General features: G+C 38.5%; 47 protein-coding genes. 30 read left to right on the top strand and 17 right to left on the bottom strand.

Annotated features, from left to right (window positions below; all coding sequences use genetic code 11):
* Positions 1-28: 28 nt before the first annotated feature.
* The 5 genes from P375_RS08575 to dapF form a co-directional block, all read right to left on the bottom strand.
* Positions 29-1,357, bottom strand: a complete 1,329-nt coding sequence (locus tag P375_RS08575; RefSeq protein WP_039136112.1) for an anaerobic C4-dicarboxylate transporter — start codon at positions 1,355-1,357, stop codon at positions 29-31.
* Between the two features lie 132 nt (positions 1,358-1,489).
* Positions 1,490-2,200 carry a 5-amino-6-(5-phospho-D-ribitylamino)uracil phosphatase YigB gene (gene yigB / locus P375_RS08570; protein WP_021461152.1) on the bottom strand — a complete coding sequence of 237 codons (711 nt, stop codon included), beginning with the start codon at positions 2,198-2,200 and terminating at the stop codon, positions 1,490-1,492.
* 22 nt (positions 2,201-2,222) lie between these two features.
* Entirely contained in the window at positions 2,223-3,113 is an 891-nt protein-coding gene (xerC, locus tag P375_RS08565) for a tyrosine recombinase XerC (RefSeq protein ID WP_039136111.1), read from the bottom strand.
* Positions 3,114-3,115: 2 nt separating this feature from the next.
* Positions 3,116-3,808, bottom strand: coding sequence for a DUF484 family protein (locus P375_RS08560; protein ID WP_039136109.1), 693 nt, complete (start codon positions 3,806-3,808; stop codon positions 3,116-3,118).
* A gap of 9 nt (positions 3,809-3,817) precedes the next feature.
* The gene (gene dapF / locus P375_RS08555) at positions 3,818-4,642 is read right to left on the bottom strand and encodes a diaminopimelate epimerase (RefSeq protein ID WP_039136107.1); all 825 of its coding nucleotides are present in this window, start codon (positions 4,640-4,642) and stop codon (positions 3,818-3,820) included.
* 149 nt (positions 4,643-4,791) lie between these two features.
* On the opposite strand from dapF, the gene P375_RS08550 reads away from it, so the two are divergent.
* Positions 4,792-5,370: a thymidine kinase gene (locus P375_RS08550; protein WP_039136105.1), complete on the top strand. Its 579-nt coding sequence runs from the start codon at positions 4,792-4,794 to the stop codon at positions 5,368-5,370.
* Positions 5,371-5,389: 19 nt separating this feature from the next.
* Positions 5,390-6,340: a gluconeogenesis factor YvcK family protein gene (locus P375_RS08545; RefSeq protein ID WP_039136103.1), complete on the top strand. Its 951-nt coding sequence runs from the start codon at positions 5,390-5,392 to the stop codon at positions 6,338-6,340.
* Between the two features lie 46 nt (positions 6,341-6,386).
* Here the strand turns inward: P375_RS08545 and P375_RS08540 are convergent, their stop codons facing one another.
* The 7 genes from P375_RS08540 to P375_RS08510 form a co-directional block, all read right to left on the bottom strand.
* The gene (locus P375_RS08540) at positions 6,387-8,363 is read right to left on the bottom strand and encodes an exoribonuclease II (RefSeq protein WP_039136101.1); all 1,977 of its coding nucleotides are present in this window, start codon (positions 8,361-8,363) and stop codon (positions 6,387-6,389) included.
* 70 nt (positions 8,364-8,433) lie between these two features.
* Complete coding sequence (fabI, locus tag P375_RS08535) at positions 8,434-9,222, bottom strand: enoyl-ACP reductase FabI (protein WP_039136099.1); 789 nt, start codon at positions 9,220-9,222, stop codon at positions 8,434-8,436.
* 134 nt (positions 9,223-9,356) lie between these two features.
* Positions 9,357-10,115 (bottom strand): Nif3-like dinuclear metal center hexameric protein, encoded by a 759-nt coding sequence (locus P375_RS08530; RefSeq protein WP_039136097.1) that lies wholly within the window; start codon positions 10,113-10,115, stop codon positions 9,357-9,359.
* 6 nt (positions 10,116-10,121) lie between these two features.
* Complete coding sequence (locus tag P375_RS08525; protein ID WP_039136095.1) at positions 10,122-11,300, bottom strand: phosphodiesterase; 1,179 nt, start codon at positions 11,298-11,300, stop codon at positions 10,122-10,124.
* Positions 11,300-11,905 carry a TIGR04211 family SH3 domain-containing protein gene (locus P375_RS08520; RefSeq protein ID WP_039136094.1) on the bottom strand — a complete coding sequence of 202 codons (606 nt, stop codon included), beginning with the start codon at positions 11,903-11,905 and terminating at the stop codon, positions 11,300-11,302. The genes P375_RS08525 and P375_RS08520 overlap by 1 nt, the downstream gene beginning before the upstream one ends.
* Before the next feature lie 201 nt (positions 11,906-12,106).
* Positions 12,107-13,366, bottom strand: a complete 1,260-nt coding sequence (locus P375_RS08515; RefSeq protein ID WP_039136091.1) for an inorganic phosphate transporter — start codon at positions 13,364-13,366, stop codon at positions 12,107-12,109.
* A 34-nt stretch (positions 13,367-13,400) separates the two neighbouring features.
* Entirely contained in the window at positions 13,401-14,081 is a 681-nt protein-coding gene (locus P375_RS08510; RefSeq protein ID WP_039136089.1) for a TIGR00153 family protein, read from the bottom strand.
* A gap of 160 nt (positions 14,082-14,241) precedes the next feature.
* On the opposite strand from P375_RS08510, the gene P375_RS08505 reads away from it, so the two are divergent.
* From P375_RS08505 to mtnN, 21 genes are all read left to right on the top strand, one after another.
* Complete coding sequence (locus P375_RS08505; protein ID WP_039136087.1) at positions 14,242-15,276, top strand: inorganic triphosphatase; 1,035 nt, start codon at positions 14,242-14,244, stop codon at positions 15,274-15,276.
* A 2-nt stretch (positions 15,277-15,278) separates the two neighbouring features.
* Positions 15,279-16,649 (top strand): DNA repair protein RadA, encoded by a 1,371-nt coding sequence (gene radA / locus P375_RS08500; protein WP_039136085.1) that lies wholly within the window; start codon positions 15,279-15,281, stop codon positions 16,647-16,649.
* Positions 16,650-16,850: 201 nt separating this feature from the next.
* Entirely contained in the window at positions 16,851-17,600 is a 750-nt protein-coding gene (gene rpsB / locus P375_RS08495; RefSeq protein WP_021461167.1) for a 30S ribosomal protein S2, read from the top strand.
* 117 nt (positions 17,601-17,717) lie between these two features.
* Positions 17,718-18,566 carry a translation elongation factor Ts gene (gene tsf, locus P375_RS08490; RefSeq protein ID WP_021461168.1) on the top strand — a complete coding sequence of 283 codons (849 nt, stop codon included), beginning with the start codon at positions 17,718-17,720 and terminating at the stop codon, positions 18,564-18,566.
* Between the two features lie 125 nt (positions 18,567-18,691).
* Positions 18,692-19,420 (top strand): UMP kinase, encoded by a 729-nt coding sequence (gene pyrH / locus P375_RS08485; protein WP_021461169.1) that lies wholly within the window; start codon positions 18,692-18,694, stop codon positions 19,418-19,420.
* Between the two features lie 197 nt (positions 19,421-19,617).
* A complete protein-coding gene (frr, locus tag P375_RS08480) occupies positions 19,618-20,175 on the top strand; it encodes a ribosome recycling factor (RefSeq protein WP_021461170.1) in 558 nt (185 codons plus the stop codon).
* A gap of 166 nt (positions 20,176-20,341) precedes the next feature.
* Positions 20,342-21,529: a 1-deoxy-D-xylulose-5-phosphate reductoisomerase gene (gene ispC, locus P375_RS08475; RefSeq protein ID WP_039136082.1), complete on the top strand. Its 1,188-nt coding sequence runs from the start codon at positions 20,342-20,344 to the stop codon at positions 21,527-21,529.
* Between the two features lie 56 nt (positions 21,530-21,585).
* A complete protein-coding gene (gene uppS, locus P375_RS08470) occupies positions 21,586-22,311 on the top strand; it encodes a polyprenyl diphosphate synthase (protein ID WP_039136080.1) in 726 nt (241 codons plus the stop codon).
* Positions 22,312-22,320: 9 nt separating this feature from the next.
* On the top strand, positions 22,321-23,187 hold the full coding sequence (locus P375_RS08465; protein WP_039136078.1) for a CDP-archaeol synthase: 867 nt from the start codon (positions 22,321-22,323) through the stop codon (positions 23,185-23,187).
* Positions 23,188-23,195: 8 nt separating this feature from the next.
* The gene (rseP, locus tag P375_RS08460; protein ID WP_039136075.1) at positions 23,196-24,536 is read left to right on the top strand and encodes a sigma E protease regulator RseP; all 1,341 of its coding nucleotides are present in this window, start codon (positions 23,196-23,198) and stop codon (positions 24,534-24,536) included.
* 54 nt (positions 24,537-24,590) lie between these two features.
* Positions 24,591-26,999 (top strand): outer membrane protein assembly factor BamA, encoded by a 2,409-nt coding sequence (gene bamA, locus P375_RS08455; protein ID WP_039136073.1) that lies wholly within the window; start codon positions 24,591-24,593, stop codon positions 26,997-26,999.
* Between the two features lie 77 nt (positions 27,000-27,076).
* A complete protein-coding gene (locus tag P375_RS08450; protein WP_039136071.1) occupies positions 27,077-27,604 on the top strand; it encodes an OmpH family outer membrane protein in 528 nt (175 codons plus the stop codon).
* 14 nt (positions 27,605-27,618) lie between these two features.
* Entirely contained in the window at positions 27,619-28,653 is a 1,035-nt protein-coding gene (gene lpxD / locus P375_RS08445) for a UDP-3-O-(3-hydroxymyristoyl)glucosamine N-acyltransferase (RefSeq protein WP_039136068.1), read from the top strand.
* A 24-nt stretch (positions 28,654-28,677) separates the two neighbouring features.
* Entirely contained in the window at positions 28,678-29,133 is a 456-nt protein-coding gene (gene fabZ / locus P375_RS08440) for a 3-hydroxyacyl-ACP dehydratase FabZ (protein WP_013746660.1), read from the top strand.
* A gap of 1 nt (position 29,134) precedes the next feature.
* Complete coding sequence (lpxA, locus tag P375_RS08435) at positions 29,135-29,923, top strand: acyl-ACP--UDP-N-acetylglucosamine O-acyltransferase (protein WP_039136066.1); 789 nt, start codon at positions 29,135-29,137, stop codon at positions 29,921-29,923.
* 235 nt (positions 29,924-30,158) lie between these two features.
* The gene (gene lpxB / locus P375_RS08430; protein WP_039136064.1) at positions 30,159-31,349 is read left to right on the top strand and encodes a lipid-A-disaccharide synthase; all 1,191 of its coding nucleotides are present in this window, start codon (positions 30,159-30,161) and stop codon (positions 31,347-31,349) included.
* Positions 31,346-31,939 (top strand): ribonuclease HII, encoded by a 594-nt coding sequence (gene rnhB, locus P375_RS08425; protein WP_039136062.1) that lies wholly within the window; start codon positions 31,346-31,348, stop codon positions 31,937-31,939. The genes lpxB and rnhB overlap by 4 nt, the downstream gene beginning before the upstream one ends.
* A gap of 3 nt (positions 31,940-31,942) precedes the next feature.
* Entirely contained in the window at positions 31,943-32,626 is a 684-nt protein-coding gene (gene dsbC, locus P375_RS08420) for a bifunctional protein-disulfide isomerase/oxidoreductase DsbC (RefSeq protein WP_039136059.1), read from the top strand.
* A gap of 51 nt (positions 32,627-32,677) precedes the next feature.
* Entirely contained in the window at positions 32,678-34,408 is a 1,731-nt protein-coding gene (recJ, locus tag P375_RS08415) for a single-stranded-DNA-specific exonuclease RecJ (RefSeq protein ID WP_039136056.1), read from the top strand.
* Positions 34,409-34,411: 3 nt separating this feature from the next.
* Positions 34,412-35,080, top strand: coding sequence for a thiol:disulfide interchange signal peptide protein (locus P375_RS08410; RefSeq protein WP_039136054.1), 669 nt, complete (start codon positions 34,412-34,414; stop codon positions 35,078-35,080).
* Positions 35,077-35,769: a 5'-methylthioadenosine/S-adenosylhomocysteine nucleosidase gene (gene mtnN / locus P375_RS08405; RefSeq protein WP_039136052.1), complete on the top strand. Its 693-nt coding sequence runs from the start codon at positions 35,077-35,079 to the stop codon at positions 35,767-35,769. Before P375_RS08410 ends, mtnN begins: the two co-directional genes overlap by 4 nt.
* A gap of 158 nt (positions 35,770-35,927) precedes the next feature.
* Here the strand turns inward: mtnN and copM are convergent, their stop codons facing one another.
* Together copM and P375_RS08395 are read right to left on the bottom strand one after the other, a co-directional pair.
* The gene (copM, locus tag P375_RS08400; protein WP_039136050.1) at positions 35,928-36,269 is read right to left on the bottom strand and encodes a CopM family metallochaperone; all 342 of its coding nucleotides are present in this window, start codon (positions 36,267-36,269) and stop codon (positions 35,928-35,930) included.
* 79 nt (positions 36,270-36,348) lie between these two features.
* Positions 36,349-37,038 (bottom strand): YggS family pyridoxal phosphate-dependent enzyme, encoded by a 690-nt coding sequence (locus P375_RS08395; protein WP_039136047.1) that lies wholly within the window; start codon positions 37,036-37,038, stop codon positions 36,349-36,351.
* A 306-nt stretch (positions 37,039-37,344) separates the two neighbouring features.
* On the opposite strand from P375_RS08395, the gene thrA reads away from it, so the two are divergent.
* From thrA to thrC, 3 genes are read left to right on the top strand one after another with little or no spacing between them, the layout of a single operon-like run.
* Complete coding sequence (thrA, locus tag P375_RS08390; protein WP_039136045.1) at positions 37,345-39,792, top strand: bifunctional aspartate kinase/homoserine dehydrogenase I; 2,448 nt, start codon at positions 37,345-37,347, stop codon at positions 39,790-39,792.
* A 15-nt stretch (positions 39,793-39,807) separates the two neighbouring features.
* Positions 39,808-40,752, top strand: a complete 945-nt coding sequence (thrB, locus tag P375_RS08385; RefSeq protein ID WP_039136043.1) for a homoserine kinase — start codon at positions 39,808-39,810, stop codon at positions 40,750-40,752.
* Between the two features lie 18 nt (positions 40,753-40,770).
* Positions 40,771-42,057, top strand: a complete 1,287-nt coding sequence (gene thrC, locus P375_RS08380; protein ID WP_039136041.1) for a threonine synthase — start codon at positions 40,771-40,773, stop codon at positions 42,055-42,057.
* 45 nt (positions 42,058-42,102) lie between these two features.
* Here the strand turns inward: thrC and P375_RS08375 are convergent, their stop codons facing one another.
* Genes P375_RS08375 through galT form a run of 3 tightly spaced genes read right to left on the bottom strand, consistent with a single transcriptional unit; the run spans position 42,103 to position 45,333 of the window.
* Positions 42,103-43,128 (bottom strand): galactose-1-epimerase, encoded by a 1,026-nt coding sequence (locus P375_RS08375; protein ID WP_039136039.1) that lies wholly within the window; start codon positions 43,126-43,128, stop codon positions 42,103-42,105.
* Positions 43,122-44,276 carry a galactokinase gene (galK, locus tag P375_RS08370; RefSeq protein ID WP_039136037.1) on the bottom strand — a complete coding sequence of 385 codons (1,155 nt, stop codon included), beginning with the start codon at positions 44,274-44,276 and terminating at the stop codon, positions 43,122-43,124. Before galK ends, P375_RS08375 begins: the two co-directional genes overlap by 7 nt.
* A 13-nt stretch (positions 44,277-44,289) precedes the next feature.
* Positions 44,290-45,333, bottom strand: coding sequence for a galactose-1-phosphate uridylyltransferase (gene galT, locus P375_RS08365; RefSeq protein WP_039136035.1), 1,044 nt, complete (start codon positions 45,331-45,333; stop codon positions 44,290-44,292).
* A gap of 175 nt (positions 45,334-45,508) precedes the next feature.
* On the opposite strand from galT, the gene P375_RS08360 reads away from it, so the two are divergent.
* From P375_RS08360 to mglC, 4 genes are all read left to right on the top strand, one after another.
* Positions 45,509-46,513, top strand: a complete 1,005-nt coding sequence (locus P375_RS08360) for a substrate-binding domain-containing protein (RefSeq protein WP_039136033.1) — start codon at positions 45,509-45,511, stop codon at positions 46,511-46,513.
* 205 nt (positions 46,514-46,718) lie between these two features.
* Positions 46,719-47,711 carry a galactose/glucose ABC transporter substrate-binding protein MglB gene (gene mglB, locus P375_RS08355; protein WP_039136032.1) on the top strand — a complete coding sequence of 331 codons (993 nt, stop codon included), beginning with the start codon at positions 46,719-46,721 and terminating at the stop codon, positions 47,709-47,711.
* Positions 47,712-47,769: 58 nt separating this feature from the next.
* Positions 47,770-49,290: a galactose/methyl galactoside ABC transporter ATP-binding protein MglA gene (mglA, locus tag P375_RS08350; RefSeq protein ID WP_039136030.1), complete on the top strand. Its 1,521-nt coding sequence runs from the start codon at positions 47,770-47,772 to the stop codon at positions 49,288-49,290.
* Between the two features lie 20 nt (positions 49,291-49,310).
* Positions 49,311-50,321 (top strand): galactose/methyl galactoside ABC transporter permease MglC, encoded by a 1,011-nt coding sequence (mglC, locus tag P375_RS08345; RefSeq protein WP_013746683.1) that lies wholly within the window; start codon positions 49,311-49,313, stop codon positions 50,319-50,321.
* Positions 50,322-50,470 lie beyond the last annotated feature (149 nt).

Here is a 50,470-nt window from a genome sequence, read left to right as displayed (position 1 = left end):
ATATGCCTATTTTTGTAGAAGAGAAGAATTACATCAATACATTGGCTAAACTGATACCAACCACACATCCGACAACTACACCGATTAGACCCGGCATCATAAAGCTGTGGTTGAAATAGTATTTACCGATTTTGGTTGTACCGGATACGTCAAAATTGACGGTTGCGATGTCTGATGGGTAGTTAGGGATAAAGAAGTAACCATAGGTTGCAGGAAGTAAACCAACCAATAACGGAGCTGGCAATCCCATAGCGATACCTACCGGTAATAACATTCTTCCGGTTGCAGCTTGGCTGTTGATAACAACGGATACAGCGAAGAGTGCAAATGCGAATGTCCACGGATAAGCCTGAATCATTTCGGTGATACCGGCTTTGAAAGAAGGCATTGCATAAGTGAAATAGGTGTCACTCATCCACGCGATACCATAAATAGCAATTGCTGCTACCATACCTGATTTAAACACTACGCCGTTTGGTACTTTCTTAGGATCAGTTTTAGTTAGAAGCAGAATTACACCGGCGAAAGCTAGCATCATCATTTGAATGATGACACCCATTGAAATCGCTTTTGATTCTCCGATAGTACGGATTGCTGGAATCATTGCCACGATTACGATACAAACTAAGGCAAAAAGGAATAACAATACGGAATTTTTTGCTGAAGCCGGCAATGTTTCATTTAAACTGGTACTGGTAGTACTTTGAATTAATTTTCTCCATTCTGGATCTTGCAAACGACGTTGATATTCTGGATCATCTTTTAACTCTTTACCACGGCGTAAGCTATAAAGTGAAAGTGCCAACACTCCACAAAAAGTTGCTGGGATAGTGATAGATACGATGGTTAATAATGTAATGTGAGAGAATCCTGGGAGTTCTGAGATTTGCCCTAAATAGTAAACTACTGCTGCGGAAATTGGGCTGGCGGTAATTCCAATTTGTGAAGAAACGGATGCCGCTGCCATAGGACGTTCCGGACGGATTCCGTTTTTCAAGGCAATATCGCCTATAATCGGCATAATAGTATAAACAGCGTGCCCCGTTCCCAAAATCACTGTCATAAAATAGGTAACCATTGGACCAAGAATAGTGACACGTTTAGGATTACTGCGAAGAATACGTTCCGCAATCTGTAACATATATTTTAAACCGCCGGCGGCTTCAAGCACGGAAGCACAGGTTACAACAGCTATAATAATTAACATTACATCAATTGGCGGGGAAGACGGCGGCATACGTAGAATAAAGACTTCGACTAAAAGACCGATACCGGAAACGACTCCTAACCCGACGCCACCAAAACGGCTGCCGACATAAAGGAAGAACAGCAGCAGAATAAATTCAGCATATAGCATAAAAACCTCACAAAAATTGTTTAAAAGATAACTAAACTGGGTGAGATCATAATGAAAGCACAAAAGATCGCAATAGAAATTTCAAAAAAAGTAATAAAATTTCAAAAAAAGTTTACCAATATCAATTATTGGTTAATTTTTAATCAAAAATATAAGATCGGTTACTTCTGCAACAGCTAATGTCGGCAGGGTTGTCGCTTCCTCGAAAGCAAACAGGGATTGCTGTTGGCTGTTAATCCATACCGCCTGACAGCCGCTTTCAATTGCACCTTGCACATCAGTAACAAGATTGTCGCCAACGTGTAATATCTGCTGCATTGTGCATTGAAAATGACGCGCGGTTTGTTGGAACAGATCAGGGTGCGGTTTGGCACGCCCGTGTTCACCGCCACGTAAAATAAGTTGAAATTGATCCAAGCCGATTTTCGGCGGATAAACGTTGCCGTTGCTAATGGCAACGAGCGGGTAATGTTTGGCAAGTTCGGTTAAAAATTGACGATTTTTTAGCGGCACATCGATTTTATGCCGCCATTCGACAAACAGTTGCATACTTTGCTGAATAATATTTTGAATGTCGGCATCTTTTAAACCCTGCGCTTTGAGCAGCTGTGCCGCCGCAGTTTGCCGCCATACAATCACATCTTCATAGCGAATCGGATCTTGTTGAAGAAGTTGCTGTTTATAATGTTGCCAATCAGTAATATCAATGGCTGCTAGCTGTTGCAAGCAATCAAGAAAGGCTTGTTCGGCAGCTCTGATTACAAAATAGTTATCATATAAAGTGTCGTCTAAATCGAACGTTATCACTTTAATTGGTTGTAATTGGCGGTAAAAATGCAGCATAACTTTTCCTATTTTTCCGTTCCTATTTTTTCCGTTTTGCACGAGGATGTGCGGAATCATAAACTTGCGCTAAGTGTTGAAAATTAAGGTGTGTATAAATTTGGGTGGTGGAGAGGTTTTCGTGTCCTAACAACTCTTGCACGGCGCGTAAATCCGAACTGGCTTCCAACATATGAGTGGCGAAAGAGTGGCGCAATTTATGCGGATTTAAATGGGCATTTAATCCTTGTTTAATGCCCCATTGTTCAAGGCGTTGTTGAATGGCAGAGCTGGTGAGGCGATGCCCTAAATGGCTGATAAACAAGGCATTATCTTGAGGATTGAATTGTAATCTTACCTCCAACCATTGATGTAACGCACCAGCGGCATAACGCCCAAATGGCAAAATACGCTCTTTGTTACCTTTACCTAAAACTTTTAATTCTCTCGCTTTAAAATTAATGTCTTCCAAATTGAGTCCTCTTAATTCGGAAAGACGTAAACCAGAACTGTACATCAATTCCATAATAGCTTTATCACGCAGTGAAAGTGGATCTTTACTTTTTATATCAAGTAATTGAGAAATAGATTCTGCATCAATACTTTTGGGTAGTCGTTTGCCAGCCTTTGGGGCGGAAATTCCATCAGTTGGGTTGACCTTAATTTGTTGATTGCGTAATAAAAATTGAAAGAAACCGCGCAGACTGGAAAGACGTAACGCCAAACTATGTTCGTGCAAACCTGATTTTTTCCCTTGTGTCAGGATAAATCTAATCACGCTCCCGTCCACTTGTCGCCAATCAGTAATGCCTTCATTAGTTAATAATTCAACACAAGCAACAATTTGTTGTTGGTAACTTTGCAACGTTTTCGCACTTAGCTGACGTTCAATACGCAGATAATCCCAATATTTTTCTAACCAATCTTGTAACATAACTATGCTTTCTTTGTTAACCATTGTTCGATTAATGGTTCAATTAAATCAACAATGGTTTCTAAAAAATCAGTTTTTTGACTACGATAGAAGTGATCTTCATTATGTGAGCTAAACACTAATACCGAATGATAAGGTTGATGATTCTGTTTTAATAAACAGAGAGCAACGGAACCGACAGGCAGTTCTTCAGGTAAAAATAACAATGATTTTTCTCGATTAGTAAGTTTTCCGAGATAAAAAGATTGCAAACCGAAACGTTCTAATCGAATGATTTCAAAAGCTTTTCTATCGATCCAATATTGCGCTTTAATCTCATTTTGTTCTTCCCAAACATCTTTGAGTAATAAAATTTTTGCACTTTTTAATTCTAATGCTTTTGCCCATTGGTTAAGATTTTGATTGGCTTTTGTAAAATTACCTGCTTGTAATAGTAATTTTTGCAAAGGCAACAAACTAAAAAAAAGCTCTTCATTCTGCTGTACGGTATTGCCAATTTGATAGAGCTGTTGCTCTAGTGTTGCGATTTTTTCACGTTGCCGCCCCAATTGTGCTTCCACTAAGGAAATCATCCCTTTACGTTGATGAGGAATTTGCATTTTATCCAATAATAACAAATGACGAGCGAAAAAGTCGGAATGATCATTTAAATAATCGTGAATTTGTTGCTCAAAATCAGCATTGATTTCACTCATAATTTCCCCTTAAAGCTGAATATTGCCGTCGTAAACAAAAGTTGCATCACCAGTCATATAGAGTGGATAACCAACACCTTGCCATTCAATAGTAAGTTTTCCTCCCGGTAATTCGACTTCGACTTGATTGTCGAGCAGCCCTTGCATAATACCGACCGCCACCGCCGCACAAGCACCGGTTCCGCAAGCCTGAGTTTCGCCAGCACCACGTTCAAAAACGCGTAATTTAATTTGTTTACGGTTAAGCACCTGCATAAAACTGATATTGGCACGAGCTGGAAAACGTTCGTGATGTTCAAGCAAAGGTCCAAGCTGCTCAACATTGGCTGTTTTTACATCTTCAACTTGCAACACGCAGTGTGGATTGCCCATTGAAACGACACCGCAAAGTACGGTTTGAATATCGGTGCGTAAAATGTAATTTTTCTCAAATTTGTTGGCAATAAAAGGCACTTTTGCCGGTTCCCAAATCGGCTCGCCCATATTCACGCGCACGGTTTCGTCATCATTGACGATCAACACGATTTTCCCTTTTGCGGTGCTGACGTTAATCTCTTTTTTATTGGTTAAGCCTTTAAGACGAACGAAACGGGCAAAGCATCTGGCACCGTTACCGCACTGTTCCACTTCGCTGCCGTCCGCATTGAAAATACGATAATGGAAATCCAGTTCCGGATCGTAAGGCGGTTCAACTAATAACAGCTGGTCAAAACCGATGCCGCGATTCCGATCAGCTAAACGGCGGATGACATCTTCAGAAAAATAGACACTCTGTGTAATGCCGTCAACCACCATAAAATCGTTGCCTAAGCCGTGCATTTTAGAAAACTGCATATTTACCTCTAGCTTAAAATTTAATGCGATTATTATAGAGAGTTCAGTTGATAAAGTCTAAACGGATCAATTATCAAATCCATTGGTAAAGCTGTTTATTGATGCTTAATACGCTATACTAATGTGCAAAAAAATAATGGATTTTAGTTATGGCAAAACTCTATTTTTATTACTCTTCAATGAATGCAGGAAAATCAACTACTTTATTGCAATCTTCTTATAATTATCGTGAACGGGGAATGAATACCTTGGTTTATACCGTAGCGATCGATAATCGTTATGGTGTTGGCAAAGTGACTTCTCGTATCGGAATTGAAGAGAAGGCACAGCTATTTGAGCACCAAACGAATTTATTCGTAGAAATTGAAAGCCTTAATCAACAGCAACACCTCGATTGTATTTTAGTAGATGAGGCTCAGTTTTTAACTAAAGCTCAAGTCTATCAGCTTAGTGAAGTGGTTGATAAATTAAATATTCCAGTGTTATGTTACGGATTAAGAACTGATTTTCAGGCGGAGCTATTTGAGGGCAGTCGTTATTTGTTAGCGTGGGCGGATCAACTGGAAGAACTGAAAACTATTTGTTATTGTGGTCGTAAAGCCAATTTTGTATTACGCTTAAACGAGCAGGGCGAAGTAATCAAAGAGGGACATCAGATTCAAATTGGTGGTAATGATCATTATTTGTCAGTTTGTCGCCGTCATTATAAAGAAAAAATGGGTTGTTAATTTCTAACAGGATTTTGTTATGACGTTTTCATCAATTGTTACGCCAAATCTAAATCAAACAAAACATATTGTTGCGATCGGCGGCGGACACGGCTTGGGAAGAGTAATGTCCGCTCTAAGTTTTATGCGTTCTCGTTTGACCGGAATTGTAACAACTACCGATAACGGTGGGTCAACAGGACGTATTCGATTACAATTCGGTGGCATTGCTTGGGGGGATTTACGCAATTGTCTTAATCAGATTATCACTACACCGACTACCGCTTCAGAACTGTTTGAGTATCGTTTTGAAGGCGAAGGAGAGCTTGCTGGGCATAATTTAGGCAATTTAATGCTGAAAGCGTTAGAAAATATTAAAGTGCGACCGTTAGATGCCGTAAATTTGATTCGTGAGTTGCTTCATGTTGAGCCTTTTATTATTCCAATGTCAGAGCAGCCTGCACATTTAACGGCACAATTGGCAAATGGTGAGAAGGTAGTGGGAGAAGTAAATGTGGATAATCTGGATGCTATTCCGCTTCAATTAAGTATTGAACCCGATGTGATGGCAACGGATGAGGCAGTTAGGGCAATTAATCGAGCTGAAGTCATTTTATTGGGACCGGGCAGTTTCTTTACCAGTATTATGCCACCGTTGTTGTTATTAGGAATTAAAACGGCATTACAACAGAGTAGAGCAGTAAAAATTTTTATTGATAATCTCGGGTTGGAACATAGCCCGTCCGCACAATTAAATTTAATTCAACGCATTGAATGGATTCATAATTATATTGGTAGTAAAGTGATTGATGGCATTATTACTGATGCCGATTTTTCATTACCAAGTGATTTTCGCCGACAATATTGTATTTTAAGTCGAAAATTAAATGCCGATGATATCAGTTATCGCCACGATAGAGCCTTATTAAGTATGGCATTGGAAGATATGCTGGAAATGGTAAGAATTCAACAGAAACGGTTTGAGGAATAAAGTATATGCACATTGTGTACATATACTTTTAGTCGATTATAGTTGCTTAGACCGGTTGTCCGATAATACTTCTGGTGTCTAAATTCACTTCAGTTAATTGAATATTGAGTTTATCGGTAAGTTGATAGCGACGTTCGCCCTTAATATAAAGTGCAATATCATCACTATTAACTTCAATTTCTTCTTTTTCGTTGTGAATTAATGACATAGGAACAAAGATCGTCGCACCGTTTTCAAGTAGCTGTACTCGTAAACCACCACGCATAATATCAATAATTTGTGCCGGATAAATTGTCTTTTCAGCTACTTTGTCGGCAAGATAAATGCAATAAAGCCAGTCGGCGATATCACGTTCAACCATCCGATTTTGTTTACGTGCTTCCTGCAAGCGCGCCAATACTGAGTCTTCAACTTTAGCCGGAGTTTGTTGCTGAAGAATCGCTTTTATCGCACGGTGATTGACCATATCGCAATATTTACGAATTGGTGATGTCCAAGTTGCATATTCGGCTAAACCTAAACCGAAATGCGGTGCGACTTCTGCTTTAAATTCTGCAAAAGTAAGATAGCGACGTAATCTTGCTTCCAGATATTCTGCGCCAAGACGATCCAAATCGTGTTGCATATCACAATAACCCGACAGCGTTGCTAATTGTTCGGGTGCGTAACGTGGCGTAAGCTGATCGCTATTATCATCGGTTGCCAGATGGTTAAGTAAAAAAGCACTGGCGGCACTTAAGAATTTGCTGTCAAAACCGCTATGCGTATTGAAAATGGCTGCTGCTTGGTGTTGCGCTAAGAATTTAGCAGTGCAACTGTTGGCAATAATCATACACTCTTCAACAATACGGTTGGCAATACGGCGATGATCGGCACAAATTTCCGCTACAGCACCGTTCTCATCCAGAATGAAGTTATAATCCGGACGATCTTTAAACATAATCGCATTTTTAGTTCGCCATTCAATTCTAGCCAAACTGAATTGATGCAAATAATCGATTTGTGTTTTAACCACTTCATTTTGTGGTTGCCAGCTGTTTTCACGATTTTCCAAATAATCGGAAACCGCATCATATGCCAATTTTGCTTTGGAACGAATCCACGCTAAAGTAAAAATCGGCTCGGCAATCACAGCACCTTGCATATCGGTTTCAATCTCACACACCAACGCCGGACGCTTTTCGTTTTCCATCAATGAACAGAGATCATCCGATAATTCGCGCGGCAACATTGGAATGTTGAAGCCGGGAAGATAGTTGGTAAAACAGCGTTGTTTCGCATCGGCTTCAATTTGTGAATCCAGTGGAATATAAGCTGTCGGATCAGCAACCGCAACACTCAGTTTCCAGCCAATCTGCTGCTGATTTTCAAGAATCGGCTTGATGGTTAATGCATCATCCATATCTTCGGTGGTTTCCGAGTCAATGGTGACAAAATTCAGATCGGTAAGATCTTGACGGATCGCTGTTTCCTCAAAAGGATATTCCGCTAAACCGGCAACTGCGGTGCGAGGTTGTTGATGACGGGCAAGCGTTACCCACCACGCGGTTTGCGGGTCATCAGCGTGACAGATAAATTGGGTAACTTGCGCAAAGAAAAAACGATCATCACGCAATGGGTGCGTTTTTAATTCAGCGACAACCCAATCTCCGGCGTTCAGTGTTTCCTTCACTTTTTTATGCTGATTGGCAGGAATCGCCAATTTAATATTGGGATGATCAACCAAAAGTTGTAATTTATTCTCTTTGTTAAAACGAACTCTGGCTATAAAACGGGTTAACATCGGTTCAATCAAACTGTCAGGCTCTGCCTGCTCTTTATCACCGACAGTATCGATTAATGCTTTAATTTTGTCGCCGTGCATCAATTTTTTCATTGCTTGTGGTGGAATGAAATAACTTTTTTTATCACATTCTAAAAAACCGAAAGCCTTATCAGTGGCTTTTACCACGCCCTCAACGTGCGGTTTGCTGTCACGGATTTGTTGTTTGAGTTGGCTAAGAAGAGGATTATCAAGAAGCATAAAATGTCCAGTTTAAGAAAAAAATTTGCTCCGTTATGTTCTAACGGAGCAAAAGTCAGTAAGTGTTAAATTAAGCGAGTTCCAATTCACTCATTGCAACGGTGCTAAAGCCGGCATCAACGTGAACCACTTCACCGGTGATGCCTGCTGCTAAGTCAGAACATAGGAACGCAGCTGTGTTACCAACATCTTCAATGGTAACGGTACGGTGTAATGGAGCAGTATTTTCGAAATGTCCTAACATTTTCTTGAAATTTTTAATACCAGAAGCTGCTAATGTCCGGATCGGACCAGCTGAAATTGCATTAACACGTACTCCCTCTTTACCTAATGCAGATGCCATATAGCGAGTATTAGCTTCAAGAGAAGCTTTCGCCAATCCCATAACGTTATAGTTAGGAATGGCTCTTTCTGCTCCTAAGTAGGAAAGTGTTAATAATGCTGCACCCGGATTAAGATTTGCGCGTGCCGCTTTTGCCATTGCTACAAAACTGTAGGCACTAATATCGTGAGCGATACGGAAACCTTCACGATTTACGGCATTAACATAATCTCCGTCAAGCTGATCACCAGGTGCAAATGCAATTGCGTGGACAAAACCATCAAATTTATCCCAATGTTTTTTTAATTCGGTAAAACAGTTTTCAATGCTTTCATCGGTACCAACATCGCAAGGAATGACAATAGAAGAACCTAATTCTTTAGCAAACTCTTCAACACGACCTTTTAATTTGTCATTTTGATAAGTAAATGCTAATTCTGCGCCTTCGCGGTGCATTGCCTGTGCAATACCATAAGCAATAGAACGATTGCTTGCCACACCGGCAATTAAAATACGTTTATTTGTTAAAAATCCCATAAATTTTTTCCTATCTTTATAGCAATAAAACGGACGGATTATATCAGAAATCAAGATTTGAACAAATCAGACCGATAGACGATATAAATTAATTTGACGCTTTGTTAGGTAAATGAAGTATAAAAATTTGGATTTTAAGCCGGATTATCAATATCTTTAAACAATACTTCGATATTGTAATTTTGTTGTAGCCATTCTCCCAGTGCTTTAATGCCGTAGCGTTCGGTGGCGTGATGACCGGCAGCAAAGAATTGAATATCTTGTTCTCGTGCGGAATGCACGGTCTGTTCGGAAATTTCGCCGCTGATAAAAGCATCACAACCTTTGCTTGCCGCTAAATCGATATAACCTTGACCGCCACCGGTACAAATTCCGATTTTTTGAATCGGTTTGTTAGGCTGATTGGCACAATGTAAACATTCACGTTTTAAGCATTGATTAATGCGTTGCGCAAATTGTTTACCGCTGATCGGTTGAGTTAATATTCCCCACATTGGAATAGAAAAAGGGCTATCTTCTAAAGGTTGCAGATTTTCGATACCGAGTAGTTGAGCGAGTTGTGCGTTATTACCAAGAGTAGGGTGAATGTCTAATGGCAGATGATAAGCATATAGATTGATGTTATTTTGTAGTAATGCTTTGATCCTTTTTCCTTTCATTCCACGGATACACGGATTTTCATTTTTCCAAAAATAACCGTGATGAACCAAAATAGCATCGGCATTGACAGTAATGGCATAGTCAATTAAAGCTTGTGAAGCGGTAACACCGGTAACGATTTTGTTGATATTAGCGTTGCCTTCAATCTGCAAACCATTCGGTGCATAATCATTGATTTTTGTGCTGTTAAGTAATTGATTTAAAGCAGTTTCTAATTCTAAATTGTTTAACATAGTATTTTATCCGTTAATATATTGTGAAATGGTGGCGACACGGCGGCGATATAGCTCTTTTTTGATTGCCTGTTTTTGAAAACCGTCCGCAATAATTTGTTGAATATCAACATTTTTCGCTTGTTGATACCAATGTTCCCACTGTTTCTCCTGTGCCAAACTAAAATCGGTAAATATGGCACGATATAAAATATTAAGTTGTTCTAATCTCTGCGGTTTGCGCCAGCAGTCTAACTGATCAAGCAAATCTATCACATCGTTGGCACTGATGTGTTCTGTTTGTGAAAAAGGCAAGATAAACTGCATTGCAAGTTTCGCTAATTCGCTGTAATGCTTAGGTATTTTGTAACGTTGGCATAATTGTTGCACCTTTTCTATCAACTGTTTTCGCTGTATTGCCGATAATGTTTCTGAACTGACCAACAAAGCACAGAACAACACAAAATGAAAGAGTGTGGATTGATCAGGGGGTTGATCTTCTAACAATAAATTTAGCCGTTTCAAACTTTGTGTCAGTAAATCGCATTTACCTTGAAACAGTGATTTAAATTCGGGAAATAATGAAGTGGCACCTATTTTATGTAATATTGAAAAATAGACATCACAACGTGGCGATAATAATGCTTTTTCAGTTTCTAGCCAAATTCGTTCAACGGTGAGATCAGCTAATTCTCCCTGTTTTACCATAGACCTCATTAAATCGATGGTTTCCGGCGCAATAGTAAAATTAAATGCATAAAAACGTGCTGCAAAACGAGCAACACGTAGAATTCGCAATGGATCTTCGCAAAAAGCCGGAGATATATGGCGTAATTTACGTTGTTTTAGATCCTGAATGCCGTGAAAAGGATCATATAAATTGCCGTCAGTATCTTGAGCAATAGCATTAATGGTTAAATCACGACGTTTTAGATCTTGTTCTAACGTAATATCAGGGGAGAAATCACAATAAAAACCGGTATATCCTCGACCATTTTTGCGTTCAGTACGCGCTAAGGCATATTCTTCTTTTGTTTGTGGGTGGAGGAAAACCGGAAAATCTTTTCCCACTTGGATATAGCCTTGGTGTAATAGCCATTCAGGAGTAGCGTGAACGACCAACCAATCTCTATCTTTGACCGGTAATCCTAAAAGACGGTCACGCACTGCACCACCAACTAAATAGATTTTAATTTCTTCTGTCATTACCAACGATCTCTACGTCTTCTCGGAATGATCATAGGAATAATCAGTCCTAAAATTAAACCGACAGCAAGCACAGAACCGCCGTAAATAAACCAACGGATAATCAAACCGCGTTTTTCAGAATCTAACATTGCTTCAAGATCTTTATTCTTATTTTTTAGAATTTCGACTTGGCGATTAAGTTGAGAATTCTGCTCTAATAATTCGCTGCTCTGTTTTTCAGCTTGTTGAGTTCGACGTTGCATTTCGTTGGTACGTTGTTGCCAGTCGTTATTAATCCGATTCAGTCTTAACGTCAACTCATCAATCTGTTTTTGCAAAACCGGCAGTTGTTCTTTACTACTTGCCTTTGGCGTCAGCTCACTGGTTAAAATCCAACCTTCACGATTACGGCTATCCCTGATTTGAGTGTATTTATCTTTTTTATTTAAAATAGTGACGGCTTCACCTGATTTAATTGTACCGACGAGTTTGAATTGATCACCTGCTCCTTTACGCAAATAGGTATTCAAATTTTCTGATACATATTGAGTTTCTGCATTTGCACTGAAACCGATGCCTAAAAAAGCAAGTAAGATGAGAAGTAGAGAGATAATTTTCTTCATCAATAACTCCTAAATGGTTGAAATCACGTCGCTCATAGTGGTGTAATTTAATTAATTTTGGAAAGTCATAATCCTTCCCAATCAGGGTAATTTATCGTGTAATACTTTATGTGTTGCTCTGTGTATTGAAGCAATAGTAATAAAACAAGAAAGTGGCTAAATATTTAATTAGTATATTTAGCCTCAATTATGGAGATTATTTTACAATAATATCGCTTTAAGGATATAGAAAATTATAATGGAGAAAACTGCTCCGGCAGGCAATGTAATAATCCACGAAGAGATAATATTGCGGATAACGGTTAAGTTTAATGCTGCGATACCGCGAGCAAAACCAACACCTAAAACCGCACCCACTAAGGTTTGTGTTGTGGAAATTGGTAAACCGGTGCCGGATGCTAAAATAACGGTGGTTGCTGTTGCAAACTGTGCAGCGAAACCACGACTTGGTGTTAAATCGGTAATACCTGTACCGATCGTTTCCATTACACGTTGCCCCATTACTGCCAAACCAGCGATAATACCCAACGCACCTAATGGTAATACCCACCACGCCATTGTCGTTTTGCCGGCAATAACGCCTCCGTGATCAATAATGGAAACGACAGCAGAGAGTGGACCAATTGCGTTGGCAACATCATTTGAACCGTGAGCGAATGCCATAGAGCAGGCGGTTAATAACATTAAGATACGGAATACTTTTTCTACCGCACCGAAGCCGGCACTGGCTTTCTTTTCAAAAGATTGACTGCGTAAGTAGATAAAACAACCGATAATGGCGATAACACTAAGTGCTAATGAAATAAGGAAAGTTTCTCCATTAGAGAGATGTAAGCCAATATGTTTTAAGCCTTTTTTAATGGTAACTAATGAAATGATAAAAATGGTTAAACCCATATAAAACGGTGCAAACTGTTTTGCATTTAATAATGGGCTGTCGGTATCAAAAATCAATTTTTGCGTGCTGACAAAAATGAGATAAGCAATAATACCAGCAATAAATGGGGTAATAATCCAGCTACCGAAAATACCTAATAGACTGCTCCATTCTACAGCATCACTGCCTATGGTTACGCAGGCGAAACCGACAATCGCACCGATAATAGTGTGTGTGGTGGAAACTGGCCAACCTAAGCGAGAAGCTAATACTAACCAGAAACCGGCAGAGAGCAAAGCGCCCATCATTCCTAACACCAGAATATCCGGTTGATGAATAAAGAGTGTTGGATCGATAATACCATCTTTAATGGTTTCCGCTACTTCACCACCGGCTAAATAAGCACCGGCACCTTCAAAAATAATTGCAATTATAATTGCTTGACGTGGTGTAATTGCCTTTGAGCCGACAGAAGTTCCCATAGCATTTGAAACGTCATTGGCTCCAATTCCAAATGCCATTAAAAAGCCAAAGACGGCAGTTAAGATAACTAACAGTGTGCTGTAATTAGATAATGTTTCCATAATGAATCCTAATTATTAAAGTCGCATTATTGCATTATGAACGTGCTAACATTAATTCAATGCGAGAACCAACACGCTGTGCTTGATCTGCCAATACACCGACCCATTCGATAATTTTGTATAAGAACATCATATCAATTGGATTATAAGAAGCCTCCAGATCAAGAAGGGTGCGACGTAGAACAATCTGCATATGATCGGTATCATCTTCAATTTTATCCAATTCATTGATCATATCGTTTACGAAATTTACTTCACGTCCTCTGAAGCCGGTTTCAAGCAGTTGATCCATTTCATCAATTACTCGACGAGCTTGATCACTGGAATCCAAACTACGGCGTACATAAGCTAAAAATTCAGTTTGAATTTGTTCTGGAACGTGTAATTTTCGACCAATTACACGACCTGAAATATCTTTTGCATAGTTCGCCAATTTATCCAGTTGTGTGACTAATTCCAGCAAATCACCACGTTCGACAGGCATAAAAATACCACGAGGCAGTTTTAAACGAATTTCACGTTTTAATAAATCAGCTTGCTTTTCTAATTCTGAAATTTTATTACGAATTTGCTGTGCAGTATCCCAATCATTGGCATAACAGGCTTCAAAGAAGGGAACTAACATTGCACATGCTTCATTAACTTTAGTGGAATGCTTTTGTAATGGTTTAAGGGGGGATTGGGCAAATAGACCAAGAATATTATTGATTGCCATAGACATCTCCTTAATTGGGTTTGTTGGCTGTAATGCCAGATAAAAGCTGCGCGAATTTTACAATAGACTATTTCCTACTGACAAGATTTTATTTTATACAGTGATAGCAAAATTTGTTAAAGTAACGAAATTGATAAAATTAAGTAAGAGAATCGAAAAAATGCAAGAAATAGAATTGAAATTAACGACAAATCAAGAAGTTATCAATGGTTTGAAGCAAGAATTGAGTCATTTTCGTTTATTAAAACATTATCAGACCGATAGTCAAAATTGTTATTTTGATACAGAAGACAATTTTTTTTCACAACAAAAAATGGGGTTACGAGTTCGTAATGAAGATAGTGTTTATACGATGACCTTAAAAACAGCCGGTACAGCACAAGGTGGATTGCATATGCGTCCGGAATATAATGTTCGTTTATCGCAACAGCAGCCGGACTTGAAGTTATTTAGTCAATTTTCTGAATTGACATTAGCTCGTCCTTATGAGGAATTGCAACGTTCACTCCAACCTATTTTTTATACTGATTTTCAGCGGGAATATTATTTACTGGAAACTGGTAATGGTACACAATTGGAAATTGCTATCGATCAGGGTGAAATTAAGGCGAATAATGCGAAAGCGCCGATTTGTGAGGTTGAATTTGAATTAAAATCCGGAAATGTAGAGGATGTACTGAATTTTGTGCAGCATTTTCTTTTTTTAGATGGAATGCGATTAGGACAAATTAGTAAAGCAGAAAGAGGTTATCGACTAGCTGGAATAACTCCAAAAGCCACACTAATGACAATCGATGAATGGCGACAATTTCTTGAACAGGTATTTCAATCACCACAGCAGCAATTAAAGGCATTATTTCAATATGAATTGAAATTATTAAAAAATTTAGAAAAACTCGATCTTGATCTCATATCACAAAATCAAATGGAAACAACAGCATTAATTGGACTATTCTTCACGCTTTATCAATACAGTTGTGAGCAAGAAGCGTTGTTTGCACAATTTTCAGACAAAGAAGATGCGTCAGAAATGATTGAAATAAACTTATTTGTATATCAACAAATCCGAAAAATTATTGCTCAACACGTGGAGCAGCAGGATAATCACATCGTATTGAAACGGCTGGTGGAATTAACTTCTCAAGGAAGATATCTACAAAAAATGATTAATCTATTAAAAATGACATTGAAATAAGTATGGCAAAAGTAAAAACAGCTTATGTATGTAATGATTGTGGTGCGGAATATGCTCGTTGGCAGGGGCAATGCAGTGCTTGCCACGCGTGGAATACGATAACAGAAGTAAGGATTGCATCCACAAATAATAAGAATGATCGCTTTAGTGGTTATGCCGGAGCAAGTGGCAGTAAAGTACAAAAATTGTCTGATATTAGTTTGTCGGAATTACCTCGCTTCAGTAGCGGTTTTAATGAGTTTGATCGTGTCTTAGGCGGTGGCATTGTGCCGGGCAGTGCAATTTTAATTGGTGGACATCCGGGAGCTGGTAAAAGTACATTGTTATTACAAGTGATGTGCGGTTTAGCACAATCAATGCCGACTCTCTATGTTACGGGTGAGGAATCATTACAGCAAGTGGCAATGAGGGCGAAACGCCTGAATTTACCGATGGATAATTTACAAATGTTATCAGAAACTTCGGTCGAGCAAATTTGTATCACAGCTGATCAGATAAAACCGAAAATAATGGTAATTGATTCCATTCAGGTAATGCATCTGGCAGACATTCAATCTTCACCGGGAAGTGTTTCTCAAGTTAGGGAATGCGCCTCTTATTTAACGCGTTATGCCAAAATGAATCAGGTGGCGATTATTATGGTAGGTCACGTGACAAAGGACGGTACATTAGCCGGGCCGAAAGTGTTGGAACATTGTATCGACTGTTCAATTTTATTAGAAGGAGAAGCAGATTCTCGTTTTCGTACACTTCGCAGCCAAAAAAATCGTTTCGGTGCAGTAAATGAACTGGGTGTATTTGGAATGACAGAACAGGGATTAAAAGAGGTTAAAAATCCATCAGCTATTTTCCTAAGCCGTGGTGAAGAACAGACGCCGGGCAGTTCCGTAGTGGTATTATGGGAGGGAACTCGACCTCTTTTAGTGGAAATTCAGGCATTAGTAGATCATTCTTTGTTGGCAAATCCTCGACGTGTGGCGGTTGGATTGGATCATAACCGTGTAGCATTATTATTAGCAGTGCTTCATCGACACGGTGGTTTACAAATGGCAGATCAGGATATTTTTGTCAATGTTGTTGGTGGCGTGAAGGTGACAGAAACCAGTGCGGATTTGGCATTATTATTAGCGTTAATCTCTAGTTTTCGTAATCGCTCTCTTCCGCGTGATTTGGTGGTGTTTGGTGAAGTTGGTTTGGCAGGAGAAATTCGCCCTGTTCCAAGTGGACAGGAACGTATCAGTGAAGCAGCTAAGCACGGTTTTCGCAGAGCAATAGTGCCATTTGCTAATCGACCTAAAAACACAATTGAAAATATGCAAGTTTTTTCAGTTAAAAAATTAAGTGATGCTTTGCAGGTGTTGGATGGATTTTAATGGTTAATACATAAAATATTTCCGAATAATATTGGTTTTTTACTGTATTTTGTGGTATAAAACGCACCGCCTTTCTGTCGTAAAAATTTGAAAGGTTTAATTTTAATTCACACACATATCGACACTAGCAATCGGGGTGCCAAACGGTCGGTTGTTTAGGGATATGTGGAGGCTAAACCCCAATTGAATAAGGAAAAAATTATGGCACAAGTTACAATGCGTGAGATGCTACAAGCTGGCGTTCATTTCGGTCACCAAACTCGTTATTGGAATCCAAAAATGAAACCTTTCATTTTTGGACCTCGTAATGGTGTTCATATCATCAACTTAGAGAAAACTTTACCTATGTTTAATGCAGCGTTAGAAGAATTAAAACGTATTGCACAAAATAACGGTAAAATTCTTTTCGTTGGTACAAAACGTGCAGCAACCGATCCGGTGCAAGCAGCAGCATTAGATTGCCAACAATTCTATGTAAACCACCGTTGGTTAGGTGGTATGTTGACTAACTGGAAAACAGTACGTCAATCAATCAAACGCTTAAAAGATTTAGAAACTCAATCTCAAGACGGTACATTTGATAAATTAACCAAAAAAGAAGCGTTAATGCGTACTCGTGAGATGGAAAAATTAGAGTTAAGTCTTGGCGGTATCAAAGATATGGGTGGTTTACCTGATGCATTATTCGTTATCGCAGCAGACCACGAACATATTGCAATTAAAGAAGCAAATAACCTTGGTATTCCTGTATTTGCTATTGTTGATACTAACTCTGATCCGGATGGCGTTGATTACGTGATCCCAGGTAACGATGACGCAGTAAGAGCGATCCAACTTTACTTAACTGCAGCGGCAGAAGCTGTTAAAGAAGGTAAGGCTCAGGCTCAAGGTGCAGTAGCTGAAGAAGCTTTTGAAGAATTAGCTGCAGACGCCGAAGCTAAAGCTGAATAATTGTATCGGGATATAATAAGGTTAAATCCCTTATTAACCGCAGTAAATTAACTGGTTAGCAGGGGACTTTTTTAAGTTCCCTGTTTTATAAGTCGAGTAGACAGAGAGGATTTAAAAATGGCTGAAATTACAGCATCATTAGTAAAAGAATTACGTGAACGTACCGGCGCTGGTATGATGGAGTGTAAAAAAGCACTTGTTGAAGCAAACGGCGATATCGAATTAGCAATCGACAATATGCGTAAATCAGGTCAAGCAAAAGCAGCTAAAAAAGCAGGTCGTGTTGCTGCTGAAGGTGTAATCATCGTTCGTATTAAAGATGGTTATGGTGTTGCTGTTGAAATGAATTGCGAAACAGACTTCGTAGCAAAAGATTCAGGATTCTTGGCATTGGCAAACAAAGTTGCTGATTATGCGTTAGAAAATAAAGTAACAGATATTGATGTATTAAAAGCTCACTTTGAAGATGAACGTACTGCATTAGTGGCGAAGATCGGTGAAAATATGAATATTCGTCGTGTTTCTGCAATCAGTGGCGATGCTGTCGGTTCATACTTGCATGGAGCGAAAATCGGTGTATTGGTTGCAGCAAGCAATGCGGATGAAGAATTAATGAAACATATCGCAATGCACATTGCAGCAAGTCGTCCTGAATATGTAAATCCTTCTGATGTTCCAGCAGATGTTGTTGCTCACGAACGTCAAATTCAGGTTGATATTGCAATGCAATCTGGTAAACCTCGTGAAATTGCAGAAAAAATGGTAGAAGGCCGTATGAAGAAATTTACCGGCGAAGTGTCTTTAACAGGTCAACCATTTGTAATGGATCCATCAAAAACTGTTGGTGAATTATTAAAAGAAAAAGGTGCGACAGTATCTAGCTTCATTCGTTTAGAAGTAGGTGAAGGTATTGAGAAGGTTGAATCTGATTTCGCAGCAGAAGTTGCAGCGATGTCAAAAGCCTAATTAATGAGTGAAAAAAGCGAGGAAACTCGCTTTTTTTATAAATAAATTATTTAGTATTTTTGAAATTATAGTGATATTAAAAAGAATGATAAATAATTTATTTGGAAATAAAAAAGGAAAGCACAATGAGTCAATTAAAACCGATTTATAACCGTATTTTGCTTAAATTAAGTGGCGAAGCTTTGCAAGGAGAAGAGGGTTTTGGTATTGATCCTTCTATTCTTGACCGTATGGCAATGGAGATTAAAGATTTGCTTGAGTTAGGTGTGCAAGTAGCGGTTGTATTAGGTGGGGGGAATTTATTCCGTGGTGCAAAATTGGCTAAAGCGGGTATGAACCGTGTTGTTGGTGACCATATGGGAATGTTGGCGACTGTAATGAATGGTTTAGCGATGCGCGATTCCTTACATCGTGCCGATGTAAATGCAAAATTGATGTCGGCGTTTCCATTAAACGGTGTGTGTGATACTTATAGCTGGGCGCAAGCGATTCGTTTATTAAGACAGGGGCAAGTTGTTATTTTTTCAGCAGGGACAGGAAATCCGTTCTTTACTACTGATTCAGCAGCTTGTCTTCGTGGTATAGAAATTGAAGCAGATGTGGTATTGAAAGCGACCAAAGTAGACGGGGTTTATGATTGTGATCCGGCTACCAATCCGAATGCTAAACTTTATTCTACATTGACTTATCAGGAAGTGTTGGAAAAAGAGTTAAAAGTGATGGATTTGGCTGCCTTTACATTGGCACGTGATCACGGAATGCCGATTCGTGTATTTAATATGAATAAACCAGGTGCATTACGTCGCGTTATCCTCGGTGAACCGGAAGGTACATTAATTACAGACAAAAAATAGATTTAAAAATCGTTTTGCATTCGTTACAATTCAAGCAATCCTCTAAATTGGCAACCGCTATATGGCGGGAATAGGATTGAAAGAGTAAAAACTGGATTCATATTTGCACAAAATCCATAAGGCAGTAACCCTTATGGATTATTTTGCAAATAAAACATCAGAAATTGTCATTTCATTCAAAATAAAAGGAACATAGTGTGATTAAAACAATTAAAGATGAAGCGCAACAACGTATGGAAAAAAGTGTTGAAGCGTTAAAAAATCAAATTTCAAAAATTCGTACCGGACGCGCTCATCCAAGTTTATTGGATGGTATTCACGTTGAGTACTATGGTGCAGCAACACCTTTGCGTCAGGTAGCGAATGTAGTGGCTGAAGATGCTCGTACACTTGCTATCACTGTATTTGACCGTAGCCTTATTTCTGCTGTAGAAAAAGCGATTATGGCATCAGATTTGGGATTAAATCCAGCATCTGCAGGTACTATAATTCGTGTTCCACTCCCACCATTAACAGAAGAGCGTCGTCGTGATTTAACTAAAATTGTTCGAGCTGAAGCGGAACAAGGGCGCGTTGCAGTTCGTAATATTCGTCGTGATGCAAATGATAAAATTAAAGCATTATTGAAAGAAAAAGAAATCAGTGAAAATGATGAACGTAAGGCACAGGATGAAATCCAAAAATTAACAGATCTTTATGTGAAGAAAGTTGATGAAGCATTAGCAGAAAAAGAAAAAGAATTAATGGATTTCTAATTGCAATATGAAGTAACTGGTGCGGCTCGTACCAGTTATTTTTTATTAAAATTTTAGCAGATATGTAAATCGGGATTGGAATTGTTCCTAAACTTGGCTAATAAGATTAATATTACAGCGCTTATCCAATATTGAAATACGTCTATTAACAGATCAATCTAACATTATGAAAAATATCGTTATCTTAGGTTCTACCGGCTCAATCGGGAAAAGTACACTCTCTGTCATTAAACAAAATAAGGATTATCAGGTTTTTGCGTTAGTTGCCAATAGTAATGTTGAGCTGATCACAGAGCAATGTTTAGAATTTGAACCGCTCTTTGTTGCTTTAGCAAACCATGATGCCGCTAAACAGGTAGCGGAAAAATTAAAACGACAAGGTTGTGCGACAGAAGTATTGGCGGGCGAAGAAGCGATTTGTGAATTGGCGGCACACGAAAAAGCAGATATGGTAATGGCGGCAATTGTTGGTGCGGCAGGATTATTACCGACTTTGTCGGCAATTAAAGCAGGCAAACGTATTTTGTTGGCAAACAAAGAATCTTTAGTAACTTGCGGACAGGTTTTTCTCAATGCAGTAAAACAATATGGTGCAACATTATTGCCGGTGGACAGTGAACATAATGCGATATTTCAATCATTACCAGTGGAAGCACAACAAAATATCGGTTTTTGTGAATTACAACGCTTAGGTATTAGTAAAATTGTGCTAACCGGTTCCGGCGGACCATTCAGAACTAAACCGTTGGATGAGTTTGAAACTATTACTCCAGCACAGGCTATTGCGCATCCTAATTGGTCGATGGGAGCAAAAATCTCTGTTGATTCTGCCACAATGATGAATAAAGGGCTGGAATATATTGAGGCTCGTTGGTTATTTAATGCGAGTGCGGAGCAGATGGAAATTATTATTCATCCGCAATCAATTATTCATTCAATGGTACGTTATATTGACGGTAGTGTTATTGCACAAATGGGTACTCCAGATATGCGGACACCTATTGCTGAAGCGATGTCTTACCCGAAACGGATTGTTTCCGGGGTAGCGCCATTAGATTTTACCAAAATTTCTGAGTTAACTTTTATGGAAGCGGATTTTCAACGCTATCCTAATTTAAAGTTAGCGATTGAAGCATTTGCTGCTGGACAATATGCAACAACAGCAATGAATGCCGCAAATGAGGTAGCGGTTGAGGCATTTCTACAACAAAGACTTAAATTTACTCAAATTGCCGAAATCAATCGATTTGTTGTCGAAAAAATTCCTTCACAAGCAATTAATTCAGTAGATGATGTGTTAGATGTTGATAAAATCGCCAGAGAAGTTGCTAATGATCGTATTTTAAGTTTTTAATCTATAGTTCACGTGGTATATTGTCGCTCGATTTTAATTAGTCTATTTGGTGAAAAATGTCGTTAGATCCGGAAAATATTCCTCAGCACGTTGCTATCATTATGGATGGTAATGGTCGCTGGGCAAAACAAAAAGGTAAATTGCGCGTTTTTGGGCATCGAAATGGTGCGCAAGCAGTTAAACGTGCAGTTTATTATGCGGCACAAACCGGTATCAAATATTTAACACTTTATGCATTCAGCAGTGAAAATTGGCAGAGGCCAGAGAATGAAGTGAATGCACTAATGGATCTTTTTATTAGAATGCTTGATCTGGAAGTGAATAAATTGCATAAGAATAATATTCGATTAAATATTCTTGGCGATATTTCCCGATTCAGTGAAGGATTACAAAAACGAATTCATTATGCGGAACAGCTCACACAAAATAACACCCAATTAACGCTAAATATTGCTGCTAATTATGGCGGCAGATGGGATATTTTACAGGCAGCAAAACATATGTGTTATGAAGTTCAGCGTGGCGTTATTGAGTTGGAAAATGTGGATGAATCTCTGTTTTCAAATTATTTAACAACCGAAAATCAACCGATGGTTGATCTTTTGATCCGTACCAGCGGTGAACAACGCATCAGTAATTTTTTGCTGTGGCAAGCGGCTTATGCTGAATTCTATTTTACAGAAGTTTTATGGCCAGATTTTTCAGAGCAAGAGTTTGAACAAGCATTATATTTTTATCAACAACGGGAGCGCCGGTTCGGAGCCCTTTCAAAAGGATCATAGGAGTCTATTTTGTTAAAAGCTCGAATTTTGTCTGCATTGGTATTAGTTGCCATTGTTTTCATTGTATTATTTGTTTTTCCTCCATTGCTGTTTGCTTGTACTGTAGCATTGTTGGTTACTTTGGCAGTGTGGGAATGGACGCAATTTGCTAATATTAAACAACCGATTGTTCGCCTGATTATTGCCACGATTGCTGCGGCATTTCTTTATTTATTTCTTTATGCTAATAGCGATTATATTTCAGTTGGTAATATTCTGAATAATATGTCTGAATTATTGATTGTTTCTTCATTGGTATGGTGGATTATTGCTTTTTGCTTGGTGTTGAGTTATCCGAAAAGTACAGCATTTTGGGGAAATTCTAGCATTGCCCAACTGTTATTTGCATTTTTTACTTTAGTTCCCTTCTTTTTAAGCTTGATGGCATTACGCTTTTATCATTACAACAGCAATCCGTATCAAGGTATTGTATTGTTACTTTATGTGTTTTTATTGGTTTGGGCAGCGGATACCGGCGCCTATTTTGCCGGTAGGAAATTTGGTAAACATAAGTTAGCACCTAAAGTTTCTCCGGGGAAAACGTGGCAAGGAGCGATTGGTGGTGTATTATTGTCTGCATTGGTAGCTTGTATTTTTCTTAGCATTACACCTTTTTATCAACAAAGCGATCTCTCATTTCTACAATTAATTACAGTATCTATATTAACTGTGTTTGTATCTATTCTTGGCGATTTAAGTGAGAGTATGTTTAAACGCCATTGCGGCATCAAAGATAGTAGTCAATTGATTCCGGGACATGGCGGTATTATGGATCGTATTGACAGTTTAACTGCTGCGTTGCCTGTATTCAGTGCCTTTTTCTTTGTTTTAAATTAAGGATTGCTATGCCATCATTTTTGTGGACAACTTTATCATTTATTGTTGTTATTGCTATTCTCGTGTTTGTACACGAATTTGGGCATTTTTGGGTAGCTAGACGATGTGGGGTAATGGTGCAACGTTTTTCCATAGGCTTTGGAAAGGTAATATGGCGCAAGACGGATAAATATGGTACTGAGTTTGCTATTTCTCTTATTCCTCTCGGTGGCTATGTCAAAATGTTGGATGAGCGCAATGAAACTGTTGCACCGGAATTGCGTCAAAAGGCATTTAATTATCAACCTGTACGTAATCGTCTGCTGATTTATGCCGCTGGGTCATTAGCGAATTTTTTATTTGCACTGTTCGCTTTTTGGATCGTATATCTGATAGGCATTCCTACTTTGCGTCCTATTATTGATAATATCCGTCCTGACTCTATTGCAGCACAGGCAAAATTGCCAAAAGATTATCAGATTACAGCTATTGATCAGCAGGCCATTCATAACTGGGAAGATGTTAATCTAGTGTTAGCGGCGAAAATGGGGGAACCTTCCGTAACTATTTCTTTACGGGATACCACATCAGATAATTCTGTGAATAAAGTGTTGCACTTGGAAAACTGGCATTTTGATTCAAGTGAACAATCGGCAATGACGGCATTGGGAATTGAGCCGAAAGCAACAAAAATTGAAAATGTGATTGCTAAAATATCAGAAAATTCTCCGGCACAAAAAAGTGGCTTGAAAGTTGGTGATCAGATAGTGGCAATTAATGGACAGAAAGTGAATTGGCGACAGTTTGTTGAAGCAATTCAACAATATAAATTACAGCCTTTTGAATTGACAATTCAAAGAAATGGTCAAGCACAAATAGTTAAGATTCAACCTGAATTAAACGAAAAAGGAAAGCCTTATATCGGTGTGATGCCAACAGTACATCAAGTTGATGCAAAATATATTGAAACGCAGCAGTATGATCCGCTTTCCGCATTTTCACATTCGTGGCAAATGGTAGAGCAGTTGTCGTGGGCGACACTAAAAATTATTGGTAAACTTTTTACTGGTGAGGTTGGTCTAAACAGCTTAGGAGGGCCAATTTCGATTGCACAAGGAGCGGGTATATCATCGGAAAATGGTTTTACCTATTTCTTACGTTTTATGGCATTGATCAGTGTAAACTTAGGAATGATGAATTTGTTTCCATTGCCAGTTTTAGATGGTGGTCAAATAGTGTTTTTATTAATAGAAGGAATCACTAAACGACCAGTATCGGAAAAAATACAGAATATTGCATACCGAATTGGGATTGCATTACTATTATGGCTCACGGTTTTTGTATTATTTAATGATATAATGCGTTTATAATACAACCGTAAAAAATGAGATTTTACTGTTATTCGAACAACAGGATTAAGCAATATGAAAAAACTTTTATTAACCACTTTATTATTCAGCAGCACAACAACGTTTGCTGCACCGTTTGTAGTAAAAGATATCCGTATTGATGGCGTAGCGGCGGATAATAAGCCTGCCGTTATGGCACAATTGCCGGTTAAAGTAGGGCAAACTATTACAGATCGAGATATTGCGAATGTTGTGCGGACTTTATATTTGAATGGTTCTTTTGCTAATGTACAAGCTTCACAGGAAGGGAATACACTAGTCGTTAACGTAACTCAACGGGCTACGATCAGTAGCCTTGAAATTTCTGGCAATGATTCGATTCCAAAAGACGCATTACAACAAAATTTAGATGCTAATAATATTAAACAAGGTAGTCTATTGAATCGTGAAAAAATGGACGCATTCAGCACGGAACTGGTTAATTATTATCATTCTATTGGTTTTTATAATGCCAAAGTGCATTTTAATGTCGATACCGTCAACGGTAATCAAGCTAATGTGAAGTTAGAGATTGTAGAAGGTGATCGTGCATTGGTGAAACAGATCAAATTTGAAGGAAATAAATCTTTTGATAGTTCTACTTTATTAGAGCAGATGGAAATTCAGCCAGATGTGTCTTGGTGGAATTTCTTTGCTAGCAGTAAGTTAGATCAACAAAAATTCCAAAAAGATTTACAAGCATTAAAAACTTTCTATCTCAATCACGGTTATCCGAAATTCAATATTATCGATGTGAAAACTGATGTTAGCGAAGACAAGAAAGACATCAACATTACCATTGATGTTTCCGAAGGCGATAAATATGAAGTGAGCGGTGTTCGTATTGTCGGTGATACCGCCGGTTTATCAGATGAAATGCAGCCGTTGTTGAAAAAAATCTATGTCGGTGAGTTGTTTAACGGTGATAACGCTAAAGATGTGGAAGATGGTATTAAGAATATTTTAGGTAATCATAGTTATGCCGCAGCACAAGTGAATTTAGTACCGGAATTTGATGAAGCTAATCATAAAGTGAATTTGACTTATGTAGTGGATGCAGGTCGTCGTTATTATGTGCGAAATATCATATTTAAAGGAAATGATGCCAGTGCAGATAAAACATTGCGTCAAGAAATGCGTCAACAGGAAGGTGCATTGTATTCACTTTCTGCAATTCAACAAGGTAAATTACGTTTAGAGCGTACTGGTTTCTTTGAAACGGTTGAAAGCAGCACAGAAATGGTTAATGGCACTAATGATCAAATGGATGTCATCTATAATGTAAAAGAGCGGAATACCGGAAGTATCAACTTCGGTATTGGTTACGGTACTGAAAGCGGTTTAAGTTATAACGCTAGCGTGAAACAGGATAATTTCTTGGGAACAGGGGCATCGGCTAGTTTATCAGGTACAAAAAATGATTATGGTATGAGTATCGCATTAGGTTATAACGAGCCTTATTTTACTAAAGATGGTGTCAGTCTTGGCGGAAGTGTTTTCTACGATAAATATGATAACTCGAAAAATGATGACCAAGCATCCTACTCAAAAACCTCTTATGGTGTAGATGCTACTTTAGGTTTTCCTGTTAATGAAAATAACTCTTACTATCTTGGTTTAAGTTACGCACATAATAAATTAAAAGATATCGATCCTGAATATCATCGTGCGCTTTATCTTGACTCTATCAAAGCGGATTCTTGGGAATTCTCCAATGATGATTTTGATTTTAGCTTAGGTTGGGTTTACAACAGCTTGAATCGTGGTTTCTTCCCGACTCAAGGGGTGAAAGCAACTATCGGTGGTAGAGTGAGTATTCCGGGTTCTGATAACAAATATTATAAATTGAATGCCAATATTGTTGGCTATTATCCATTAAATCGAGATAATTCGTGGGTAATTTCCGGACGAGCAGGCATTAACTATGCTAATGGTTTTGGTGGTAAGAAATTACCGTTTTATCAATATTATACTGCTGGTGGTATAGGCTCATTGCGAGGATTTTCTTATGGTTCTGTAGGTCCAAATGCATTGTATATCGATACCAATATATGTAAGCCGGTAGTAGGAAACAAAGTTAATACAGACTTTAATTGTTATAAAGATGGTATTGATGACGATGTGGTTGGTGGTAATGTAATGGGAACCGCAAGTGTTGAGTTGATTATGCCGACACCGTTTGTTAGCGATAAGAATCAAACTTTAGTAAGAACTTCGTTATTCGTAGACGCGGCAAGTGTTTGGGATACACATTGGGATAAGTCATTATCAACACAAGGTATTCCAGATTATAGCGATCCAAGCCGAATCAGAGCATCAGCAGGGATTTCGTTTCAATGGCAATCACCGATTGGGCCATTGGTATTCTCTTATGCAAAACCTATTAAAAAATATGATGGTGATGATATTGAACAGTTCCAATTTAGTATTGGCGGTTCATTCTAAATCATTAAAAAGGGAACTTATTAAAGAATAAGTTCTCTAATATACTCAATAATTTAAAAATCGTTAGGAGTTTTTTTATGAAAAAATCATTAAAAGTTGCAGGATTAACTTTAGCATTGGCGAGCAGTGCATTATTTGCTTCAGCAGCAAATGCAGAGGAAAATATCGTATTTATTAATTATGCTTATATTTTCCAACACGCACCGGAACGTGAAGCGGCATTGAAAAAATTGGATGCTGAATTCAAAACACCTGTAGAGGAATTACAGAAGAAAGAAAAAGTAATTATGGATAAAATCCAAAAATTACAGAAAGATGCGAAAAACTTACGTCAAGCAGATATCAAAAAACGTGAAGACGAAATCAACAAATTACGTGTTGACTATGATAAAGAAGCTAGTGAATTACAACAAAAAATCAATGCTCGTCGTGCAGAAGAGGATAATAAAGTTGTTGAGTCTATTCAAAAAGTAATTAATGAAATTGCTAAAGAGAAAAAATACACTTTCGTGATTGATGCAAATGCTGTTGCTTTTGCTACAGATAACAAAAATATTACTAAAGATGTAATGGCTAAACTTGCACCGGCAGCAGATAAAAAATAGGAGCTCGCTGGAATATGCAACAATACCGTCTAATTGATTTGGCGGAAAAAGTCGGCGGTACTCTTAAGGGTAACGCCGATATTTTCGTTGAGAGTATTGCACCATTGGAGCGTGCGACATCACAACAGTTAACTTTTATTTCCAATCCTAAGTTTCGACCTTTACTTGCACAAAGCCAAGCTGGTGTGTTGTTGGTTAGCGAAGCCGATTTGCCTTATTGCGCTGATGATCAGAATGTGATTGTTGTGAAAGATCCTTATGTAGCTTATGCAATTTTGGCACAATTAATGGATACTACACCGCAACCTTCTGCCGATATTGCAGAAAGCGCAGTGATTTCTACAAGCGCATTATTAGGAAAAAATGTCAGCATTGGAGCGAATGCCGTAATTGAAGATGGAGCTATCATTGGTGATGATGTTTGTATTGGTGCCGGATGTTTTATTGGTAAAAATGCTAAAATTGGTGCAAGAACAAAATTATGGGCAAATGTATCGGTTTATCACAATGTTGAGATCGGTGAAGACTGTTTAATTCAATCCTCGGCAGTTATCGGTAGTGATGGATTCGGTTATGCGAATGAGAAGGGGAAATGGATTAAAATTCCTCAAACTGGTAGCGTAATTATCGGTAATTGTGTTGAAATTGGAGCTTGCACCTGTATTGATCGTGGAGCATTGGATTCTACCGTAATTGAAGATAATGTAATTATTGATAACCTCTGTCAAATTGCACATAACGTCCATATTGGTACAGGAACGGCTATTGCTGGAGGTGTGATTATGGCTGGTAGTTTGCACGTTGGGCGTTATTGCTTGATTGGTGGTGCAAGCGTGATTAACGGTCATATGGAAATTTGTGATGGTGTTACCATTACTGGTATGGGGATGGTGATGCGTCCGATCACCAAACCAGGCGTCTATTCTTCAGGCATTCCGTTACAAACTAATAAGGAGTGGCGTAAGACCGCAGCTTTAACATTGGGCATTAACGATATGAATAAGCGTTTGAAAGCGTTAGAAAAACAAATTAAGAATATCAACAATTAACTCTATTTTTAAGGGGCAACTACAGTGACAACCGAACGAGAACCACGAATAGTCGATATTGATGAAATTATGCAACTTTTGCCACACCGTTACCCATTTTTGTTGGTTGATCGAGTGCTGGATTTTGAAGAAGGAAAATGGATTAAAGCGATCAAAAATGTAAGCGTTAACGAGCCTTGTTTTACCGGTCATTTCCCTCAGAAACCGATTTTCCCTGGAGTATTAATTCTTGAAGCATTAGCACAGGCAGCCGGTGTATTGGCATTTAAAACGACACAACTTTCTGAAAATGAGCTTTATTATTTTGCAGCGATTGATAATGCTCGTTTTAAAAAACCAGTGTTCCCGGGAGATCAATTGCTGTTAACGATTGAATTTGAACGAGAAAGACGTGGTGTAATGCGTTTTAAAGGTGTGGCAACAATTGATGGTCAATTGGTGTGCGAAGCTGATTTGATGTGTGCCAGACGAGGAGTGTAATATGATCCATCCAAGTGCCAAGATTCATTCGACAGCTATTGTCGAAGAGGGGGCGAAGATCGCCGAAAACGTGGTGATCGGCCCGTTTTGTATTGTAGAGAAAACAGTCGAAATCGGAGCGAATACTATATTAAATTCACACATTGTAGTAAAAGGCAAAACGAAAATTGGTGAAAACAACCATATTTTCCAATTTGCTACTATTGGTGAAATTAATCAGGATTTGAAATATGCTGGTGAAGCGACAGAAACGGTTATTGGTAATAATAACCGTATCCGTGAACACGTTACAATCCATCGAGGCACAGTGCAAGGCGGTGGAATCACCAAAATTGGTGATAATAATCTATTTATGGTGAATGCGCATATTGCACACGATTGTCAAATTAAAAATAACTGTATTTTGGCTAATAATGCAACATTAGCAGGACACGTTCAATTAGATGATTTCGTCATCGTAGGCGGAATGTCAGCTATCCATCAATTTGTTATTGTTGGTGCGCATGTAATGTTGGGTGGTGGTTCAATGGTAAGTCAGGATGTGCCACCATATGTGATGGCACAAGGAAATCACGCTCGTCCATTCGGTATCAATATTGAAGGATTGAAACGGCGTGGTTTTGATAAGTCGACACTACACGTTATTCGTAGTGTTTATAAATTGATCTATCGTAGTGATAAAACTTTAGAAGAGATTATGCCGGAAATTGAGCAGATTGCTTCAACTGAGTCCTCAATCAGTTTCTTTATTGATTTCTTTAAACGTTCAACACGTGGCATTATTCGTTAATTGTTGTATTTATATTATTAATTGAATCTAAACCGTACTTTATATACCAATAAAGTGCGGTTTATTTATCAAAACTTGTTAGCAGCTATAACTTCACCATTTACGGTGGCAGAATGTATTTAATTTGGGAGCATTGTGCCCCTTCAAGATCAAAGAATTTATAGAGAACATTTTATCTGATTTTCTATAAATTAAGAGATTGAAACAGCAAACGTGTTGAATAAGGAGAAAGAGAATGCAGGATCTTCAGCTTAGTGCGAATTATGCACCTACTATTGCGATTGTTGCTGGAGAGGTGTCCGGTGACACATTAGGTGCAGGATTAATTCAAGCCTTAAAAATTCGTTATCCGCAAGCGAAATTTATCGGTATCGGTGGCACTAAAATGCAACAGCAAGGTTTTGAGTCGCTTTTTGATATGGAAGAGTTGAGTGTTATGGGGTTAATGGAAGTAGTGAAACATTTACCTCGTTTGTTAAAAATACGCCACTCACTGATTGAACAATTATTAAACTTAAAACCAGATGTTTTTATCGGGATTGATGCGCCGGATTTTAATATTGATGTTGAATTAAAACTTAAGCAGAACGGCATTAAAACCTTGCATTATGTGAGTCCGTCAGTATGGGCGTGGCGACAAAATAGAATTCATAAAATTGCTAAGGCAGTAAATATGATGTTGGTTTTTATGCCGTTTGAAAAGGCGTTTTATGATAAACATCAAGTGCCTTGCCGTTTTATAGGGCATACTTTGGCGGATGCCTTACCATTGAAACCTGATCGATTAGAAGCTTGCCAGTTTTTACAAATTGATCCGCAGCAACGTTATTTATCGATTTTAGTTGGTAGTCGCCATAATGAAGTTGCTTTTTTGGCGGAAACTTTTATTAAAACCGCTATTTTGCTTAAACAACAATATCCAGATATCAAATTATTAGTACCGTTGGCGAACGAGAAATGTCGTCAACAGTTTGAGCAAATTTTGCAGCAGACTGCACCGGATCTGGAAATGATTTTATTAAATGGACACGCTAAGCAGGCGATGATTGCGGCGGAAGCGACATTATTGGCATCCGGCACGGCAGCATTGGAAGCAATGTTATGTAAATCACCGATGGTAGTTGGCTATAAAATGAAAGGCAGCACTTATTGGTTAGCAAAACGACTAGTCAAAACCAATTATATTTCCTTGCCGAATATTTTAGCGAATAAAATGTTGGTGCCGGAGATGATTCAAGAACAATGTGAGCCGACATTATTGGCAGAAAAATTGACAATCTACTTTTCTGAAAGTGAACAGGATCGCCGTTATTGTGTTGAATTACGGCAAACGTTTACCGATTTGCATCGATCTATCCAACAAGATGCGGATAAATTAGCGGCAGAAGCGGTAAGCGATATTTTAGAAGGAAATATTGAAGTATGACCGATTTTGTCTATCCGAATGCAAAACTGATTGCCGGCGTGGATGAGGTCGGTCGAGGTCCATTAGTCGGTGCAGTGGTAACAGCAGCAGTGATTTTAGATCCAGAAAGACCGATAGCCGGTTTAGCCGATTCTAAAAAATTGTCTGAAAAAAAACGTCTGTTACTTGCTGAAGAGATAAAAGAAAAAGCGTTAGCGTGGAGTTTGGGTAGAGCAGAAGCAACAGAGATTGATCGGATTAATATTTTACAAGCAACAATGTTGGCGATGTGCCGTGCAGTACAAGGATTACACATTCAACCGGATTTTGTCTTGATTGACGGTAACAGAATTCCATCAGCGTTAAAGATAGCAGCACAAGCAGTGGTAAAAGGAGATAGTTTAGTAGCGGAAATCAGTGCGGCATCCATTTTGGCAAAAGTTGCACGAGATCAGGAAATGTTATTATTGCATCAAAAATATCCGCAATACGGCTTTGATCGTCACAAAGGTTATCCGACCAAATTGCATTTGGAATCGATTGAAAAATATGGCATTTTGGCTGAACATCGACAAAGTTTTGCACCAGTAAAAAAATATATAAAAGGATAAATTATGAAAAAACAGCTATTAGCATTATTGGCACTTTCTATGGTGACCACAGTTTTCGCCGATAACGCGAAAATTATTGCGCAATTAAAGAAATTGGGCGTTGAAAAAGTGGAAGTTCAAGATTCGCCATTAAATGGCTTGAAAGCGGCAGTTACCGATCAAGGCATTTTATATGTTTCTGAAGATGGCAAATATGTATTGCAAGGTAATTTATATCAATTAACCGATAGCGGTGCGATTAATCTTTCTAATAAATTATTAGTGGCACAAGTAGAAAATTTAAAAAATGAGATGATTGTTTATCCAGCAAAAAATGAAAAATATGTTGTTACGGTATTTATGGATATTACCTGCCATTATTGCCATATTCTGCACGAACAGCTGAAACAATATAATGATTTGGGCATTACCGTACGTTATTTAGCTTTCCCAAGAGGTGGATTATCTAGCCAAGCTGCTCAGCAAATGGAAAGTATTTGGACGGATAAAGATCCATCATATGCTTTGAATGAAGCTGAAAAAGGTAATTTGCCGACCAAAATGAAAACGCCGAATATCGTCAGCAAACATTACCAATTAGGTTTACAATATGGCGTGCGTGGCACACCGAGTATCATTTTGCCTAGTGGTGAATTGTTGGGAGGTTATGTGCCTCCGCAAGAGTTGTTAAAAATTTTACAAGAGTAATACTTGAAGGCTTAAAAGCAGAATTGTAGTAGATAGAGCAGTAAAAATAGTATGAACGATCAGGCTGTAAAAATTATTCAACGGAGAGAAGTTGCAAACGGAGTTCAAGTGAATGCAGATCCGTTATTGGATCGCATTTATCGCAGTCGAGGCATAGCATCTGAAGCGGAACTAAATTATGCCTTGAAATATATGTTGCCGCCCTCTTTATTGACGCATTTGGAGCAAGCAACTGAATTATTGATTGAATCCTATCATCAACAAAAGCGGATTGTGATTGTCGGTGATTTTGATGCGGATGGTGCAACCAGTATTGCAGTTGCGGTATTCGCTTTACGTCAGTTAGGGTTTCAATCAGTTGATTTTTTAGTGCCGGATCGTTTTGAACAAGGTTATGGCTTGAGTGTTTCTGTGGCGCAAGATGCGCTAGATAAACAGGCGCAGTTAGTGATTACTGTTGATAACGGCGTTTCTTCACTAGAGGGTGTTGATTATTTAAAACAACATCAGGTGCAAGTGATTGTTACCGATCACCATTTGCCGGGTGAAAAATTACCAAATGCCGATGTTATTGTGAATCCTAATTTAGTGCATTGCGGTTTTCCATCCAAATATCTCGCTGGAGTGGGGGTGACTTTCTATTTAATGGTGGCGTTACGCGCTGCCTTTCGCCAACAAGGGCTTTTTGCGGATAAAAAAGAGCCTAACTTTGCGGAATTATTGGATTTTGTCGCATTGGGAACGGTGGCTGATGTGGTGCCGTTGGATCACAATAACCGCATTCTTGTTTCTCAAGGCTTGGCAAGAATACGCACACAACATTGCCATTGTGGAATTCGTGCTTTAATTGAAGTTGCTAATCTTGATATTACACAAATAGTTTCTAGTCATTTAGGTTTTTCTATTGCTCCCCGATTAAATGCTGCCGGTAGAATTGATAATATGTCGATTGGCGTGGAGTTACTTTTATCAGAAACAATGGAACAGGCGCGAGCGTTAGCGCTGGAATTGGATACACTTAATAAAACGCGCAAAGAGATAGAAATTGGGATGAAACAGGAAGCATTGCATTATTTGCGTGAGTTAAAACCGATCTATCAGGAAGATACTTTTGCTATTGCGCTTTATCGTCCGGATTGGCATCAAGGCGTATTAGGCATTTTAGCGGCAAGAATGAAAGATCAATTTCATCGTCCGACAGCGATTTTTACACAGGAAGATGAGGGCATTTTGCGTGGTTCTGCACGTTCAATAGAAGGTTTGCATATTCGTGATCTGCTTGATCATATCCATTGTCAACATCCTGAAATCATTATTAAATTCGGCGGTCACGCAATGGCAGCCGGTTTGAGTATTCACCAGAGATATTTCCCGGAATTTCAACGATTGTTCAACCAGTATGCAAAAGCTTGGTTGAATGAAAAATCATTACAAGGTGTTATTTATACTGATGGTGAATTAGGCGCTCAACAAATGAATGTAACAACGGCGGAAATGTTGCAATTTGCCGGTCCGTGGGGGCAACATTTTCCAGAGCCTCAATTTGATGGAGAATTTCGCATCTTACAGCAACGACTTGTAGGGGAAAAACATCTAAAAATGTTGCTGGAACCGATACAGGGAGGAGGATTGTTTGATGCAATTCAGTTTAATGTCGATACTAGACGGTTCCCTGATTTATCGATTAAAACAGCACGGATGGTCTATCATCTTTCAATCAATGAGTATAGATGTAATAGACAAGTGCAACTATTAGTCAATTATATAGAGATATTGGAATAAATAATGAACAGTATTAAGTTGGCAATGCAAATTTTTTATTTTTTGCTTTTTGCGTTATCGGCGACGGTGAGTTACGCAGAACAGTTGCCGATTTTTAAAGATGGTAAGGACTATTTTTCCTATAAGCAACCGATACAAGAAGAACCGGCAGCAGACAATAAGATCAAAATTAAATTTTTCTTTTCCTATGAGTGTCGTATTTGTTTAATGGCGGCGGATAATTTGAGTTTATATAAACGAATGAATCCGGATAAAGTTGATATTGAATGGATTCCGGCGGCGACACCGGGAGGTTATTTTTCGGCAGCGGTTTATTACTCTCTAGAGAGTATGGGACATCCGGATCTTGCCGATCTATTTATTTTTGATACGGCGGAACAAAAGTTTAATCGAAATAATCGCCATCGAGGGAAATTCTTACAAGAGTGGTTAACACGTAAACAAATTAATCTTGAGACTTTTTTAGAGGTGTTTAATTCGGAATTAGTTGCCGCTAAAGTGAATCAATCTATTAATTCGACATCAAAATATGGGGTATTTACCTTGCCGTTTGTTTCGGTTAATGGGCGTTATGTTTTAACTGGTAGTACACTCTATAATGATGATTACACGATGGCGGTTTTGGATTCATTAACAGCAAAAATTGTACAAGAACAACGAGGAAAAAAATGAAACTAGGTATTGTCGGTGCAATGGCACAAGAGGTCGAAATATTACAAAGTTTAATGAAAAATAAACGGATAAATAGATTAGCGAATTGTACAATTTACGAGGGGGAAATTGGTCGTCATCAGGTGGCATTACTGCAATCAGGAATTGGTAAAACCGCAGCAGCAATGGGAACAACCGCATTGATTTTAACTTGCCAACCGGATTGTATTATTAATACTGGTTCGGCAGGTGGTTTAAATCCACAATTAAATATCGGCGATATTATTATTTCTGATAAAGTGTGCTATCACGATGCTGATGTAACTGCTTTTGGTTATGCTAAGGGGCAGTTGCCAGCGTGTCCGGAAAAATTTACGGCAGATGCGAAATTGATTGAAATTGTGAATACAGTGGTAACCGAGCAGGTGCAAAATGCTGTGATTGGTTTAGTCTGTTCCGGAGATCAATTTATTAATGGTGCCAATATGATTGCTCGAATTCGTCAGGATTTCCCTGAAGTTGCGGCGGTGGAAATGGAAGCAGCAGCGATAGCCCACACTTGTTACGCTTTTAATGTGCCGTTTGTTGTTATTCGCGCCATTTCCGATGTGGCAGATAAAGAATCACATATCTCTTTTGATGAGTTTTTACCGATAGCGGTCAAACAATCATCCAAGATTGTGTTGGCAGTGTTGGAAAAGTTAGCGTAAATCACTGAAAATAAAACAGAACAAAAAAGAATCCGTATCCAAAAAGTTAGTTTTCTAACTGATTAAGATGCGGACTTTTTTAGGCATAGTGGACAAGAGTGTTGGTAATAATTACCAAAATAATTAAGACCAACACTTTTTCTATTATTGGGAGCTTTCTATTTCTCGCCGTGTTTTTCCAACCATTGTTGCATAAATTTAATTTCTGCTTGTTGGGCTTTAATAATATTTTCAGCAAGTTGTCTTAGTTCTGGATCTTTACCATATTTCAATTCGACTTCCGCCATTGCTACTGCACCTTGATGGTGTGGCAACATTCCGGCAGCGAATGCAACGTCTGGATCTTGATGGGCAATGCCTTTCATCATTGAATCGTGCATTGCGCCCATAGATTGCATATAAGCTTCATTTGCTGCTGACATCTGGTGGGAATGGGACATTTCGGCATAGGCATAAGAGGCAAATGCAAAAATAGCAATCGCTGATAGTAGTTTTTTCATTATTACTCCTTTGCTTAAGTTAATAAAAAATCAAAACAGTTGTCAGCATAAGCCTTTCCCTAACTGGAATCAAAATACCTTAAATTGAGTAATTTCGTTTACCAAAAATAGCAGTGCCGATGCGTACCATCGTAGAACCACAAGCAATTGCTGTTCTCATATCGTCTGTCATTCCCATTGATAATGTATCGATTTTTTGTTGAGGGAAGCATTGTTGTAGTTGTTGTAAAAGTGATTTCATTTGATTGAAAATGGTAATTTGTTGGTTAATGTCTTCTGTTGGAGCTGGAATCGCCATAAGTCCGCGTAGTTGTAATTTTGGTAATTTAATAATTTGTTGTGCTAGCTCTTCCATTTGTTGCGGTGCAATACCGGATTTTGAATTTTCATCACTGATATTAATTTGGATCAACACTTGCAACGGTTGGAGGTGATCAGGGCGTTGTTGGCTTAGACGTTCGGCAATTTTTACGCGATCAATTGTTTGTACCCAATCAAAATGTTCTGCCACAATACGCGTTTTATTGGATTGTAATGGACCGATAAGATGCCAGGTAATATCGTTGATATTTTGTTGTTGTGCCAGTTGAATTTTTTCTACACCTTCCTGCACATAATTTTCGCCAAATTGATATTGTCCGGCATAATAAGCTTTGAGGATGTCAGAAAAAGGTTTAGTTTTGCTGACCGCTAAAAGCATTACTTTTTGAGTAGGATGACAATCTTCGATTTGTTGGCGAATATGCACTAAATTTTGTTCAATATTCATTTTTATCTCCTAAATGTCTAAAACGGTTTTTATTATAGAAAAAATTTCAATTATTCTCATAAATTTATTTGACAAGTGGAATGAATTTAGGTACTTATTATCACTATTGAAATTCAAAATGAGCTATAAAGATTTCCATGACAATGACTGTTATTACGATGACCCACATTATGATGACCATTATTATTAGTGGGGCGGGTTAGCACTCAAAAAACAGGATTGTTAAACCCGCATCTTAAAAAATGCGGGTTTTTTTATGGGTAATGGTTTAGATAATTTTCAAAATACAATAAAGAGGACAACATCATGCGAGTATTAAAATTTGGCGGAACATCATTGGCAAATCCGGAACGTTTTTCTCAAGCGGGTGAGCTTATTCTGCAAGCACATTTAAAAGATCAGGCAGCAGCGGTACTTTCTGCCCCAGCGAAGATCACCAACTACTTGGTGGCATTGGTTGATAAGACAAATAAAGGTGAGGATAAACAACAGGATTTCAAAGAAGCAAAGCAAATTTTTGAGAATATTTTGAGTGGTTTGAAGCAAAAAAATGCAAAATTTGATGATGATAAATTAAGAAAAGTTGTCCAAAAGGAATTTGACCAAATAGAATCTGCCCTCTCCCAATTTTCTCCTCAATCTCAATGCCCAGATAATATTAATGCTTCAATCATTTCTCGTGGTGAAAAACTGTCAATTGCGATGATGGCAGCTTGGTTTGAAGCGCAAGGTTACCAAGTATATGTGATTGATCCAGTAAAACAATTATTAGCACAAGGGGAATATTTAGAGTCTTCTGTTGATATTGAGGAATCCACTAAACGAATTAATGCACCGTCAATTCCAAAACAGAGTGTGGTGCTAATGGCAGGATTTACCGCCGGTAATGATAAAGGCGAATTAATGGTGTTAGGTCGCAACGGTTCGGATTATTCCGCAGCGGTTTTAGCCGCTTGTCTACATGCAGATTGTTGTGAAATCTGGACTGATGTGGATGGTGTTTACACTTGTGATCCTCGTTTAGTACCGGATGCAAAATTATTAGAAACAATGTCTTATCAGGAAGCGATGGAGCTTTCCTATTTCGGTGCGAAAGTTATTCACCCACGGACTATTGCACCGATTGCACAATTTAATATTCCTTGTTTGATTAAAAATACCGGTAATCCAAGTGCGGCAGGCACATTGATTGATGGCAATGTACATTCTGAAACCTTGCAGGTGAAAGGTATTACCAACTTGAATGACGTGGTAATGTTTAATGTTTCCGGACCGGGAATGCAAGGAATGGTTGGTATGGCAGCACGTGTTTTTGACACAATGTCAAGAGCTGGCATTTCTGTTATTTTAATTACCCAGTCTTCATCAGAATATAGTATTAGTTTTTGTGTACCACAAAAATCTGCTACTAAAGCGAAGAGTGCCTTAAAACGTGCTTTTGCTAATGAATTGTCTTCTGGTGCTTTAGATGAAATTGAAATTTTGGATAATTTGGCAATTATCTCTGTTGTTGGGGACGGAATGCGTAAAAGTCGTGGTATAGCTGCAAAATTCTTTACTGCATTAGCACAGGCGAATGTCAACATCGTTGCGATTGCTCAAGGGTCGTCTGAACGTTCTATTTCAACTGTAGTGCCACAATCAAAAGCAATAGAAGGAGTAAAAGCAACACATCGTGCGTTGTTTAATAGTCAACAATCATTGCGTATTTTTTTGGTCGGAACAGGTGGGGTTGGCGGTGAGTTATTGGATCAAATCGCTCATCAACAACAGTTTTTAGCTGAAAAAAATATTGCTATTCGTGTTTGCGGAATAGCCAATTCAAAGCGTCTTTTATTGAATGTTGATGGTTTGGATTTAACTGATTGGCGTGAAAAATTAGAAAATTCCAATGAACATTTCTCTTTACATCGTTTTATTGATGCGGTGGAAGATCAACACGTTCTGAATCCGATTTTTGTAGACTGTACTTCCAATCAAGAGATTGCAGATAGTTATTTAACTTTCTTAAATGCTGGTTTCCACGTGGTTACGCCTAACAAAAAAGCGAATACCTCAAGTTTGGCGTATTATCACAAATTGCGTGATGCAGCCTTGGTTAATCAGCGTCTTTTCCTTTATGACACTAATGTCGGTGCCGGTTTGCCGGTGATTGAAAATTTGCAAAACTTATTAGCGGCAGGTGATGAAGTTGAACTGTTTGATGGTATTTTATCCGGTTCGCTTTCCTTTATTTTCGGTGAATTGGAGCAAGGAAAATCATTATCTGAAGTAACACGTTTAGCGAAAGAAAAAGGGTTTACCGAGCCCGATCCCCGAGATGATCTTTCCGGTCAGGATGTGGCGCGTAAATTATTGATTTTAGCGCGTGAAACCGGTTTGGAATTGGAGCTCAAAGATATTGAAGTGGAAGGGGTGTTGCCGAAAGGCTTTGCTGAAGGTAAATCCACCGCTGAATTTATGGCAATGTTGCCTGAATTGGATGAAGAGTTTGCAAAACGCGTGCAGGCAGCACAGGCAGCAGGCAAAGTGTTGCGTTATGTCGGGGAAATCAATCACGGCAAGTGCAAAGTGGCAATCAAAGCGGTAGATGCGGAAGATCCGCTCTATAAAGTGAAAAATGGCGAAAATGCATTAGCATTTTATACTCGTTATTATTCACCAATTCCTTTATTATTACGGGGTTATGGTGCAGGAAATAATGTGACTGCTGCCGGAATTTTTGCAGATATTTTGCGGACTTTACGCCGTTAATAAAGAGGATTGATTATGTTACGAATTTATGCGCCGGCTTCAAGTGCCAATATCAGTGTCGGATTTGATACTTTAGGGGCGGCAATTTCACCGATTGATGGTTCATTGTTGGGTGATATTATTCAAATTGAGGAGTGTGCCAATCAATTTGAATTTGAAAGTGTCGGTTATTTTGTGCGTAAATTGCCGAAAGAGCCACAAAAAAATATTGTCTATCAGGCTTATGTGCTGTTTAGTGAGCGTTTGAAATTGCGTAATCAGCCATTAAAACCGTTGCGTTTAACCTTAGAAAAGAATATGCCGATAGGTTCAGGATTAGGTTCAAGTGCCTGTTCAATTGTGGCGGCATTGGTCGCGTTAAATCAATTCCATCAAGAACCGTTTTCTGATATGGAATTGTTGGAGATGATGGGGGAATTGGAGGGCAGAATTTCCGGTTCAATCCATTACGATAATGTTGGTCCTTGTTTTATGGGGGGCGTGCAGTTTATGGTGCAGTCGCTAGGGTCAATTTGTCAGCGTTTACCCTTTTTCGATCATTGGTATTGGGTCTTGGCTTATCCGGGAATTGAAGTTTCCACCGCAGAAGCGAGAGCTATTTTGCCGAAAAGTTATACTCGTCAAGATGTGATTGCTCACGGCAGACATTTAGGGGGATTCGTACACGCTTGTCATACTCATCAAGAAAATTTAGCCGCCATTATGATGAAAGATGTCATTGCAGAGCCTTATCGCCAGCAATTATTACCAAATTTTGCAGAAGTGAAACAGGCAACACAGGATCTTGGGGCGTTGGCAACAGGTATTTCAGGTTCAGGGCCAACAATGTTCGCTATTGCACCGGATTTAACCACCGCAAATAAAGTGGCGGATTATTTAGAAAAACACTATTTACAAAATAATGAAGGTTTTGTGCATATTTGTCAGGTCGACAACCAAGGTGCAAGACAACTTAGTTAAGGAATAAAAGGAAAAAGAATGAATTTATACAACATCAAACATCCGGAAGAGAAAGTCAATTTTTCACAGGCAGTGCGTCAAGGATTAGGAAAAGATCAAGGTTTATTTTTCCCAGAAACATTGCCGCATTTTGAGAATGTTGATGAATTATTAGCTCTGCCTTTGGTAGAGCGTAGTCAACGAATTTTATCTGCTATAATTGGTGATGAAATTAGTGCTGAACAGTTAGCAAATATGGTAGCAAAAGCGTTTACCTTTTCGGCACCTTTAGTCAAAGTTGAAGATCATATTTATGCATTGGAGTTGTTTCACGGTCCGACATTGGCTTTTAAGGATTTCGGTGGACGCTTTATGGCTCAAGCATTAGCAACTGTTCGTAAAGATGGCAAAATTACTATTTTAACAGCAACTTCAGGCGATACCGGTGCGGCGGTGGCACACGCATTTTATGGATTGGAAAATATTGATGTAGTAATTCTCTATCCGAAAGGTAAAATCAGTGTGTTGCAAGAAAAATTATTCTGCACCTTGGGGGGCAATATTCGTACTATCGCCATTGAAGGTGATTTTGATGCTTGTCAAGCTCTAGTCAAACAGGCCTTTGATGACCAGGAATTGCGTGAGGCAATTGGTCTAAATTCAGCGAATTCAATTAATATTAGTCGTTTATTGGCACAAATTTGTTACTATTTTGAAGCGTTCGCACAATTACCGAAAGCGCAACGTCAAAATGTGGTAGTCTCTGTGCCAAGCGGTAATTTTGGTAATTTAACTGCGGGATTAATCGCAAAAGCTATAGGTTTACCGATTAAGCGTTTTATCGCTGCAACCAATGCTAACGATACCGTACCACGTTATTTGCGTTCTCATCAATGGCAACCGAATGCTACAGTGTCGACCTTATCCAATGCAATGGATGTTAGCCGCCCAAATAACTGGCCGCGCGTTGAGGAGTTATTCCGTCGTAAAAATTGGTCATTGAATGACTTGCATTCTGATAGTGTAACTGACAATGAAACTAAGCAAACATTGAAGGATATGTTTGCTAACGGATACCTCTGTGAACCACACGGTGCTATTGCTTATCGAGTGCTTAAACAGGATTTACAACCGGAAGAAACCGGTATTTTCCTTTGTACGGCACATCCAGCAAAATTTAAAGAAAGTGTTGAACGAATTTTAGAGACTGAAGTGGCATTACCGGAAGCATTGGCTAAACATAACGCCTTACCATTATTATCAATTACAATGCCAGCGGATTTTGATAAATTGAAAGTGTTTTTGTTAAAAGAAATTACTAATTAATAATAAAATAAAGGTGACAAATTTAAATGTCACCTTTTTTATATTCTAAATAAATTGATAAACAATTTGTTGATAATAAGGTTGAAGCGCTTTTTGGATTCCTCCATACTGATACCATTCCGGATGATTTGGAGTGTCTGGTAATGCTTCAGGCTCTAACGCAATGGCTTGATAATTTTGATATTTTCCAGTGTGGCTTGGGGTGCCAGCAAGGAAATTGCTACTATAAAACTGAATTGCATTATGAGTAGTGGAAAGTAGTAATGTCAAATCACCAGATGATGAGGTTAATTTGGCTGCAGGTTTTAGTTGACCATTTTTACCTTGCAACAGAAAAGCGTGATCGTAGCCACCAACAGCTTTCTGATCTGCATCTTTTAAAAAGTCGGTAGCGATGACTTTTGCTTTTCTAAAATCGAAATGTGTTGCTTCAACTAAGGTCAATGGGCGGTTCGGAATGCCTTCTGTGCTGACTGGCAAATAGTAATCGGCAAACAGTTGTAACCGGTGTTGACGGGCATCAGTAATGCCTTCATCAAGATTAAAATAACTATGATTTGTTAAATTTAATGCGGTGTCTTGATCACATTTTGCTAAGAAATCAATGAATAATGCATTATCATCAGTTAAGCGATATTTTAGAGTAATCTGTAAATTACCGCTAAAGCCTTGATCGCCATCCGCAGAAAACAGAGATAAAATTGCTGTTTGTGTGGAGATGAGTTCAATTTTCCAACGGCGTTTGTCAAAGCCTACACCGCCATGAAGCGTGTGCTTATTATCTTGATTTTTCACTATTTTTTGTGTTTTTGCTGCCAAGCGGAATTGACCTTGATTGATACGATTAGCGAAACGTCCGATAGTAGCCCCTAAAAACGCTTGGTTTTCTGCTAACTTCGAGAGAGGGCAGCTACAAACTGTTTCACGAAGTTTGCCTTTTACTGGCACTAAAATGGATAAAATGGTCGCGCCCCAATCGGTTAATTGCACTTGCATTCCGTTTTTGTTTGTGAGTGTCACCAATTGATAGGGCAAGTTATCTGCGGCGATAATTTTTGTTGCAGTTAGCATAAATGAACCCCTTGTGAAGCGGTACAAACATAGAAATCTTCTTTTAAGCCTGTCTGTTTTTGATAGTTTTCGGCGATTATCTTACGCACAGACTCCACTTTTTCAAATGGTGCAATGGCGACAATACAACCTCCAAAACCGCCACCTGTCATTCTTGCACCGCCGCTATTGCCTATAGCTAGTTGAGCTAATTCCACCAAATAATCAATTTCCGGTACGGTGATTTCAAAATCATCACGCATAGATTCGTGTGATTGAGCCATTAATTCACCTAAATATTTGATATTGTTCTGTTTTAGAGCTTCAACTGCTTCCAATACTCTAGCATTTTCGGTAACAATATGTTTAGCTCGTTTATAAGCTAACGGGTCACGTTGTTCCAACTCTTTTCCGTAAGCATTAAAATGTGCCATACTCACATCTCTTAATGCCTTTACACCAAAAAACTTAGCTGCGGTTTCACATTGCTGACGGCGTGTATTATATTCACCATCAACCAGATCGTGTTTGACGTGAGAATTTATAATCATAATGGCTAAGTTATCCGGAATCGGTGTTGGAATTGTCTCTAAACTACGACAATCAATCATCATTGCGTTGTGTTGTTGTCCTAAGGCAGAAATAAGCTGATCCATATTACCGCATTGACAACCGACAAAAAGATTTTCTGCTTTTTGACCAATTAAGGCGAGCTGTGTATTAGTTAGTGGTAGATTTCCTAGTTGTTGGCAGAATTTGCCGGTTGCCACTTCCAATGCGGCGGATGAGCTTAACCCTGATGAAAGCGGAACATTACCGCTAATTACAATATCTGCTCCTTGTGTAAAATTAGGGCAGGCTTGCTGAATAAAATAGACAACGCCTCGAACATAATTACACCATTTCCGTTCACTCGGTTTAATTTCTTGCAACAATGAAAATTGATCCTGTTCATCTAAATCAGCGGCATAAACATTAAAATGATGATCATCTCGTGGTTTCCCACAAATTGAAGTGCCGTAATTAATGGCACAAGGCATAACGAAACCATCATTGTAGTCAGTATGTTCACCGATTAAATTTACTCTACCGGGTGCATAAACTTGCAATGTCGGTTGAGTGGTAAAACGTTCAATAAATACTTTTTTCGCAATTTCAATAGGTTGCATAAATTCCTCTCAATCAAATTTGGCTGTAATGGGTGGTGGATAATGCGGCTAGTCGAGCGGCTGCCTGTTCTGCGGTTAAATCACGTTGTGATTCAGCTAGCATTTCGTAACCAACCATAAATTTACGCACTGTTGCTGAACGCAACAGTGGTGGGTAAAAATGGGCGTGTAATTGCCAATGTTGCTGATCTTGATTAGTGAATGGCGCACCGTGAAAGCCCATTGAATAAGGGAAAGAGGTCATAAAAAGATTGTCATATTTTGTTGTTAATTGTTTTAAAGCAGTGGACAAATCACGGCTTTGTGAGTCGTTTAATTCCGTCATTCGAGCTACGTGAGCTTTAGGCAAGAGTAGTGTTTCAAATGGCCAAACTGCCCAAAACGGCACAACGGCAAGCCAATGTTCAGTTTCTACCACAATACGTTCTTTCCGTTCTAATTCCTGTTTTGCGTAATCGACTAATAACACAGAATGATGCTGCTGAAAATATTGACGTTGCATCTGATCTTCACGTGCGATTTCATTCGGTAAAAAACTGTTTGCCCAAATTTGGCCGTGTGGGTGAGGATTGGAACAACCCATTGCTGCCCCTTTGTTTTCAAAAATCTGTACCCACGGATAGGTTTCCCCTAATTCTTTAAGTTGTTGTTGCCACACTTGAATAACCTGAAAAATTTCTTGTTCAGTCAACAGCGGTAAGGTTTTGCTGTGATCTGGAGAGAAACAAACTACACGACTTTCACCGGTTGCTTGGCTAAATTGAAATAATGGATTAGTACTTATTGGTGGTGCTGGTGTTTCATTCAATAGTGCTGAAAAATCATTTTTGAAGACAAAAGGTTGGGTATATTGTGGATTTTGTTCACCCGTGATGCGTCTGTTTCCCGGACAAAGATAACAGCTTGGATCGTAACTTGGTTTTTGTTCATCTGTTGCTTTTTCCTGTTGACCTTGCCAAGGGCGTTTTGCTCGATGTGGTGAAACCAGCACATATTCGCCTTTTAATGGATTATAACGGCGATGTGGATGTTCTGTAGGATCAAAAATTTCGCTCATAAAGTATTCCTTGCTATCAAATGTAAACGGTTACAATTTAATGCGTAAGATACCAATTATTTTCGCAATAAACTGTTATCCAGATCACAAAAAGAACATATTTTTAGTACGATGTATCTATTTAGCGTTATTATTTACGAAAATAATGTAACAAAGATTGGTATAGGATAAAAATATGGTAACAATTCGCGATGTAGCTAAAGTAGCTGGGGTCTCAGTTGCAACGGTTTCTCGTGTACTCAATGATCATCCAAGTATTAGCGAAAAAGCAAAAAATAAAGTATTACAAGCAGTTGCAGAATTAAACTATCAACCGAATGCAAATGCTCAGGCCTTAGCATCACACGCTGTAGATACTATTGGTGTTGTTGTAACAGATGTAACAGATCCGTTTTTTGCTATTTTAGTGAAATCTATAGATCAAGTGGCGGAAAGTTATCAGAAAAATATTTTGATTGGTATGGGATACCACAATGCGGATAAAGAGCGCAAAGCGATTGATAACCTGCTACGAAAACGTTGCACCTGCTTGGTAATACACGCAAAAGCCTTATCAGATGAGGAGTTGTCTTCATATTTAACGGCGATTAAAGGAATGGTAATTATTAATCGTATTGTTCCTGGATTCGAGAACCGCTGTATAGGTTTAGACAATGTCAAAGGAACAGAAATCGCTACTGAAACATTAATTCGGAGTGGACATCGTTGTATTGGTTACATCGGTTCTAATCATCCGATACACGATGAAACTGATAGACTACAAGGTTATTTAAATACATTGCAAAAATATAAAATTCCTATCCGAGAATTAGCAATTACAAAAAGCTCACCGAATTTTGAAGGAGGAGAGGAGGCAATGATTAATTTATTAAGTTATAACAGTGACTTAACTGCAGTTGTTGCCTATAACGATTCAATGGCAGCAGGTGCAATGTCGGTATTGAGTGAAAACGGTATTATTGTGCCTAAAGATTTTTCTTTAATTGGTTTTGATGATATGCCGATAGCTAATCATTTAATTCCTAAATTAACCACCATACGTTATCCTATTGATTTAATGGCAAATTATGCTGGTAAGTTAGCATTAAGTTTAGCTAATAATGATATTGAACTGCCGGAACCGATACAATTTAATCCAACTTTGGTAAGGCGTTTTTCTGTTGAAAGATGTATAAAATAAAAAAATTGTAATTAAGTTACATTTTTGTGAAACCGATCACATCAAATATTAAAAAAAATCTGTATGCTATTTGAAGTTATATTTCTGCAATAGCGGTATGGAAAGATAACCGACAGTTGATAACGATAGTTTTGACTGTATAAATAAAGAGTGAGCTGCTCTTAAGATTATGAATTTCCAGTAAATTTAATAGGAGATGTGTATTATGAAGAAAATTGTACTTAGTGCGATTGCATTATCATTAGGCTTAGGATTAAGCACTATGGCGCAGGCAAAAGATGTTCGTATCGGTGTAACCATTTACAAATATGACGATAATTTTATGTCTTTGATGCGTAAAGAAATCAATAAAGATGCTGAAAAAGTGGAAGGCATTAAATTATTGATGAATGACTCACAGAATGCACAATCTATTCAAAACGATCAAATTGATGTTTTACTTTCTAAAGGCGTAAAAGCATTGGCGATTAATTTGGTTGATCCGTCTGCTGCTCCAACAGTGATTAATAAAGCGAAAGGTTTGAATGTGCCGATTGTTTTCTTCAATAAAGATCCTGGTCAAAAAGCAATTGACAGTTATGATGCGGCCTACTATGTAGGAACTGATCCAAAAGAATCAGGTATTATCCAAGGTGATTTGATTGCAAAACAGTGGAATGCACATCCAGAATGGGACTTAAATAAAGATGGTAAAATCCAATTCGCTTTATTAAAAGGTGAACCGGGACATCCTGATGCGGAGGCTCGTACAAAATATGTGGTTGAAGAATTAAATGCAAAAGGTATTCCAACCGAACAACTCTTCTTGGATACCGGTATGTGGGATGCCGCAATGGCGAAAGATAAAACTGATGCTTGGTTGTCCAGTTCAAAAGCTAACGATATTGAAGTGATCATCTCCAATAATGATGGTATGGCGATGGGAGCATTAGAAGCAACAAAAGCACATGGTAAAAAATTACCGATTTATGGTGTGGATGCATTACCTGAAGTGCTTCAACTTATCAAAAAAGGCGAAATTGCTGGTACTGTCTTGAATGATGGTGTTGGTCAAGCTCAAGCAGTTGTTGATTTGTCCAGCAACTTAGCTAAAGGCAAAGAAGCGACAGAGGGAACACAATGGAAATTAGAAAAACGCGTTGTTCGTATTCCTTATGTAGGTGTCGATCAAGAAAATTTAAGTGATTTCTTAAAATAATATCTGATTACCAGATCGTGGGGGAGCAATCCCCCTCTTTCCTGCTTTGGGGTTGAATATGGTAGTACAAGCCGAAACAAATAGCAGTCAAGTGCTGCTAGAAATGAAAAATGTCAGCAAATCATTTCCCGGTGTGAAAGCACTTGACCACGCCAATTTAACAGTTCACGCACATTCCGTTCACGCATTAATGGGCGAGAATGGTGCGGGAAAATCCACATTATTAAAATGTTTATTTGGAATTTATGCAAAAGACGAAGGTGAAATTCTCTATTTAGGAAAAGAGGTTAATTTCCGTACTTCAAAAGAAGCTCTTGAAAATGGGATTTCGATGGTACATCAAGAATTAAATCTTGTTCGTCAAAGAAGTGTAATGGATAACCTCTGGTTGGGGCGTTATCCGTTAAATGGTTTCTTAGTGGATCACGGAAAAATGTATCGTGATACAAAAGCGATCTTTGATGAATTGGATATTGATATTGATCCGAAAGAGAAAGTTGCTAACTTATCTGTTTCACAGATGCAAATGATTGAAATTGCAAAAGCTTTCTCTTATAACGCTAAAATTGTCATTATGGATGAGCCAACTTCCTCATTGTCGGAAAAAGAGGTAGAACATCTATTTAAAATTATTGCCAAGCTAAAAGATCGCGGTTGTGGCATTATCTATATTTCTCACAAAATGGATGAAATTTTTAAGATTTGTGATGAAGTGACCATTTTACGTGATGGAAAATGGGTCAATACCGTCAAAATTAAAGATACTAATATGGATCAATTAGTAACGATGATGGTTGGTCGCGAATTAACCCAGCGTTTCCCTGAAAAACGCAATGTGCCGAAAGAAACCATTCTTACTGTTGAACACCTAACGGCAAAAAATCAACCGTCTATCCAAGATATCAGTTTTGAACTTCGTAAAGGTGAAATTTTAGGTATTGCCGGTTTGGTGGGCGCAAAACGAACTGATATTGTTGAAACTATTTTTGGTATTCGTGAAAGAGCGCGCGGAACGATCAAACTGCACGGCAAAGAGATGCGCAATAAAAGTGCATTGGAGGCGATTAATAACGGTTTTGCCTTAATCACAGAAGAACGCCGTTCAACAGGGATTTATGCTAATTTAAGTATCGAATTTAACTCATTGATTTCTAATATGAAATCGTATCTAGGTAAATTAGGTCTTCTCAGCACCGCAAAGATGAAAAGCGATACACAATGGGTAATTGATTCGATGAATGTGAAAACACCATCACATCGTACCAATATCGGTTCATTATCAGGCGGTAATCAACAAAAAGTGATTATCGGGCGCTGGTTATTAACACAACCGGAAATTCTAATGATGGATGAACCGACACGCGGTATTGATGTCGGTGCGAAATTTGAAATTTACCAATTAATGATGCAATTAGCAGAGAAAGATAAAGGTATCATTATGATCTCTTCCGAAATGCCGGAGTTGCTCGGAGTAACGGATAGAATTTTAGTGATGAGTAATGGTCGGGTAGCAGGGATTGTCGAAACGGCAAAAACCTCGCAAGAACAGATTTTGCAACTTGCAGCAAAATATTTATAAGTTGATAAAAGGATTGAATTATGGCTGGTATTCAACAAAAAAAATCACTTGATTTTATGAAACAAAATGCGATTTATTTTGTTCTTTTAATCTTGTTAGGGGTGATCGTTTCACAAGATGATACCTTTTTAAGTTTACTGAACTTCAGTAATATTTTGACACAATCATCCGTGCGTTTAATTATTGCATTGGGGATGGCAGGTATTTTGATTACACAAGGTACGGATTTATCCGCCGGTCGTCAGGTTGGATTGGCAGCGGTGGTTTCCGCAACAATGTTACAAGCGTTGGATAATACTAATCGTGTGTTCCCTGATCTTGCCGAAATGCCAATTCCTGTTGTGATTTTAATTGTTTGTGCTATCGGTGCAGTTATCGGAATGATTAACGGCTTAATCGTCGCCTATCTGAATGTAACACCGTTTATTGCGACTTTAGGAACGATGATTATCGTCTATGGTGCAAACTCACTTTACTATGATGCGGTTGGCTCTTCTCCGATCGCCGGTTTCAGCAAATCTTTCTCTGAATTTACCCAAGGTTTCTTCCAACTTGGCGATTTCAGACTCTCCTACATCACCATTTATGCTGCAATCGCTGCATTTTTTGTCTGGGTCGTGTGGAATAAAACACGCTTTGGTAAAAATATGTTTGCGATCGGCGGTAATCCGGAAGCGGCGCGCGTGTCCGGTGTAAACGTTGCGCGTAACTTAATTTTCGTTTATGTACTTGCCGGTGCATTTTACGGTTTTGCCGGAATGTTGGAAGGTGGTCGTATCGGTAGTGCGACTAATAACCTCGGCTTTATGTATGAATTGGATGCTATCGCCGCTTGCGTGGTTGGTGGTGTATCTTTTGCCGGCGGGGTTGGTACAGTTATCGGCGTAATCACCGGTGTAATCATCTTCACTGTTATCAACTATGGTTTAACCTACATCGGCGTAAACCCATATTGGCAATATATTATCAAAGGTACCATCATTATCCTTGCGGTAGCAATAGATTCTTTGAAATATGCGAAGAAGAAATAGTCTTTCTTCCACAAGTTATAATAAAGCCGCATCGACTAGATGCGGTTTTTTGTCTTGAATATATAACCTAACTACAACATATAAGAAAAAAATATTCAAAGCATAAAAAGCCCCATATTCATATATTATGGGGCAAGTGATCTGACCCC

Source organism: Gallibacterium genomosp. 2, from assembly GCF_000771895.1.
Lineage (GTDB): Bacteria > Pseudomonadota > Gammaproteobacteria > Enterobacterales > Pasteurellaceae > Gallibacterium.
This window is presented reverse-complemented; position numbering and strand designations above follow the sequence as displayed.

Coding starts and splice junctions, on each gene's coding strand:
- P375_RS08575 (WP_039136112.1), bottom strand. CDS start 1,357: ATGCTATATGCTGAATTTATTCTGCTGCTGTTCTTCCTTTATGTCGGC.
- yigB (WP_021461152.1), bottom strand. CDS start 2,200: ATGCTGCATTTTTACCGCCAATTACAACCAATTAAAGTGATAACGTTC.
- xerC (WP_039136111.1), bottom strand. CDS start 3,113: ATGTTACAAGATTGGTTAGAAAAATATTGGGATTATCTGCGTATTGAA.
- P375_RS08560 (WP_039136109.1), bottom strand. CDS start 3,808: ATGAGTGAAATCAATGCTGATTTTGAGCAACAAATTCACGATTATTTA.
- dapF (WP_039136107.1), bottom strand. CDS start 4,642: ATGCAGTTTTCTAAAATGCACGGCTTAGGCAACGATTTTATGGTGGTT.
- P375_RS08550 (WP_039136105.1), top strand. CDS start 4,792: ATGGCAAAACTCTATTTTTATTACTCTTCAATGAATGCAGGAAAATCA.
- P375_RS08545 (WP_039136103.1), top strand. CDS start 5,390: ATGACGTTTTCATCAATTGTTACGCCAAATCTAAATCAAACAAAACAT.
- P375_RS08540 (WP_039136101.1), bottom strand. CDS start 8,363: ATGCTTCTTGATAATCCTCTTCTTAGCCAACTCAAACAACAAATCCGT.
- fabI (WP_039136099.1), bottom strand. CDS start 9,222: ATGGGATTTTTAACAAATAAACGTATTTTAATTGCCGGTGTGGCAAGC.
- P375_RS08530 (WP_039136097.1), bottom strand. CDS start 10,115: ATGTTAAACAATTTAGAATTAGAAACTGCTTTAAATCAATTACTTAAC.
- P375_RS08525 (WP_039136095.1), bottom strand. CDS start 11,300: ATGACAGAAGAAATTAAAATCTATTTAGTTGGTGGTGCAGTGCGTGAC.
- P375_RS08520 (WP_039136094.1), bottom strand. CDS start 11,905: ATGAAGAAAATTATCTCTCTACTTCTCATCTTACTTGCTTTTTTAGGC.
- P375_RS08515 (WP_039136091.1), bottom strand. CDS start 13,366: ATGGAAACATTATCTAATTACAGCACACTGTTAGTTATCTTAACTGCC.
- P375_RS08510 (WP_039136089.1), bottom strand. CDS start 14,081: ATGGCAATCAATAATATTCTTGGTCTATTTGCCCAATCCCCCCTTAAA.
- P375_RS08505 (WP_039136087.1), top strand. CDS start 14,242: ATGCAAGAAATAGAATTGAAATTAACGACAAATCAAGAAGTTATCAAT.
- radA (WP_039136085.1), top strand. CDS start 15,279: ATGGCAAAAGTAAAAACAGCTTATGTATGTAATGATTGTGGTGCGGAA.
- rpsB (WP_021461167.1), top strand. CDS start 16,851: ATGGCACAAGTTACAATGCGTGAGATGCTACAAGCTGGCGTTCATTTC.
- tsf (WP_021461168.1), top strand. CDS start 17,718: ATGGCTGAAATTACAGCATCATTAGTAAAAGAATTACGTGAACGTACC.
- pyrH (WP_021461169.1), top strand. CDS start 18,692: ATGAGTCAATTAAAACCGATTTATAACCGTATTTTGCTTAAATTAAGT.
- ispC (WP_039136082.1), top strand. CDS start 20,342: ATGAAAAATATCGTTATCTTAGGTTCTACCGGCTCAATCGGGAAAAGT.
- uppS (WP_039136080.1), top strand. CDS start 21,586: ATGTCGTTAGATCCGGAAAATATTCCTCAGCACGTTGCTATCATTATG.
- rseP (WP_039136075.1), top strand. CDS start 23,196: ATGCCATCATTTTTGTGGACAACTTTATCATTTATTGTTGTTATTGCT.
- bamA (WP_039136073.1), top strand. CDS start 24,591: ATGAAAAAACTTTTATTAACCACTTTATTATTCAGCAGCACAACAACG.
- P375_RS08450 (WP_039136071.1), top strand. CDS start 27,077: ATGAAAAAATCATTAAAAGTTGCAGGATTAACTTTAGCATTGGCGAGC.
- lpxD (WP_039136068.1), top strand. CDS start 27,619: ATGCAACAATACCGTCTAATTGATTTGGCGGAAAAAGTCGGCGGTACT.
- lpxA (WP_039136066.1), top strand. CDS start 29,135: ATGATCCATCCAAGTGCCAAGATTCATTCGACAGCTATTGTCGAAGAG.
- lpxB (WP_039136064.1), top strand. CDS start 30,159: ATGCAGGATCTTCAGCTTAGTGCGAATTATGCACCTACTATTGCGATT.
- rnhB (WP_039136062.1), top strand. CDS start 31,346: ATGACCGATTTTGTCTATCCGAATGCAAAACTGATTGCCGGCGTGGAT.
- dsbC (WP_039136059.1), top strand. CDS start 31,943: ATGAAAAAACAGCTATTAGCATTATTGGCACTTTCTATGGTGACCACA.
- recJ (WP_039136056.1), top strand. CDS start 32,678: ATGAACGATCAGGCTGTAAAAATTATTCAACGGAGAGAAGTTGCAAAC.
- P375_RS08410 (WP_039136054.1), top strand. CDS start 34,412: ATGAACAGTATTAAGTTGGCAATGCAAATTTTTTATTTTTTGCTTTTT.
- mtnN (WP_039136052.1), top strand. CDS start 35,077: ATGAAACTAGGTATTGTCGGTGCAATGGCACAAGAGGTCGAAATATTA.
- copM (WP_039136050.1), bottom strand. CDS start 36,269: ATGAAAAAACTACTATCAGCGATTGCTATTTTTGCATTTGCCTCTTAT.
- P375_RS08395 (WP_039136047.1), bottom strand. CDS start 37,038: ATGAATATTGAACAAAATTTAGTGCATATTCGCCAACAAATCGAAGAT.
- thrA (WP_039136045.1), top strand. CDS start 37,345: ATGCGAGTATTAAAATTTGGCGGAACATCATTGGCAAATCCGGAACGT.
- thrB (WP_039136043.1), top strand. CDS start 39,808: ATGTTACGAATTTATGCGCCGGCTTCAAGTGCCAATATCAGTGTCGGA.
- thrC (WP_039136041.1), top strand. CDS start 40,771: ATGAATTTATACAACATCAAACATCCGGAAGAGAAAGTCAATTTTTCA.
- P375_RS08375 (WP_039136039.1), bottom strand. CDS start 43,128: ATGCTAACTGCAACAAAAATTATCGCCGCAGATAACTTGCCCTATCAA.
- galK (WP_039136037.1), bottom strand. CDS start 44,276: ATGCAACCTATTGAAATTGCGAAAAAAGTATTTATTGAACGTTTTACC.
- galT (WP_039136035.1), bottom strand. CDS start 45,333: ATGAGCGAAATTTTTGATCCTACAGAACATCCACATCGCCGTTATAAT.
- P375_RS08360 (WP_039136033.1), top strand. CDS start 45,509: ATGGTAACAATTCGCGATGTAGCTAAAGTAGCTGGGGTCTCAGTTGCA.
- mglB (WP_039136032.1), top strand. CDS start 46,719: ATGAAGAAAATTGTACTTAGTGCGATTGCATTATCATTAGGCTTAGGA.
- mglA (WP_039136030.1), top strand. CDS start 47,770: ATGGTAGTACAAGCCGAAACAAATAGCAGTCAAGTGCTGCTAGAAATG.
- mglC (WP_013746683.1), top strand. CDS start 49,311: ATGGCTGGTATTCAACAAAAAAAATCACTTGATTTTATGAAACAAAAT.